General features: G+C 67.0%; 57 protein-coding genes and 1 pseudogene (1 of these 58 only partly in view). 38 read left to right on the top strand and 20 right to left on the bottom strand.

Features of this window, described 5'->3' with window-relative positions:
* The 6 genes from C5O79_RS26805 to C5O79_RS26785 form a co-directional block, all read left to right on the top strand.
* Nucleotides 1–75, top strand: the 3' end of a protein-coding gene (locus tag C5O79_RS26805) for an alpha-ketoglutarate-dependent dioxygenase AlkB (RefSeq protein WP_122476253.1). Its footprint begins 531 nt before the window's first position; only the last 75 of its 606 coding nucleotides appear in the window; its start codon lies beyond the left edge, outside the window; its stop codon occupies nucleotides 73–75.
* A 341-nt stretch (nucleotides 76–416) separates the two neighbouring features.
* The gene (locus tag C5O79_RS26800) at nucleotides 417–623 is read left to right on the top strand and encodes a hypothetical protein (RefSeq protein ID WP_039344038.1); all 207 of its coding nucleotides are present in this window, start codon (nucleotides 417–419) and stop codon (nucleotides 621–623) included.
* A 356-nt stretch (nucleotides 624–979) separates the two neighbouring features.
* On the top strand, nucleotides 980–1,297 hold the full coding sequence (locus C5O79_RS38670) for a tetratricopeptide repeat protein (protein WP_236862334.1): 318 nt from the start codon (nucleotides 980–982) through the stop codon (nucleotides 1,295–1,297).
* Nucleotides 1,298–1,324: 27 nt separating this feature from the next.
* Complete coding sequence (locus C5O79_RS38665; protein WP_236862333.1) at nucleotides 1,325–1,720, top strand: hypothetical protein; 396 nt, start codon at nucleotides 1,325–1,327, stop codon at nucleotides 1,718–1,720.
* Between the two features lie 6 nt (nucleotides 1,721–1,726).
* A complete protein-coding gene (tecA, locus tag C5O79_RS26790) occupies nucleotides 1,727–2,263 on the top strand; it encodes a type 6 secretion system effector deamidase TecA (protein ID WP_226148131.1) in 537 nt (178 codons plus the stop codon).
* A 285-nt stretch (nucleotides 2,264–2,548) separates the two neighbouring features.
* The gene (locus tag C5O79_RS26785; protein WP_047849726.1) at nucleotides 2,549–3,442 is read left to right on the top strand and encodes an IclR family transcriptional regulator; all 894 of its coding nucleotides are present in this window, start codon (nucleotides 2,549–2,551) and stop codon (nucleotides 3,440–3,442) included.
* Between the two features lie 102 nt (nucleotides 3,443–3,544).
* Here C5O79_RS26785 and C5O79_RS26780 read toward each other — a convergent pair whose 3' ends face one another.
* Entirely contained in the window at nucleotides 3,545–4,624 is a 1,080-nt protein-coding gene (locus C5O79_RS26780) for a porin (protein ID WP_047849727.1), read from the bottom strand.
* Nucleotides 4,625–5,068: 444 nt separating this feature from the next.
* On the opposite strand from C5O79_RS26780, the gene C5O79_RS26775 reads away from it, so the two are divergent.
* The 15 genes from C5O79_RS26775 (at nucleotide 5,069) to C5O79_RS26705 (ending at nucleotide 19,139) form a co-directional block, all read left to right on the top strand.
* On the top strand, nucleotides 5,069–5,386 hold the full coding sequence (locus tag C5O79_RS26775; RefSeq protein ID WP_011354710.1) for a non-heme iron oxygenase ferredoxin subunit: 318 nt from the start codon (nucleotides 5,069–5,071) through the stop codon (nucleotides 5,384–5,386).
* 1 nt (nucleotide 5,387) lies between these two features.
* A complete protein-coding gene (locus C5O79_RS26770) occupies nucleotides 5,388–5,699 on the top strand; it encodes a recombinase-like helix-turn-helix domain-containing protein (RefSeq protein ID WP_047849728.1) in 312 nt (103 codons plus the stop codon).
* Between the two features lie 52 nt (nucleotides 5,700–5,751).
* The gene (locus C5O79_RS26765; RefSeq protein ID WP_122476249.1) at nucleotides 5,752–6,828 is read left to right on the top strand and encodes an aromatic ring-hydroxylating dioxygenase subunit alpha; all 1,077 of its coding nucleotides are present in this window, start codon (nucleotides 5,752–5,754) and stop codon (nucleotides 6,826–6,828) included.
* Nucleotides 6,821–7,591, top strand: a complete 771-nt coding sequence (locus C5O79_RS26760; protein WP_046548149.1) for an SDR family oxidoreductase — start codon at nucleotides 6,821–6,823, stop codon at nucleotides 7,589–7,591. The genes C5O79_RS26765 and C5O79_RS26760 overlap by 8 nt, the downstream gene beginning before the upstream one ends.
* Before the next feature lie 37 nt (nucleotides 7,592–7,628).
* The gene (locus C5O79_RS26755) at nucleotides 7,629–8,156 is read left to right on the top strand and encodes a cupin domain-containing protein (protein WP_039344094.1); all 528 of its coding nucleotides are present in this window, start codon (nucleotides 7,629–7,631) and stop codon (nucleotides 8,154–8,156) included.
* Nucleotides 8,157–8,174: 18 nt separating this feature from the next.
* Nucleotides 8,175–9,071: an alpha/beta fold hydrolase gene (locus tag C5O79_RS26750; protein ID WP_122476247.1), complete on the top strand. Its 897-nt coding sequence runs from the start codon at nucleotides 8,175–8,177 to the stop codon at nucleotides 9,069–9,071.
* A complete protein-coding gene (locus C5O79_RS26745; RefSeq protein ID WP_047849731.1) occupies nucleotides 9,068–9,925 on the top strand; it encodes an IclR family transcriptional regulator in 858 nt (285 codons plus the stop codon). The genes C5O79_RS26750 and C5O79_RS26745 overlap by 4 nt, the downstream gene beginning before the upstream one ends.
* On the top strand, nucleotides 9,922–10,719 hold the full coding sequence (locus C5O79_RS26740) for an SDR family oxidoreductase (protein ID WP_122476245.1): 798 nt from the start codon (nucleotides 9,922–9,924) through the stop codon (nucleotides 10,717–10,719). The genes C5O79_RS26745 and C5O79_RS26740 overlap by 4 nt, the downstream gene beginning before the upstream one ends.
* On the top strand, nucleotides 10,712–12,379 hold the full coding sequence (locus C5O79_RS26735; RefSeq protein ID WP_046548145.1) for a thiamine pyrophosphate-binding protein: 1,668 nt from the start codon (nucleotides 10,712–10,714) through the stop codon (nucleotides 12,377–12,379). The genes C5O79_RS26740 and C5O79_RS26735 overlap by 8 nt, the downstream gene beginning before the upstream one ends.
* Nucleotides 12,372–13,199 carry an aspartate dehydrogenase gene (locus tag C5O79_RS26730; protein ID WP_046548144.1) on the top strand — a complete coding sequence of 276 codons (828 nt, stop codon included), beginning with the start codon at nucleotides 12,372–12,374 and terminating at the stop codon, nucleotides 13,197–13,199. Before C5O79_RS26735 ends, C5O79_RS26730 begins: the two co-directional genes overlap by 8 nt.
* A gap of 72 nt (nucleotides 13,200–13,271) precedes the next feature.
* The gene (locus tag C5O79_RS26725) at nucleotides 13,272–14,762 is read left to right on the top strand and encodes an aldehyde dehydrogenase (RefSeq protein WP_122476243.1); all 1,491 of its coding nucleotides are present in this window, start codon (nucleotides 13,272–13,274) and stop codon (nucleotides 14,760–14,762) included.
* Nucleotides 14,763–14,780: 18 nt separating this feature from the next.
* Nucleotides 14,781–15,743, top strand: coding sequence for a VOC family protein (locus C5O79_RS26720; protein WP_122476241.1), 963 nt, complete (start codon nucleotides 14,781–14,783; stop codon nucleotides 15,741–15,743).
* Nucleotides 15,740–16,984 (top strand): FAD-dependent oxidoreductase, encoded by a 1,245-nt coding sequence (locus C5O79_RS26715; protein ID WP_131931892.1) that lies wholly within the window; start codon nucleotides 15,740–15,742, stop codon nucleotides 16,982–16,984. Before C5O79_RS26720 ends, C5O79_RS26715 begins: the two co-directional genes overlap by 4 nt.
* 29 nt (nucleotides 16,985–17,013) lie before the next feature.
* Complete coding sequence (locus tag C5O79_RS26710) at nucleotides 17,014–18,414, top strand: MFS transporter (RefSeq protein ID WP_046548140.1); 1,401 nt, start codon at nucleotides 17,014–17,016, stop codon at nucleotides 18,412–18,414.
* 173 nt (nucleotides 18,415–18,587) lie between these two features.
* Nucleotides 18,588–19,139, top strand: a complete 552-nt coding sequence (locus C5O79_RS26705) for a GNAT family N-acetyltransferase (protein ID WP_122476237.1) — start codon at nucleotides 18,588–18,590, stop codon at nucleotides 19,137–19,139.
* 43 nt (nucleotides 19,140–19,182) lie between these two features.
* Here C5O79_RS26705 and C5O79_RS26700 read toward each other — a convergent pair whose 3' ends face one another.
* Nucleotides 19,183–19,575, bottom strand: coding sequence for a hypothetical protein (locus tag C5O79_RS26700; RefSeq protein WP_122476235.1), 393 nt, complete (start codon nucleotides 19,573–19,575; stop codon nucleotides 19,183–19,185).
* A gap of 42 nt (nucleotides 19,576–19,617) precedes the next feature.
* Nucleotides 19,618–20,544 (bottom strand): ADP-ribosylglycohydrolase family protein, encoded by a 927-nt coding sequence (locus tag C5O79_RS26695; RefSeq protein WP_122476233.1) that lies wholly within the window; start codon nucleotides 20,542–20,544, stop codon nucleotides 19,618–19,620.
* 177 nt (nucleotides 20,545–20,721) lie between these two features.
* Here C5O79_RS26695 and C5O79_RS26690 point away from each other — a divergent pair, with 177 nt between their 5' ends.
* The 6 genes from C5O79_RS26690 to C5O79_RS26665 all read left to right on the top strand — a co-directional run bounded on the left by C5O79_RS26690 (nucleotide 20,722) and on the right by C5O79_RS26665 (nucleotide 25,603).
* Nucleotides 20,722–20,955 (top strand): DUF3079 domain-containing protein, encoded by a 234-nt coding sequence (locus C5O79_RS26690; RefSeq protein WP_122477465.1) that lies wholly within the window; start codon nucleotides 20,722–20,724, stop codon nucleotides 20,953–20,955.
* A 193-nt stretch (nucleotides 20,956–21,148) separates the two neighbouring features.
* Nucleotides 21,149–22,816: a hydroxylamine reductase gene (gene hcp / locus C5O79_RS26685; RefSeq protein WP_122476231.1), complete on the top strand. Its 1,668-nt coding sequence runs from the start codon at nucleotides 21,149–21,151 to the stop codon at nucleotides 22,814–22,816.
* Between the two features lie 13 nt (nucleotides 22,817–22,829).
* A complete protein-coding gene (locus C5O79_RS26680) occupies nucleotides 22,830–23,852 on the top strand; it encodes an FAD-binding oxidoreductase (protein ID WP_122476229.1) in 1,023 nt (340 codons plus the stop codon).
* A gap of 279 nt (nucleotides 23,853–24,131) precedes the next feature.
* The gene (locus C5O79_RS26675; RefSeq protein WP_122476227.1) at nucleotides 24,132–24,515 is read left to right on the top strand and encodes a hypothetical protein; all 384 of its coding nucleotides are present in this window, start codon (nucleotides 24,132–24,134) and stop codon (nucleotides 24,513–24,515) included.
* 85 nt (nucleotides 24,516–24,600) lie between these two features.
* Nucleotides 24,601–25,014, top strand: a complete 414-nt coding sequence (locus C5O79_RS26670) for a PPC domain-containing DNA-binding protein (protein WP_122476225.1) — start codon at nucleotides 24,601–24,603, stop codon at nucleotides 25,012–25,014.
* A 76-nt stretch (nucleotides 25,015–25,090) separates the two neighbouring features.
* Nucleotides 25,091–25,603, top strand: coding sequence for a DUF4274 domain-containing protein (locus C5O79_RS26665; protein ID WP_122476223.1), 513 nt, complete (start codon nucleotides 25,091–25,093; stop codon nucleotides 25,601–25,603).
* Between the two features lie 119 nt (nucleotides 25,604–25,722).
* Here the strand turns inward: C5O79_RS26665 and acnB are convergent, their stop codons facing one another.
* From acnB to C5O79_RS26645, 4 genes are all read right to left on the bottom strand, one after another.
* Entirely contained in the window at nucleotides 25,723–28,308 is a 2,586-nt protein-coding gene (acnB, locus tag C5O79_RS26660; protein ID WP_047849740.1) for a bifunctional aconitate hydratase 2/2-methylisocitrate dehydratase, read from the bottom strand.
* Between the two features lie 531 nt (nucleotides 28,309–28,839).
* Nucleotides 28,840–29,313, bottom strand: a complete 474-nt coding sequence (locus C5O79_RS26655; protein ID WP_047849741.1) for a nuclear transport factor 2 family protein — start codon at nucleotides 29,311–29,313, stop codon at nucleotides 28,840–28,842.
* 289 nt (nucleotides 29,314–29,602) lie between these two features.
* A complete protein-coding gene (locus tag C5O79_RS26650; RefSeq protein WP_039344123.1) occupies nucleotides 29,603–29,851 on the bottom strand; it encodes a hypothetical protein in 249 nt (82 codons plus the stop codon).
* A 625-nt stretch (nucleotides 29,852–30,476) separates the two neighbouring features.
* Nucleotides 30,477–30,911 carry a universal stress protein gene (locus C5O79_RS26645; RefSeq protein ID WP_047849742.1) on the bottom strand — a complete coding sequence of 145 codons (435 nt, stop codon included), beginning with the start codon at nucleotides 30,909–30,911 and terminating at the stop codon, nucleotides 30,477–30,479.
* Between the two features lie 347 nt (nucleotides 30,912–31,258).
* Here C5O79_RS26645 and C5O79_RS26640 point away from each other — a divergent pair, with 347 nt between their 5' ends.
* The 6 genes from C5O79_RS26640 to C5O79_RS26615 all read left to right on the top strand — a co-directional run bounded on the left by C5O79_RS26640 (nucleotide 31,259) and on the right by C5O79_RS26615 (nucleotide 36,217).
* On the top strand, nucleotides 31,259–32,743 hold the full coding sequence (locus C5O79_RS26640) for an amidase (RefSeq protein WP_131931890.1): 1,485 nt from the start codon (nucleotides 31,259–31,261) through the stop codon (nucleotides 32,741–32,743).
* Between the two features lie 347 nt (nucleotides 32,744–33,090).
* Nucleotides 33,091–33,777, top strand: coding sequence for a hypothetical protein (locus C5O79_RS26635; protein WP_047849744.1), 687 nt, complete (start codon nucleotides 33,091–33,093; stop codon nucleotides 33,775–33,777).
* 122 nt (nucleotides 33,778–33,899) lie between these two features.
* Nucleotides 33,900–34,730 (top strand): arylamine N-acetyltransferase, encoded by an 831-nt coding sequence (locus C5O79_RS26630; protein WP_047851027.1) that lies wholly within the window; start codon nucleotides 33,900–33,902, stop codon nucleotides 34,728–34,730.
* 90 nt (nucleotides 34,731–34,820) lie between these two features.
* Nucleotides 34,821–34,997, top strand: coding sequence for a ribbon-helix-helix domain-containing protein (locus C5O79_RS26625; protein WP_039344130.1), 177 nt, complete (start codon nucleotides 34,821–34,823; stop codon nucleotides 34,995–34,997).
* Nucleotide 34,998: 1 nt separating this feature from the next.
* Nucleotides 34,999–35,349 carry a glyoxalase/bleomycin resistance/dioxygenase family protein gene (locus C5O79_RS26620; protein ID WP_047849745.1) on the top strand — a complete coding sequence of 117 codons (351 nt, stop codon included), beginning with the start codon at nucleotides 34,999–35,001 and terminating at the stop codon, nucleotides 35,347–35,349.
* A 7-nt stretch (nucleotides 35,350–35,356) separates the two neighbouring features.
* Complete coding sequence (locus C5O79_RS26615) at nucleotides 35,357–36,217, top strand: class I SAM-dependent methyltransferase (protein ID WP_047849746.1); 861 nt, start codon at nucleotides 35,357–35,359, stop codon at nucleotides 36,215–36,217.
* 31 nt (nucleotides 36,218–36,248) lie between these two features.
* Here C5O79_RS26615 and C5O79_RS26610 read toward each other — a convergent pair whose 3' ends face one another.
* The 4 genes from C5O79_RS26610 to C5O79_RS26595 all read right to left on the bottom strand — a co-directional run bounded on the left by C5O79_RS26610 (nucleotide 36,249) and on the right by C5O79_RS26595 (nucleotide 43,167).
* A complete protein-coding gene (locus C5O79_RS26610) occupies nucleotides 36,249–41,090 on the bottom strand; it encodes an NAD-glutamate dehydrogenase (RefSeq protein WP_047849747.1) in 4,842 nt (1,613 codons plus the stop codon).
* Between the two features lie 192 nt (nucleotides 41,091–41,282).
* A complete protein-coding gene (locus C5O79_RS26605) occupies nucleotides 41,283–41,471 on the bottom strand; it encodes a 4-oxalocrotonate tautomerase (RefSeq protein WP_047849748.1) in 189 nt (62 codons plus the stop codon).
* Nucleotides 41,472–41,522: 51 nt separating this feature from the next.
* Nucleotides 41,523–42,299: a class II aldolase/adducin family protein gene (locus tag C5O79_RS26600; RefSeq protein WP_122476219.1), complete on the bottom strand. Its 777-nt coding sequence runs from the start codon at nucleotides 42,297–42,299 to the stop codon at nucleotides 41,523–41,525.
* On the bottom strand, nucleotides 42,274–43,167 hold the full coding sequence (locus C5O79_RS26595) for an urea transporter (RefSeq protein WP_122476217.1): 894 nt from the start codon (nucleotides 43,165–43,167) through the stop codon (nucleotides 42,274–42,276). The genes C5O79_RS26600 and C5O79_RS26595 overlap by 26 nt, the downstream gene beginning before the upstream one ends.
* A gap of 259 nt (nucleotides 43,168–43,426) precedes the next feature.
* Here C5O79_RS26595 and C5O79_RS26590 point away from each other — a divergent pair, with 259 nt between their 5' ends.
* Nucleotides 43,427–43,993 (top strand): putative glycolipid-binding domain-containing protein, encoded by a 567-nt coding sequence (locus C5O79_RS26590; RefSeq protein ID WP_131931888.1) that lies wholly within the window; start codon nucleotides 43,427–43,429, stop codon nucleotides 43,991–43,993.
* On the opposite strand, the gene C5O79_RS26585 is transcribed toward C5O79_RS26590, so the two are convergent.
* The 5 genes from C5O79_RS26585 to C5O79_RS26565 form a co-directional block, all read right to left on the bottom strand.
* Nucleotides 43,942–44,865, bottom strand: a complete 924-nt coding sequence (locus C5O79_RS26585) for an alpha/beta fold hydrolase (protein ID WP_122476215.1) — start codon at nucleotides 44,863–44,865, stop codon at nucleotides 43,942–43,944. The genes C5O79_RS26590 and C5O79_RS26585 overlap by 52 nt on opposite strands.
* 4 nt (nucleotides 44,866–44,869) lie before the next feature.
* Nucleotides 44,870–45,775 (bottom strand): metal-dependent hydrolase, encoded by a 906-nt coding sequence (locus C5O79_RS26580; RefSeq protein WP_046548124.1) that lies wholly within the window; start codon nucleotides 45,773–45,775, stop codon nucleotides 44,870–44,872.
* Nucleotides 45,772–46,704, bottom strand: coding sequence for an SDR family oxidoreductase (locus C5O79_RS26575; RefSeq protein ID WP_046548123.1), 933 nt, complete (start codon nucleotides 46,702–46,704; stop codon nucleotides 45,772–45,774). The genes C5O79_RS26580 and C5O79_RS26575 overlap by 4 nt, the downstream gene beginning before the upstream one ends.
* Nucleotides 46,705–46,725: 21 nt before the next feature.
* Nucleotides 46,726–48,315 (bottom strand): NAD(P)/FAD-dependent oxidoreductase, encoded by a 1,590-nt coding sequence (locus C5O79_RS26570; RefSeq protein WP_047849752.1) that lies wholly within the window; start codon nucleotides 48,313–48,315, stop codon nucleotides 46,726–46,728.
* Nucleotides 48,316–48,561: 246 nt separating this feature from the next.
* Complete coding sequence (locus C5O79_RS26565) at nucleotides 48,562–49,233, bottom strand: lysoplasmalogenase (RefSeq protein WP_046548569.1); 672 nt, start codon at nucleotides 49,231–49,233, stop codon at nucleotides 48,562–48,564.
* 130 nt (nucleotides 49,234–49,363) lie between these two features.
* Here C5O79_RS26565 and C5O79_RS26560 point away from each other — a divergent pair, with 130 nt between their 5' ends.
* Complete coding sequence (locus C5O79_RS26560) at nucleotides 49,364–49,588, top strand: hypothetical protein (RefSeq protein WP_131931886.1); 225 nt, start codon at nucleotides 49,364–49,366, stop codon at nucleotides 49,586–49,588.
* 74 nt (nucleotides 49,589–49,662) lie between these two features.
* Nucleotides 49,663–50,631, top strand: coding sequence for an agmatinase (gene speB, locus C5O79_RS26555; protein ID WP_122476213.1), 969 nt, complete (start codon nucleotides 49,663–49,665; stop codon nucleotides 50,629–50,631).
* A gap of 224 nt (nucleotides 50,632–50,855) precedes the next feature.
* Here the strand turns inward: speB and C5O79_RS26550 are convergent, their stop codons facing one another.
* Nucleotides 50,856–52,163, bottom strand: coding sequence for a citrate synthase family protein (locus C5O79_RS26550; protein ID WP_122476211.1), 1,308 nt, complete (start codon nucleotides 52,161–52,163; stop codon nucleotides 50,856–50,858).
* Between the two features lie 103 nt (nucleotides 52,164–52,266).
* Here C5O79_RS26550 and C5O79_RS26545 point away from each other — a divergent pair, with 103 nt between their 5' ends.
* Entirely contained in the window at nucleotides 52,267–53,700 is a 1,434-nt protein-coding gene (locus tag C5O79_RS26545) for a CoA transferase (RefSeq protein ID WP_122476209.1), read from the top strand.
* Nucleotides 53,701–53,769: 69 nt separating this feature from the next.
* Here the strand turns inward: C5O79_RS26545 and C5O79_RS26540 are convergent, their stop codons facing one another.
* Complete coding sequence (locus C5O79_RS26540) at nucleotides 53,770–53,994, bottom strand: hypothetical protein (protein WP_046548118.1); 225 nt, start codon at nucleotides 53,992–53,994, stop codon at nucleotides 53,770–53,772.
* 276 nt (nucleotides 53,995–54,270) lie between these two features.
* On the bottom strand, nucleotides 54,271–54,474 hold the full coding sequence (locus C5O79_RS26535) for a cold-shock protein (protein WP_006485974.1): 204 nt from the start codon (nucleotides 54,472–54,474) through the stop codon (nucleotides 54,271–54,273).
* A gap of 387 nt (nucleotides 54,475–54,861) precedes the next feature.
* On the opposite strand from C5O79_RS26535, the gene C5O79_RS26530 reads away from it, so the two are divergent.
* Nucleotides 54,862–55,053, top strand: coding sequence for a hypothetical protein (locus tag C5O79_RS26530; protein WP_122476207.1), 192 nt, complete (start codon nucleotides 54,862–54,864; stop codon nucleotides 55,051–55,053).
* A 71-nt stretch (nucleotides 55,054–55,124) separates the two neighbouring features.
* On the opposite strand, the pseudogene C5O79_RS26525 reads toward C5O79_RS26530, so the two are convergent.
* Nucleotides 55,125–55,314, bottom strand: a pseudogene (locus tag C5O79_RS26525) (threonine ammonia-lyase, biosynthetic); the annotation flags it as partial.

Genomic DNA, 55,314 nt, shown 5'->3' with positions numbered 1-55,314 from the left:
AAGGCGCCGGGTGTGCAGGGAGAGCGCGTGAACCTGACGTTTCGGCGCGTGATGCCGCTCGATATGGGCCGGTAACAAACGTCGTCGCAGAGGTGCCTTGATCGCCGGACGATTCGCGCCCCGTTTTTTGCGATTCATGGGCGATCGATACGGGCAAGCCGTCGCGTGTGCGGCACGTTGCCGCATGAGTGCCGAGCCGTGCACGCTGAAACGGCGCTCAGGCCCGTGCCATATGGGTTTCAGGAAAATTTGATCGACCGACCGGTTCCGATAGATGAGTGAAACCTCTGATGGTGCGTCGCAACAATCCTTGACTAGACTGTCGAATGGCAGAAGCGCGTCGCATCCCGGCGCGATCCTTTCGACATGCCCCAAGCGTTGCCGATGCGGTGCGCAAGGGGGCAGGAGCATAACGCGTGACCGTATTCGACCCTTCCTTCGAACCCTCGCTGCACGTCTTTGAACAAGACGGCGGATGGCAATGGGCGCTGACGGTGAAGCGGGCGACCGGCGTTGGCGTGAAAGTCGTTGCGTTCAGCCGGGAAGGCTTTCGCGGCGAATCCGAGGCCTACGCCGCCGGCCAGCTCGCCCGCGCCGAGTATGACGCCGCCGTGACGGCCTGACGTCGTCACGGCGATCCCGCCCGCCCGAGGTTCGTCTTCATCGCTTGCCGCCCGCCGCCGGGTGGTGCTTCCCGATCGTTTTCAGTTTTCCGTCGCCTGTCGCGCTTCGCGCGACCGTGCGTGCGGCGCGCTTGCGCGCCCGTCCGCCCGAGCTCGCCGCGCCAAATGGTCCGTACCATTCGACTCGTGTGTGCCATACGCCACGCTCAACGTCCCTGCACGGCGTCGGTCGCGCCGGCGATGCGGCACGGAAATATCTTGCGGTGCTCGCGGAGGAACCCGATCATCCGCAGGCGCTGCACCTGTAGGGCGTACTGCAGTTACAGCGCGGTGCGGCCGATCAGGCCGAAGCGCCGGTGCGCCGGTCGATCGCGATCGCGCCGGACGTGTGCGCGCTGTCGGATCTCGGTGCGATCGTCGGCGAGCGCGGCCGCATCGACGAGGCGCTCGGCCATTTCGCGACCGTGCTGCAGGCGACGCCCAACGACGTGCAGACGCTCGTGCGCCACGGCAACACGTTGATGGGCCTGCGCCGCTACGACGACGCGCTTGCGTCGTTCGATCGTGCACAGCGGAGCGGTGTCGCCGCGCGTGCTCGACCCGCTCGGCCGCGCATTGATGGTGGATCCGCAATCGTTCGAATCGTGGTTCAACCGTGGCCTCGTGCTGCGTGAGTTGCGGCGCGCAGCCGATGCGCTGCATTGCTTCCAGCTCGCGATGATGTGCGCGGCAAGACGCCCGATATCGTCTACGCGTGCGGCTATACGCCGATCGAACTGGGGCGTCCGGCCGAAGCGCTGGCGCGTCTCGACGAAGCGTTCGCGCGGATGCCGGACGAGATGCAACTGCTGTTCGTGAGTTGTGTCGCGCTCGACCTGCTGCATCTGCGCGACGAGTTGCGGGAGCGCAGCGACCGGCTGCTGGTGCGCGACCGCGACAATGTCGGCGCGTGGGGCGGCCGCGGCAACGCGCTGCTCGGGTTGAGGCGACACGAGGAAGCCGCTCACGGCGACGCGGCGCGATCGCCTGCGCCGCTATCTCGAAGCGCGTCTGCCGTGACGCACGGGGCCGTGCGCGGAAGTGGCGCGATATCGTAATAACATATGACGTTATTGCGTTGGCGGGACGATGGCGTCCTGCTTCTTCACAAGGAGCCACCCATGCAACTCTCCCAGCTAGGCGGGCATGTCGCCCAGTCCGGTTTCGCCGAACGACAGAAGCACGCCCAGGCGCTGATGTTCGGCATGGCCGACATCAACGAGTATGTTTCCGGCGGCGTCTGCTACGACGCCGCGGCTTATGTCCGGTACCTGCTGCGCAGCGATGCGATGATCGCGCCCGGCGCGCTGCTCGACACGATCGGTCAGCACTGGCGAACCCGTTTCAACTTCGAGACCGGCGGTGAATGGGACGGGCGCGCGAGCATTCCGGCGGGAACCGCGGTCGGCTTCTCGCGCGGCGGCACGGTCTTTCATGCGGCGATCGCCGTCGGCGGCAGCCGGATCCGGGCGATCAACGGGGGCCGCCTGGGCAGCGGATGGATGTATGCGGTCGACCTCGCGCGCGTGCTCGAACCGGACGCGGCCGGCGGCTTTACGTACGACCGCGCGAACATTCGGGTTCACCTGTCGCGCCTGTAGCCTGCGGGCGTCCCGGCGCAGCCTGCCGCGCCGGCCGCGATCCGCCGGCCGCTCGCCGTGCACACGGCTTCCTTCCCGCGATGCCGGCCATTCCGGCATGGCGTGGCGCTGTCCATCGCTGCTATCCTCTCGACCGTGATTGACTCTCCACGGCGTCGCGATCCGCATGCTGCGGTGCGGCGATGCACGCGGGTGTGAACCCCGTGCGCGCTGAGGTAGCATGACTGAATATCCACGACGATCCGTGACCTGTTTCGTGACTGATTTCCTTCCGTCCATGTCCACATGGTCAAGACAACGATGAGCGACGCACCTGAACCCGCGGCGCCCGGCGACGACGAATCGTCCGGCGGCGCGTCGTCCTATCTGGTGCCGGGGCTCGAACGCGGGCTGCGGATCCTCGCCGAATTCTCCGCGCGCGAGCCGGTGCTCGGCGCGCCCGAACTGTCGAAGCGCATCGGCATTCCGCGCACGACCACGTTCCGCCTGCTGCAGACGCTCGAAGCGCTCGGTTTCCTCGAGCGCGTGAACGGCGACCGTTATTTCCGGCTCGGCGTCGGCGTGCTGCGGCTCGGCTTCGAATACCTGAATTCGCTCGAACTGACCGATCTCGGCACGCCCGTGCTCGAACGGCTGCGCGACGCGACCGGCCTGTCGACGCATCTGCTGATCCGCGACCAGCGCGACGTCGTGTTCGTCGCGAAGGCGCAGAGCAACGCGTCGATGTTCGGTTCGGTGAAGGTGCACGTCGGCACGCGCCTGCCCGCGCATGCGACCGTGCACGGCCACGTGCTGATGGGCGACCTGACGCGCGACGCATTGCGCCAGCTGTATCCGGAAAAGCGGCTCGAGCAGTTCACCGAGCGCACGCCGGGCACCGTCGACGAACTGTACGAACGCGTGCGTCATTACGCGCGGCTCGGCTACGCGGTGAGCGAGGCGGCGTTCGAGAGCGGCATTTCGGCCGTGACCGCACCCGTACGCGATCATTCGGGCTCGATCGTCGCGGCCATCACCGCGACCGTGCCGCGCTCGGAGATCGGCGAGGCCCGCGAGAAGGAACGGCTCGTCGAAGCCGTGTGCGGCGCGGCGGTCGACCTGTCACAGCGGCTGAACTATCGTCCGCTCGAAAGCGATCCGACATTCGCGCACGCGCGCCACAAGGTCGCGATGTTCTGAGTATGCCGATGCGCGGCCGGCGGCCGTGCAAATGCAACGCGCAAGACAAAAGCGGCCCGCGGGCCGCTTTTGTCGTTTCGGGCGACGCCCGCCCGACTTCGTTCAGAACGAGTGGTGGATCCCGGTGAGCACGATCACCTGGTTCGCGGTGCTCGACACACCCGCCGTGAAGAACGCGGCCTTCGCACCGCCCGAACCGTGCTCGTACAACACGTTCGCATAAAGCTGCGTGCGCTTCGACAACGCATAGATGTCGCCGAGTTCGACCTGCGTCCAGCGGCGGCCGGCCAGCGTCGTGGTCGCCGCGCCGCCCGCGATCGTGTTGAACGCGCTGCTGCGGTAGTTCACTCCCGCGTCGTAGCTCTGGAACGTGTCCGAAAAGCCGTTCGACTGCATCTTCGTGCGCGTGTACAGGCCATGCACGAGGAAGTCGCCGAACTGGTAGGACGCACCCGCGCCGATGTTCTCGACCTTGCTCGCGGTGTAGCCGTTCGCGGTGTTCTGCCCCTGGAACGACGTGATGCCGGTCGTGCTGATCAGGATCGAGCGGTCATGCTCGTTCGAGTACACGGCCGACGCCTTGAACGGCCCGTTCGCATAGTTCAGCGCGACGCCGACCGACTTGCCGGTCGAGAAGTTCGTCGTGTTGCCGAGCGCCATCGTCGCCGCGGCCGAGAAGCCCGCGAAGGTCGGTGAGCGGTACTTGACCGAATTGTTGTACGGCACGTTGCCGGTCGCGGCGAGTCCGTCGATGTTGCCGGGGTGGAACGCGTACCAGCTCATCGCGAGGTAGGCCGTGCTGAGCGGATCGAGATAGTCGAACGACAGCGGCGTCTGGCGGCCGAGCGTCAGCGTGCCGTAGCGTTCCGAGCCGAGGCCGACGAAGGCCGCGCGGTTCCAGATCGTGTTCGCGGTCGCGAACTGGCCGTTGTTCGTATAGAAGCCGTTTTCGAGCTGGAAGATCGCCGACAGGCCGTCGCCGAGGTCTTCCTTGCCCTTCAGGCCCCACCGATCGGGCTGCGTATTGCCCTGGATCATCGCCCACTTTGCATGGCCGCCCACGTTGTTCACGTACGCGATGCCCGCATCCATGCTGCCGTACAGCGTCACGCTGCTCTGCGCCCACGCGCCCGACACGGCGCCCACTCCGATCACTGCTGCTGCTACCGCATGCTTGACCATTTGATCTCCTGAATCTCCAACCTGATGAATACGTGCCGTGGCGGCCTGCGCGGGAACGGCCGGCCGTCGCGCGTTTTCGCCATCGGGTGGGCATTCGTATGTTCCATATAAGGAACAATGTGCCTCTGATGGAATGGAGTATAGAGGCGTCAAGCACCGGATCAAAAATAATTTTTTCGGGACGGATGGATGTCGGGCCGATGCTCCGCGTCGGTGCGCGAAGCTCGCGTAAACCCGATAAATGCCCGTCGTATAACAAAAAAATTCATTTGACGAGGTGGGCGCGCGCGATCGCCGTACTGTCGGTCAGTGTTTTCCCTAGGACATGCAGCTTTTTGTTCTACTCGTGGAAAGTCACTCCTATAATCACCATCCATAAACTGATGTTCCGGATATGGAACAAATCGGAACAAACCGAGAGTCGATCAGAAGGAAGGGTGTGAGATGTCTGAACAATGGGTTTGCGCCGGCCACGCCGGCGCGCTGTCGGAAGACACGCCGATCGAGTTCAAGCGGACCGACGGCGTCGAAATCGGGATCTACCGCGTCGGCGACGACGTGTATGCGCTCGAGAACGTGTGCCCGCATGCGTACGCACTGCTGACGCAGGGGTTCGTCGACGAAGGCACGGTCGAATGCCCGCTGCACGAGGCCGTGTTCGACATCAAGACGGGCGAATGCCTGAAGGGTCCGGGCGGACGCGCACTGAAGCAGTACGCGGTGCGGCTCGCCGGCGAGGAAATCCAGATCAAGGTGGAGTGACATGAAAGAAGCGACCGTGAATTTCAATCCCTTCCTGAAGCCGTGGGTGGCGCCGCAGCCGAACAACGTCGCGGGCAAGGGGCAGATCGAGATCCCCGGCCAGGTCGAGAACCAGGTCTGGCAGAACCGCAAGGCCGCACCGACCCAGTATGAAAACGACCTCGGCGATGCGCTCGAACGCGTGTTCGAAGCCGGCGCGGTCGAGCTGGACGATGTCGTCGCGGGCCTGAACCGCATCGGCTTCCGCGCGCCGGACGGCACGGTATGGACACCTGAGCGCTTCCGCGCCGAAATGGCCTCGCTCGCGGAATGACCGCGTAAGCGCCGACCGCCGACCCGACGACAACCGCATCCGGAGCACACTGATGACGTCCCCCGAACAACACGCAGCACAACACGACCCGGTCCGTGCGTACCTCGACCGCGGCATCAAGAACTACTGGTATCCCGTCGCGCCGAGCTGGCAGGTGTCGAATGCACCGGTCGGCCTTACGCGCTTGTCCGAGCAGATCGTGCTGTGGCGCGATCACGACGGCAAGGTCCACGCGCTCGAGGATCGCTGCCCGCATCGCGGCGCGCGCCTGTCGCTCGGCTGGAATCTCGGCGGCAACATCGCCTGCTGGTATCACGGCATCGAAGTCGACGGCGGCGGCACGGTCAACCGCGTGCCGGCCGTATCGAACTGTCCGCTCGAAGGCACGAAGTGCGTGAAGTCGTATCCGGTCGAGGAGAAGGCCGGCGCGATCTTCCTGTGGTTCGGCGACGAAGCGCACGGCGAGCCGGCGCCGCTGAACCTGCCCGAGGAACTGGTCGACGACGCGTACGGCCACTTCCTGTGCGTGTCGAACTGGAAGTGCAATTACCAGTACGCGATCGACAACGTGATGGACCCGATGCACGGCGCGTACCTGCATGCCACCTCGCACTCGATGGCCGAAGGCGACAAGCAGGCCGACATGCGCGTGCGCAAGACGGAAACGGGCCTGATGTTCGAGAAGATCGGCCAGCGCGACGTGAACTTCGACTGGGTCGAGCTCGGCGAAACGGGCTGCCTGTGGATGCGTCTCGCGATTCCGTACAAGCAGAAGTTCGGCCCGAGCGGCAACTTCGGGATCATCGGCTTCGCGACGCCGGTCGACGGCGACAACTGCCAGGTCTACTTCTGGCGCACCCGCAAGGTCAGCGGCTGGCAGCGCGACGTGTGGCGCTTCATGTATCGCAACCGCCTCGAGGGCCTGCACTGGGACGTGCTCGAGCAGGACCGCTACGTCCTCGAAAGCCTCGCGCCGAATGCACGCGATCACGAATACCTGTACCAGCACGACGTCGGCATGACGCGCGTGCGCCGGATGCTGCGCACACGTGCGCAGGAGCATCTCTCCGCGCTCGACGCACATCGCGCGGCGCAGGCGCAGGCCGCATCGGAGCCGGCAAATGGCTGAGCGCGCTCCGGTCGTGTCGCTCGCGGGGCGCCGCGTGCTCGTCACGGGCGGCGCGCGCGGGCTCGGCGCGGCGTTCGTGAAGGCGCTCGTCGAAGCGGGCGCGCAGGTCGCGTTCGGCGACGTGCTGGTCGACGAAGGCCGCGCGCTTGCCGCGCAACTCGCCGAAGCCGGCCATGTCGCGCATTGCTTCGCGCTCGACCTCGCCGATCCGGCGAGCGTCACCGCGTTCGTCGCGCAGGGCGCGGCGGCACTCGGCGGTATCGATGCACTGATCAACAACGCGGCGATCACGAATTCGGGCGGCAAGCTGTCGACCGAGCTCGACGTGTCGACCTGGGACGCCGTGATGAACGTGAACGTGCGCGGCGTGTGGCTCGTCAGCAATGCGGCGCTGCCGTATCTCGCGCAGTCGGGCCGCGGCGCGATCGTGAACCTCGCATCGGACACCGCGCTGTGGGGCGCGCCGAAGTTGCTCGCGTACGTCGCGAGCAAGGGCGCGGTGATCGCGATGACCCACGCGCAGGCACGCGAGTTCGGCGCGCACGGCGTGACGGTCAATGCGATCGCGCCGGGGCTGACCGAAGTCGAGGCGACGGCCTACGTGCCGGCCGAGCGCCACGCGTTCTACATGCAGGGCCGCGCGCTGACGCGTGCGCAGGTGCCCGACGACGTGACGGGCCCCGTGCTGTTCCTGCTGTCGGACGGCGCGCGTTTCGTGACGGGTCAACTGCTGCCGGTGAACGGCGGCTTCGTGATGAATTGATTGAATTGAAGTTTTCACTCTGATGAAGGAGAGGACGATGGCGGACGCCGATCTCGAACGCAAGTCGTGGGACCAGCCGGAAGGCGCAAGCTTCAACGACTGGATGGAAGGGCGCGTGGCGCGCTATGCGACGCGTCGCTACGACTGGGACGCACTGAAGTTCCAGGCCGACTACGACCCGAAGTACCGCCGTGCGCAGATGCGCTACGTCGGCACGGGCGGCACGGGCGTCGCGAAGGACGTCAACACGGTGCCGGCCGGCGGCTTCACGTTCTCGACGATGGTCATCCCGGCCGGCAACATCGGCCCGAGCCACATCCACATGGACGTCGAGGAAATCTTCTTCGTGCTGCGCGGGAAGATGAAGGTGATCTGCGAGCGTGACGGCGAGACGTGGGAAGCGATTCTCGGCGAGCGCGACCTGATCTCGGTGCCGCCGGGCGTGTATCGCACGGAAATCAACATCGGCGAGGAAGATGCGCTGATGTGCGTGATGCTCGGTTCGCCGAAGCCGGTCACGCCGACGTATCCGCCCGATTCGCCGCTCGCGAAGATCAAGCGCTGAGACGGAGCGGGTGAAGCAATGAGTGTCATCGACAAACGTGAACGCGACCGCACCGCGGCGTTCGCCGCGCTGCTCGGGCAGTTCCCCGAACGGCGTTGCGCGGCCGGCGCTGCGGGCACGATCGGATATCGCGAGGCCGGCGCGCAGCATGCGGGCCGTGCGTTGCCCGTCGTGCTGCTGCACGGCATCGGCTCGGGCGCCGCATCGTGGGTGCGCCAGCTCGACACGCTCGGCGCATCGCGGCGCGTGCTCGCGTGGGATGCGCCCGGTTACGGCGTGTCGACGCCGGTGCACGGCGCGTCGCCGGCCGCCACCGATTACGCGGCGTCGCTGAACGCGTGGCTCGAGGCACTCGGCATCGAACGCTGCGTGCTGGTCGGTCATTCGCTCGGCGCGATCATCGCGGGTGGTCTCATCCGCGTGATGCCCGCGCGGATCGCCGGCCTGCTGCTGATGTCGCCCGCGGGCGGCTACGGCAGCGCACCGGCCGAAACGCGCGACGCGCGCCGCGACGCGCGGCTCGCGATGCTCGCCGAACTCGGCCCGGCCGGGCTCGCCGAGCAGCGCAGCGGCAACATGCTGTCCGGTTTCGCGAACGAGGATGCGCGTGCGTGGGTGCGCTGGAACATGGCGCGCATCGTGCCGGCCGGCTATGCGCAGGCCACGCATCTGCTGGCGAACGCCGATCTCGCAACGGATCTCGCGGGCTTTCGCGGCCGGACGGCCGTGGCCGTCGGCGCGAATGACGCGATCACGCCGCCCGCCGCGTGCGAGCGCGTCGCCGCGGCCGCGCACGTCGGGCTGCAGGTGATTCCGCAGGCAGGCCATGCCGGCTACGTGGAAGCACCGGCCGTTTATTCCGCACTGATCGACACGTTCTGCCGTCAGTGCGACCAACAGCGGGGACTGGCATGAACGAACCGCTGCAACAACCCGAACTCGAAAACGGCAAGGCCGAAGCCAGCTACGTGGTGCCTGGCCTCGAACGCGGGCTGCGGATTCTCGCCGAATTCTCGCCGCGCGAGCCCGTGCTCGGCGCGCCCGAATTGTCGAAGCGGCTCGGCATTCCGCGCACGACGGTGTTCCGTCTGCTGCAGACGCTCGAATCGCTCGGCTTCCTCGAGCGCGCGGACAAGGATCGCAACTACAAGCTCGGCATTGCCGTGCTGCGGCTCGGTTTCGAATACCTGAGCTCGCTGGAGCTGACCGATCTCGGCCTGCCCGTGATCGAAAGCCTGCGCGATGCGACCGGCTTCACGACGCACATCGTGATCCGTGACGGCCGCGACGTGGTGTTCGTCGCGAAGGCGCAGAGCCAGGCGCCGGTGTTCAGCTCGATCCGCGTGAACGTCGGCACGCGCTTGCCCGCGCATGCGACGACGCACGGTCACGTGCTGATGGGCGACCTGTCGCTGAAGGAACTGCATGCGCTATATCCGGAAGGCGCGCTGAACCGGATGACGAACGCGACGCCGGAAACGGTCGACGCGCTGTACGAAGTGATCCGCGAGGATGCGCTGCGCGGCTACGGCGTCAGCAATTCGTCGTTCGAGCGCGGCATCTCGGTGGTCACCGCGCCGGTGCGTAACGAGACGCAGAGGATCGTTGCGTGCATCACGGTGACGGTGCCGAGGCCGGAAATTGACGCGGCGCTGATCGCGGACGGCCTGATCGACAAGGTGCAGCGCGCGGCGGCGGAACTGTCGCGGCGGCTCAATTACCGCTCGGATGACGAGCACACGTTTTTGAAGGCTTTAGGACTCCGATGATTGAAATCGATCTGACAGGGCAAGTAGCGGTGGTGACGGGCGGTTCGTCCGGCATCGGCCTCGCGACGGCCGAACGGTTCCTGCAGGCCGGCGCATCGGTCGCAATCTGTGGCCGCGACAACGAACGCCTCGCACGCGCCGAAGCGATGCTCGTTGAAAAATACCCGGGCGCACAATTGCTTGCCGCTCGCTGCAACGTGCTCGACGAGCAGGATGTGGCCGCGTTCGCGCAAGCCGTATCGACGCGTTTCGGCCGCACCGACATGCTGGTCAACAACGCCGGCCAAGGCCGTGTGTCGACCTTCGCCGACACGACCGACGACGCATGGCGCGAAGAACTCGAACTGAAGTATTTCAGCATCATCCGCCCGACGCGCGCGTTCCTGCCGCTGCTGCGCGATGCGGCCGCGCCGACGATCACCTGCGTGAACTCGCTGCTTGCACTGCAGCCGGAGCCGCACATGGTTGCGACGTCGTCGGCGCGCGCGGGCGTGCTGAGCCTCGTGAAGTCGCTCGCCACCGAACTCGCGCCGCAGCGCATCCGCGTGAACTCGATCCTGATCGGCATCGTCGAGTCGGGCCAGTGGCGCCGCCGTTACGAAACGCAGGCGCAGTCCGGCGAAAGCTGGGAGGACTGGACGGGCGCGCTCGCCCGCACGAAGAACATTCCGCTGAACCGCTTCGGCAAGCCTGACGAGGCCGCCTGGGCACTGTTTTATCTCGCAACGCATCTGTCGTCCTACACGACGGGCAGCCATATCGACGTTTCTGGAGGCTTTGCACGCCATGTCTAAAAAAACCACGGTTGGCGAGCTGATTGCCGCCTTTCTCGAGCAGTGCGGCGTGAAGACCGCATTCGGTGTCATCTCGATCCACAACATGCCGATCCTCGACGCGATCAACTCGCGCGGCAACATCCGGTATGTCGGTGCACGCGGCGAAGCCGGCGCGTTGAACATGGCCGACGGCCTGGCCCGCGTGTCGGGCGGTCTCGGCGTCGCGTTCACGAGCACGGGCACGGCGGCGGGCAACGCGGCCGGCGCGATGGTCGAGGCGCTGACGGCCGGCACCGCGCTGCTGCACGTCACGGGGCAGATCGAGACGCCGTACCTCGACCAGGATCTCGCGTACATCCACGAAGCGCCGGACCAGCTGTCGATGCTGCATTCGATTTCGAAGGCCGCGTTCCGCGTGCGCACCGTCGAAACCGTGCTGCCGACGATCCGCGAAGCCGTGCGCATCGCGCAGACCGCGCCGACGGGCCCCGTGTCGGTCGAGATTCCGATCGACATCCAGGCCGCTGAAATCGAATGGCCGGAAGACCTCGCGCCGGCACACGTCGCGGTGCGCGAGCATGACACCGCCCGCGTCGCGAAGCTCGCCGATGCCCTCGCGGCCAAGCGCCGCCCGCTGCTGTGGCTCGGCGGCGGCGCGCGCCACGCACGCGAGGAGGTCGAGCGCCTCGTGAAGCTCGGTTTCGGCGTCGTGACGAGCGTGCAGGGCCGCGGCGTGCTGCCCGAAGATCACCCGGCGTCGCTCGGCGCGTTCAACGTGCATGCATCCGTCGAGGCGTTCTACAAGACCTGCGATGCGCTCGTCGTCGTCGGCTCGCGCCTGCGCGGCAACGAAACGCTGAAGTACAAGCTCGCGCTGCCGCAGCCGCTGTTCCGCGTCGATGCCGACGCGCTCGCCGACAACCGCGGCTATCGCAACGAGCTGTTCGTGCACGGCGATTCGAAGCGCGTGCTGGCCGAGCTGGCCGACCGGCTCGAAGGCCGCCTGTCGGTCGATCCGCAGTTCGCCGCCGATCTCGCGGCAGCCCGCGAGCAGGCGGTGGCCGACGTGTCGAAGGGCCTCGGGCCGTACAAGCAGCTCGTCGACACGCTGCAGGGCGCCGTCGGCCGCGACTACAACTGGGTGCGCGACGTGACGATCTCGAACAGCACGTGGGGCAACCGCCTGCTGAAGATCTTCGAGCCGCGCTCCGGCGTGCATGCGCTCGGCGGCGGCATCGGCCAGGGCATCCAGATGGGCATCGGCGCCGCGCTGGCGGATGCGGCCGCGAAGACGGTGTGCCTCGTCGGCGACGGCGGCCTGATGGTCAACGTCGGCGAGCTCGTCACGGCCGTGCAGGAAAACGCGAACGTGATGATCGTGCTGATGAACGACCAGTGCTATGGCGTGATCCGCAACATCCAGGACGCGCACTACGGTGGCCGCCGCTGCTTCGTGCAGCTGCACCAGCCCGATTTCGCGCAGTTCTGCGCGAGCTTCGGCCTCACGCACTACCGGATCACGTCGCTCGACGACGCCGAGGCGATCGTGCGCGAAGGGATGGCGAAGGCCGGCCCGGTGATGGTCGAGGTCGACATGCTGTCGGTCGGCGCGTTCGCATCGAACTTCGCGGGCCCGCCGGTCAAGAAGGAAGAGCCGTCGGAGCGCCAATATGCTTAACGGGCAAAAGCGGGCGCACGCACCCGTCGACGTCGCGATGATCGGCTTCGGTGCGATCGGCGCGGCCGTGTACCACGCGGTCGAGCACGATGCGTCGCTGCGCGTCGCGCACGTGATCGTGCCGGAACACCAGCGCGCGGCGGTGCAGGGCGTGCTGGGCGGTGCGGTGGAGGTCGTGTCGTCGGTCGACGCACTGGCCCGCCGCCCCGAGTTCGCGCTCGAATGCGCTGGCCACAGCGCGCTCGTCGATCACGTCGTGCCGCTGCTGAAGGCCGGCACCGACTGCGCGGTCGCGTCGATCGGCGCGCTGTCCGATCTCGCGCTGCTGGACGTGCTGGCGCAGGCCGCCGACGAAGGCGACGCGACGGTGACGCTGCTGTCCGGCGCGATCGGCGGGATCGATGCGCTGGCGTCCGCGAAGCAGGGCGGCCTCGACGAAGTGCTGTACGTGGGCCGCAAGCCGCCGCTCGGCTGGCTCGGCACGCCCGCTGAGGAACTGTGCGACCTGCGCGCGATGACCGTGGAAAAGGTGATCTTCGAAGGCAGCGCGCGCGACGCCGCGCGCCTGTATCCGAAGAACGCGAACGTCGCGGCCACCGTCGCGCTCGCGGGCCTCGGCCTCGACGCGACGCACGTGCGCCTGATCGCCGATCCGGCCGTCGAGCGCAACGTGCATCGCATCACCGCGCGCGGCGCATTCGGCGAGATGTCGCTGGAAATGAGCGGCAAACCGCTGCCCGACAACCCGAAGACGTCCGCGCTGACGGCGTACAGCGCGATCCGCGCGCTGCGCAACCGCGCTGCGCGCTGCGTGATCTGACCGGGCCATTGAATGCCCGCCCGCGCCACGGCGAGGGCGGACGTGCAGAGACAGATTTGTGGGACTTGTGACATGACTCCTTTCGATACGAGCCTCGTGCCCGACGGCAACATCATGATCGGCGGCGAATGGCGGCGCGGCCGTGGCGCGCCTTACGCGAGCATCTATCCGGCCGACCAGTCGCTGAACATGGAAGTGTCGACCGCGAATGCGGAGGACGCGGCCGAAGCCGTCGTGGCCGCCGATGCCGCATGGCGTCGCGCCGACTGGGCCGGGCTGAAGCCGCACCTGCGCGCGCAGGTGCTGTACCGCATCGCCGATCTGATCATGCAGCGCCACGAAGCGCTCGCGAACCTGCAGCGCCGCGACAACGGCAAGCCGATCGGCGAGACGCGCGTGCTGGTGGCGAGCGCCGCGAACACGTTCCGCTATTTCGCCGCGTGTCTCGAGACGCTCGACGAGGAACTGACGCCGTCGCGCGGCGACTACCTGACGATGAGCGTGTACGAGCCGATCGGCGTGATCGCGGCGATCACGCCGTGGAATTCGCCGATCGCGTCCGATGCACAGAAGCTCGCACCGGCGCTGGCCGGCGGCAACGCGGTGGTGCTCAAGCCGGCCGAAGTCACGCCGCTCGTGTCGCTCGCGCTGGCGCGCATCTGCGAGGAAGCCGGCGTGCCGAAGGGCGTGCTGAGCGTGTTGCCCGGCAAGGGCTCGGTGATCGGTGACGTGCTCGTGCGCCATCCGCTGGTGAAGAAGGTGTCGTTCACCGGCGGCACCGAAGTGGGCCGCGGCATCGCGCGCATCGCGGCCGAGAAGCTGATGCCCGTGTCGCTCGAACTGGGCGGCAAGTCGCCGACGATCGTATGCGACGACGCCGATCTCGATCATGCGGTCAACGGCGTGCTGTACGGCATCTTCAGCTCGTCGGGCGAAGCGTGCATCGCGGGCTCGCGGCTGTTCGTGCAGCGCGCGGTGTACGACGAATTCATGAAGCGTTTGGTGGCCGGCGCACGCAAGCTGCGCGTGGGCGACCCGACGCGGGCAGACACGCAGATGGGGCCGCTGATCACCGCGAAACATCGCGAATCGGTGGAGCGCTACGTGGCGCTCGGTCTCGAGGAAGGCGGCCGCCTGCTGTGCGGCGGCGAGCGGCCGTCGGGCGACGGGCGCGAGAACGGCTTCTTCTATCAGCCGACGATTCTCGAAGGCCTGCCGAACAGCGCGCGCATCTGCCAGGAAGAAATCTTCGGCCCGGTGCTCGTCGCAATGCCGTTCGACGACGAAGCGTCGCTGATCGCGCAGGCGAACGACAGCGTGTTCGGCCTGGCGGCCGGGATCTGGACGCGCGACTACAAGCGCGCCTGGCGCATCGCGCGCGCACTGGAGACGGGCACCGTCTGGATCAACACGTACAAGCTGTTTTCGATCTCCACGCCGTTCTCGGGCTGGAAGGAGAGCGGGATGGGGCGCGAGAAAGGGCGTCTCGGCATCCGCGAGTACATGCAGCAGAAGAGCCTCTACTGGGGCTTGAACGACGCGCCGCTGCCGTGGGCGAACTGAGCGAAGGGGAATGACGCAATGAGCATTTTGGGAATCGAGCAGATCACGTACGGCGTCGACGATCTCGCGACCTGCCGGCGCTTTTTCGCCGACTGGGGGATGAAGGAAGTCTCGCACGACGACACGCGCGCACGCTTCGAGACGCTGAACGGCTGCACCGTGCTGGCCGTCAAGGCCGACGATCCGTCGCTGCCGCCCGCGTTCGAAGCGGGGCCGACGCTGCGTGAAGTCACGTGGGGCGTCGCGACGCGGCAGGAACTCGACGCGCTGCGCACGAAGCTCGCCGGCCAGCCCGGTTATTACGCGCAGGACGATGCGGTCGGCTGCATCGACCCGAACGGGATGGCGATCCGCATCGAAGTCACGCGCAAGCGTGAACTCGACATCACGGGCTCGCCGTCGAACGTGTGGGGCCAGACGCTGCGCGTCGACCAGCCGAGCCCGATCTATGTACGCGCGGAGCCGGTCGAGGTTGGGCACGTGGTGTTCTTCACGAACTGCCTCGACGCGCAGGAAAAGTTCTATCACGAGCTGCTGGGCTTCGAGACGTCCGACCGTTACCCGGGCCGTGGTGCGTTCATGCGTTGCGCACCGCACGGCGGCCACCACGACCTGTTCCTGCTCGCGCTGCCGAACGGCAAACGCGGCCTGAATCACGTCGCGTTCACCGTGCGCGATATCCACGAAGTGTTCGGCGGCGGCATGCACATCGACCGCTGCGGCTGGGAAACGCAACTCGGCCCGGGGCGTCATCCGGTGTCGTCCGCGTACTTCTGGTACTTCCAGAACCCGGCCGGCGCGCTGATCGAGTACTACGCGGATGAAGACGTGCTGACACCCGAATGGCAGCCGCGCGAATTCGAGCCGGGCCCGACCGTGTTCGCCGAATGGGCCGTCGACGGCGGCCTCGACGGCAACACGCGCCGGCAGAAGAACGCGAAGGCGCCGGAAGGGAAGTTCATGACGGAGCGGAAATCATGAGCGAAGAAAACACGCCGGAGCAGGCTGCGCCCGGCACGGTCGTCGTGATCGGCGGCGGCCAGACCGCTGGCTGGGTGCTGAAGACGCTGCGCGCGGAAGGCTTTGCGGGCCGCCTCGTGATGATCGCCGACGAACCGCATCTGCCGTACGAGCGCCCGCCGCTGTCGAAGGCCGTGCTGGCCGGCGACGCCGACATCGAAACCGTGCGCGTCGTGCGTCCTGACGAATTCGACGCGCTGAACGTCGAAGCCTGGCAGCCGGAACGCGCCGCGTCGATCGACCGCGCGCGTCGCGTCGTGACAACCGAAAGCGGCCGCGAGATCGCATACGACCGGCTCGTGATCGCGACCGGCGGCACGTCGCGCCGCTTGCCGGATTCGATCGTGAGGACCCCGAACCTGCATTACCTGCGCACGCTCGACGAAGCGGCCGCGCTCGGCGAGAAGCTGCGCGCGAGCCGGCGCGTGCTCGTGATCGGCGGCGGCTGGATCGGCCTCGAAGTCGCGGCGACCGCGCGCAAGCTCGGCGTCGACGCGGTGGTCGTCGAAGGCGCGCCGCGGCTGTGCGGCCGCTCGGTGCCGCAGATCGTGTCGGATTTCCTGCTCGACCTGCATCGCGCGAACGGTGTCGACGTACGCCTCGGCGCGGCGCTCGCATCGCTCGACGCGCAGCCGGACGATGCGTCGAAGGTCCGAGCGACGCTCGCCGACGGCACGACGATCGACGCCGATTTCGCGGTGGCCGGCATCGGCCTCGCGTTGAACGCGTCGCTCGCGAGCGACGCGGGGCTGGCCATCGACGACGGTATCGTCGTCGACGAATTCGGTGCGACGAGCGACCCGGCGATCTTCGCGTGCGGCGACGTCGCGAACCATCACAACGGCTGGCTGAAGCGGCGCGTGCGGCTCGAATCGTGGGCCAACGCGCAGAACCAGGCGATCGCGGCCGCGAAGGCCGTACTCGGCGTACGTGCCCCGTACGCGGAAATTCCGTGGTTCTGGTCCGATCAGTACGACGTGAACCTGCAGATCCTCGGCGATCTGCCGGCCGATGCGCAGCTCGTCGTGCGCGGCGAGCTTGCCGCGCGACGCGCGACGCTGTTTTTCGTGGGCGAAGGACATGTGAGAGGTGTCATCGCCGTCAACAACGCACGTGAGCTGAAGCTCGCGCGCAAGTGGATGAACCAGGGCCGGGCAGTGGATACGGAAGCCCTGGCAGACACGAGCAAGACACTGGCCTGACCGGCGACGAGATACAGGAGACACCCCGCATGAGCACTTTCGACAACGTCGTGGCCGGACGCGCCACGATGGAAGCTGCCGCCTCCACGCCCGGCGCGATCATCGCGCGGCTCGAGCGGCTTCCGGCCAACGCGATGCAGATCCGCGCCCGCGTGCTGATCGGCACCGCGACGTTCTTCGACGGCTTCGACGTGATCACGATCGCGGCGACGCTGCCGCTGCTGATTCACAAATGGGGGCTGTCGCCGACGCAGATCGGCATGCTGATCGCGTCCGGCGCGATCGGCCAGCTGATCGGCGCCTTCCTGTTTCCCGCGCTGGCGGAGAAGCACGGCCGCGTGAAGGCGATCGCATGGAGCTCGGCCGTGATCGGCATCACGAGCATCGCGTGCGGGTTCGCGCCGACCTTCGAGATCTTCGTGCTGCTGCGGATCCTGCAGGGCCTGGGCCTCGGCGGCGAGTTGCCGGTCGCCGCGACGTACATCAACGAGATCACGCGCGCGCATGGCCGCGGCCGCTTCGTGCTGCTGTACGAGATCGTCTTTCCGATCGGCCTGCTCGTGTCGATGGCGCTCGGTGCATGGCTCGTGCCGCGCTTCGGCTGGGAGATCATGTACTTCGTCGGTGGCCTGCCGCTGATCCTGTCGCTCGTGCTCACGCGCCTCGTGCCGGAATCGCCGCGCTGGCTCGCGTCACGCGGGCGGCTGGCAGAAGCCGGGCGGGCGGTCGGCGAGTTCGAAGCGTCGGTGCGCGGCGAGCTGCCGCCCGTCACGCAGGCGGCCGCGTTCGACGAGATGGTGCGCCAGCATCCGAAGCGCAAGATGAGCGACCTGTTCAGCGCCGCGTATCGCAAGCGCACGCTCGCGGTGGCGACGTTGTGGGCGACCTGCGGGTTCATCCAGTACGGGCTGTCGACGTGGCTGCCGACGATCTACAAGAACTTCTATCACGCGCCGCTGCAGCTTGCGCTGAACCTTGCGGTGATCGGCTCGGTGATGGGCGTGCTCGGGTCGCTGGCGTCGGCGCTGCTCGTCGACAAGCTCGGCCGCAAGCCGGTGATCGTGTGGTCGTTCGTACTGTGCGCGCTGTCGCTGGCATTCGCGGGTTTCTATCACGCGTCGTCGGTGTATGTCGTGTCGATCTTCTGCTCGCTGTCGCTCGGGTTGATGGCGTCGGGGTTCATTACCGCGTACGTCTACACGCCGGAGCAGTATCCGACGAGCATCCGCGCGTCGGGCTGCGGCCTCGGCAGCGCGTGGCTGAAGATCGCATCGTTCGTCGCGCCGATGGTGGTGCCGCACGCGATCATCGGCGGCAACCTCGCGCCGGCGTTCTACCTGATCGGCATCGTGCCGCTGATCGCGGCGGTGACCGTGCACTTCGTCGGGATCGAGACGAAGGGGAAGGTGCTCGAAGCGCTTGAAGCGTAAGCGCGGGCGGCCGGCGGTATCGGATGAAGTGGAGAGGCCCGGCGATGTCCGGGCCTCTTTGTTTGGCGGCGATCCGGGTGTCGCGGCGGGGTGGGGCGTGCGAGCGCATGCAATGGCCGACTTGCGGCTTGCGTGTTCTAATTCACGATCCCGTTTTCATGCCGACTGTCGCCATGCCCCTGTTCGATCCCGTCACGCTGGATACCTCCCGCCTTGTCCTGCGGCCGCTACGCGAAGCCGATGCGCACGCGTTCTTCGAGATCTGGTCGGATGCGGAAGCGATGCGCTATTTCTCGTTCTCGCCGATGACGCATATCGAACAGGCGATCGAGCGCGTCGCGCGCAACGTGAAGATGTCCGCGAGCGGGCAGGACCTGATCTGCGTGCTCGAACTGCGGGAAACCGGCGAAGCGCTCGGCGAATGCGTGCTGTTCCATGCGAACGAGCAATGCCGGCGCGCCGAGATCGGTTTCAGCCTGCGGCGCAAGTACTGGAGCGGCGGATACATGCGCGAGGCGGCATCGGCCGTGATCGATCACGCGTTCGGCACGCTCCGGTTGAACCGGATCGAAGCCGATATCGATCCGCGCAACGTCGCATCGGCACGGCTGCTCGAACGGCTCGGTTTCGCGCGGGAAGGATTGCTGCGCGAACGCTGGATCGTCGGGGGCGAAGTGACGGACAGCGCGTTGTACGGGTTGCTGGCGAGCGACCGGCGCGCGTGATGCATGCGCGTGATGCGGCCGGGCCGGTAATGGCCCGGTCACGTCAATCCCAGCGGCTGTCTTCCATGTCGGCGTCGACGTCGGCGGTCCCGCCGAATCCCAGTTGCTCGAGCTGCGCGTAGTAGCGCGTGTAGTCGAATTCGCCGTCCTCTTCCCACGGCTCGAGATCCCAGATCACGTCGGCCATCCACGGAATCCAGCGCGGCGGAGGCGGCCACTTCAGGAAGTAGGTCACGCGCTCGTGCTCCTGCCACACGTGCTGTTCCCACCATTCCTGAAACACCATCATGAACGTTTCGCCGCCGCCCATGCGCCACCGCATGCTGTACGGATGCGAATCGGCCGCGATGACCCACGGCGGCGGAACCGCACCGTATTGCGCGGTGTAGTCGGCCACGCTTTGTCTGTACCAGTCTGCGTCTGCGTACTGCCCCATCCGATCTCCTTCCGCTGTCTGCCGCGTATTCGCTTCGAACGCTCACGGCTTCGCGAGCCAGCCTTCGACCTGTTCTTTCCCGCGCAGTGCCGCGACCCATCGAGCGGGCAACGCGTGCTCGCCGTACAGCGCGCCGGCGAGGCTGCCGGCGATGGCCGCCGTCGTGTCCGTGTCGTTGCCGAGCGCGATCGCGCGCTTTACACAGTCTTCGTAGCTGCTCGTCGACAGCAGGCATTGGATCGACGACCAGAAGCTGTCGACCACGTAACCGGAGCCTTGCGGCGCATCGAAGCGGCCATCGAGCACGATCTTCAGTTCGATCTCGTCGGCGGTGCCCGCGTAGCGCGCCAGCAGTTCGTCTTCGGCCGCGCGCACCGCATCGGGCGCGGGTTGGCCTTCGACGATGCCCCATGCCGTCAGGCCATAGAGCGCACAGCACAGTTGCGAGCGCACGTGCCCGTGCGTGACGACGCTCTGCTTGCAAGCGAGCCGGATCGCCTCGTCGCGCGAGGCGGCGACCATGATCACCGGAAAGCAGCGCATCAGCGAGCCGTTGCCATTGTCGCGCTCGCCGTCGGGGCCGGCAACGGCTGGCGCCGCACCGGCCGCCAGCGCGTGGAACGCACGCCGCGTCTGCAGGCCGACGTCGAACACGTGGCCGTCCGGCGTGAAGGCGCCGCGATGAAACCAGTCCTGCAGGTTGCGCGCGAACGTGTCGAGATTCAGGTCGCGGTCGTTCGATAGCGCGTCGAGCAGCGCGAGCGCCTGCGCGCCGTCGTCGCTCCAGGTGCCGGGCGGCACGCCGTCGTGGGCGCGTACAAAGCCGGGCGGCGGCGTCATGTCGATCGCGGCGGGCGGCGGAATCGACGCCGCGTCGTGGAATTCATACGGCACGCCCAGCGCGTCGCCGATCAGCAGGCCAAGCAGGCCGCCGCGCAGGCGGGATCGTCGGTTCGGAATGGTGGTCATCGGACAGGGATCGGGTGGGCGGCGCGCGCCGCGAAATACCGTGCAGACTAGACCAATCGTGTGCACATGCCTAGCCGATGCAGTGCCGCCGGTGCGAACGAATGCCGCATGGCCCGTGTGCGCCGGTGAACTAGAGTCGAACGGGTGCGGATGAAACGACACCGGGAAGACAAGATCATGGCCAAGAAATTTCCGCTGCATCCCGTGCATCCGGAGCGGATCTGCTGGGGATGCGACAACTACTGCCAGACACACGCGATGCGTTGCGGCAACGGCTCCAGCCGTACGCAGCACCCGAGCGAGCTGCTCGGTGATGACTGGTATCGATACGGCGACTGGGGCATCGAAGGCACGGATGCCGACATCGAACACGAACCAGAACCCGCGACCGAAGCCGGCGGGCAGTCATAGCGACAAGTTGCCTCACCCGAGTGCGTTCGGTTTCTTGATCTGCATCACGGTCGCGAAATGCGTGCCGAAACATCATGAAAAAGATGCATAAGACACGCATCTTGAAGCGGGCGGGATGCCCGGCAGCCAGGAACTCGCGTTCCGCCGCCGATCGCGCCGCCCCGCGCCCCCATGATCGAGAAAGGAGAGCACCGTGTTTTGCTATCAATGCGAACAGACCGACCGGACCGGTACGCGGCCCGGCTGTGCATCGGCGAAAGGCAATTGCGGCAAGGATGCAACGACGGCCGACCTGCAGGACCTGCTGGTCCATGCGGTGAAGGGCATTGCGCAATACGGCGCGATCGCGCGAGCGATGGGCGCACCCGATCGCGACGCCGACCGGTTTGTGCTGTACGCGATGTTCACGACGCTGACTAACGTGAATTTCCATGCAGCCCGTTTCGTCGCGCTGCTGCGCGAAGCGGCGCAGGTGCGTGACCGCGTGAAGGCCGCGTGCGACGCGAGCGCGCGGGCGGCGGGCACGGTCGTTCCGGCGCAGCACGGGCCGGCGATGTGGCAGCCGGCGGACGATCTGGCCGGGCTGCTGGAGCAGGCCGCGAGCGTCGGCGTGGACCACGGGCTCGACACGGTGGGAGCGGACATCGTCGGCCTGCGCGCGCTGGTGCTGTACGGGCTGAAGGGCGTGTGCGCGTACGCGCATCATGCGCGGGTGCTCGGCTACGAGCGCGACGACATCTACGAGGGGATCGAGGCGGCACTCGCGTTTCTCGCGCGCGACCCCGTTGATGTCGATGCGCTGCTCGCACAGGCACTCGACCTCGGCCGGCTGAACCTGACGGTCATGGAACTGCTCGACAGCGCGAACACCGGCCGTTTCGGCGCGCAGCAACCGACGGCCGTGCGCGTGTCGCCGGTGGCGGGCAAGGCGATCCTCGTGTCGGGCCACGATCTCGGCGATCTGCATGCGCTGCTCGAACAGACGGCCGGCACCGGCATTCAGGTGTACACGCACGGCGAGATGCTGCCGGCCCATGCGTACCCGGTGCTGAAGGCGTTTCCGCACCTGGCCGGCAACTACGGCGGCGCATGGCAGGATCAGCAAAGCGACTTCGCGCATTTCCCCGGGCCGATCCTGATGACGTCCAACTGCATCATCGAGCCGATGCCGCAATACCGGCAGCGGATCTTCACGACGGGGCCGGTCGGCTGGCCGGGCGTGCGCCATCTCGAGCATCACGATTTCTCGACGCTGATCCGCGCCGCGCAGGCGCTGCCCGGCTTCCCGGCCACGGCGCCGGAGGAGACGATCACGGTCGGCTTCGGCCGCCATGCGGTGCTCGGTGTCGCGGACAAGGTCATCGACGCGGTCAAGGCCGGACAGATCCGCCATTTCTTCCTGATCGGCGGCTGCGACGGCGCGGCGCCGGGCCGCAACTACTACACCGAGTTCGCGGAGCAGGCGCCCGACGATACGGTCGTGATGACGCTCGGCTGCAACAAGTACCGGTTCAACCGGCACGCGTTCGGCGATATCGGCGGCATTCCGCGCCTGCTCGACGTCGGGCAGTGCAACGACAGCTACTCGGCGATCCGGATCGCGACGGCGCTCGCCGACGCGTTCGAATGCGGCGTGAACGACCTGCCGCTTTCGCTCGTGATCTCGTGGTTCGAGCAAAAGGCGGCGGCCGTGCTGCTGACGCTGCTCGCGCTCGGCCTGCGCAACATCCGCCTCGGGCCGACGCTGCCGGCCTTCGTGACGCCGGGCGTGCTGGCGGTGCTGGTCGAGCAGTTCGGCATCCAGCCGATCGGCGACGCCGGTACCGACCTTGCCGCGTCGCTGGCGCGCCAGGCCGCCTGAGCGGGATCGTTCGATGACTTATCGCATCGAGATCACGACACGCGACGGCGAGCGCTTCGGCTTCGGCTGCGACGCCGGGCAGGATCTGCTCTCGGCAGCGGCCGACGCCGATATCACGCTGCCGTCGCAATGCCGGCGCGGCAGCTGCGGCGCATGCCAGGCGACCGTCGTCGACGGCGCGTACGAGACGTCGACCGACAGTGCCGGCGTGCTGCCGGCCGGCCAGCGCGGCGCGGTCCTGTTGTGCCGGACCCGGCCGCGCGGCGATCTGCGGGTCGCCGCGCCGTACGACCGCACCAAGGTGCTGCTGCATCCGGTGCCCGTGCGCACCGCGCGGATCGCGGCACTCGAGACGATCGCGGCCGACACGATGCGCGTCGAGCTGCAGGTCGAGCCCGACGACGCGTTCGGCTCGGCAGCGGAGTTCGAGCCGGGCCAGTTCGCGGAACTCGAGGTGCCGGGCAGCGGTGTGCGCCGCCCGTATTCGCTCGCGAACACGAGCAACTGGGACGGCCGTCTCGAGTTCCTGATCCGGCTGCGGCCGGGCGGCTGGTTTTCGACCTACCTGCGCGAGCGTGCGCGGCCTGGCGATCCGCTGACCGTGCGCGTGCCGATGGGCGGTTTCGGGCTGTTCGCGGACAGCCTGCGGCCGCGCTGGTTCGTCGCGGGCGGTACCGGGCTCGCACCGGTCCTGTCGATGCTGCGGCGCATGGCTGAATTCCAGGAGATGGTCGACGCGCGGCTGTTCTTCGGCGTCAATCAGGAAAGCGAACTGTTCATGCTGGACGAACTGGCGCGACTGCAAGCCGACCTGCCGCAGTTGCGCGTCGAGCTGTGCGTCTGGCGGCCGGACGGGGCGTGGGCCGGGTTGAGTGGCACGCCGGTCGATGCGTTGCGCGCGGCGCTCGCGCAGGTCGGCGCGCCACCGGACATCTACGTGTGCGGGCCGCCCCCGCTCGTACAGGGGGTGCGGGACGTGGCGACGGCGGGTGGCGTGCCCGATGCGCAATTCGCGAGCGAGCGCTTCACCGCGTGATGCTTGCATCCGGCCCGGTGGTGCGCCGCGGGTATCGGCGCACCCGCGGAAGGCTGTGCCATCCGGTGTGCAACGTGCCCGCGCGGCCCGCCGGTCCATAGCCACGAAGCCGTCGCGCGGCGTTGCCGCGCATTCGTCCGGAGGGCGCGCGAGGGCGGGCAGGCACGCGTGCGCCGCTGGCGGTATGCTTGCGCCCGGGACCGTCGCCAGTGACGGACGACGGAGCGCAATCCGCGCAGCCGACGACACGGCGGCGGCATCGGGGCATGGAGTCACGACATGGAGCAGGTGGTGGTGACGCACGTCGCGGCGTATTCGGCCGACAGCGAATGCGCGGCGGTGACGTTACGGTGCGGCGAACACGAGATCGCGGTGTTCTCGTTCGGCGGCGAGGCGCGCGTCGCCGACATCGTGCAAACGCCGGTGTTGGCAGTCGACTGCGATGTCCGGGCGGCCTGTCTCGACGATTGGCCCGACGACGCACGACGTGCGGCCAGCCGGCAATGGATCGGGAAAACCGGGAACCCGTACGGCTACCGGGGATGCGGGCGGGTCATCGATCGGGAGCAGGGGTTGATCAACGTGGTCGGCTTCACGCTCGACGTGGGTGAGTTGCCATGCGACGGCGCGGTCGAATTCGAGTGCCTGCGGCTCGATCTCTGACCGGCCGCGCGACCGGCGGGCTTGCCGGATTGCCGGCACGAACTTACCCTTTGTCGACATCCCGGCCGCGAACAGGATCACGACCATGCAAGCCCATCCTCTGCGCCTTTCCCCCGGCGACGACCTGCGCGCGTCGATCGAGCACGCATTGCGTCAATACGACGCGCACGCGGCATTCGTGATCCAGGGCATCGGCAGCCTGAGCGTCGCGCAGTTGCGCTTTGCCGGAGCCGACACGCCGACCGAACTGCGCGGCGACCTCGAAATCCTGACGCTGGCCGGCTCGGTATCGCCGGAAGGCGCGCACCTGCACATGTCCGTTTCCGATGCGGTCGGCCGCGTGTCGGGCGGCCATGTGGCCAGCGGCTGCGTGGTGCGCACGACCGCCGAGATCCTGCTTGCCGTGCTGCCCGGCCATCGCTTTGCGCGCGAACCCGACCCGCACACCGGTTTCAACGAACTGGTGATCCGCCGCGAGCCGGGCGGCGAGGGCGCGTGACGGTTGCGAGGCGGCGTTAGAATTGCCGGTCATTCGACGCTGTTCCGCCATTCACCGTTCCGCGAGGCCGCCATCCATGGATGATTCCGAAATCGAACAAAAGGCGTGGGATATCGTCCGCACGTGGCTCGAGAGCGCGACGCCCGAGCAATGGCACCGCTTCGCCGCGCGCTCCAATTACGACGGCAACGGCCGCGCGCTGCGCTGGCTGCTCGACAACCGCAACCTCGATCGCGCCACCGCGCTGCTGATCTACTGGGGTCTTGGTGCCGCGTGGTTCGTGCAGTACGCGAACGAAAGCGACCTGGGCCATGCGTCGTATCAACTGGACAGGTTCCGGCTGGTGCGCGAAATCGAGCAGCGTTATGCCGAGGGCTATTACGCCGATCACGGGATCTGGTTCGATCCGCACGACTTCGAAGGCGCGAGCCCGAACGACTATCCCGATCTACCGGTCGCGCGGCCGGTGCCGGCGCTGATGCTGCAGCCGACCGACGGCCGCGAGTATGTCGATCTCGACGAAGTGGAAGGGTACGACGAAGGCTTGCCGTTCGCCGTGGTCGAGCGGCTCTACGCGCTTTACGACTGATCGGGCCGGCGCTGCCATCCGGCGCCGGATAAAAAAATGGCGCCGCGGGCATTCAGCCTGCGACGCCATTGCGTGGTGTGCTGCGACGTCAACCGCCCGCCGCAGCCCGCTCCGCGTGCTTACACCTGCACGGTGTCGGCCACTTCCTTGAAGTCTTCGATCTGGTCGAAGTTCATGTACTTGTAGATCTTGTCGCCGTTCGCGCTGAGCACGCCCATGTCGGCCATGTACTCCTCCTTGGTCGGGATCTTGCCCAGACGCGAGCAGATCGCCGCCAGTTCCGCCGAGCCGAGATACACGTTCGTGTTCTTGCCGAGACGGTTCGGGAAGTTGCGGGTCGACGTCGACATGACCGTCGCGCCTTCGCGCACCTGAGCCTGGTTACCCATGCACAGCGAGCAGCCCGGCATTTCGGTGCGCGCACCGGCCGTGCCGAAGACGCCGTAGTGGCCTTCTTCGGTCAGCTGCTTCTGATCCATCTTGGTCGGCGGCGCGACCCACAGCTTGACCGGAATGTCGCGCTTGCCTTCGAGCAGCTTCGACGCCGCACGGAAGTGACCGATGTTGGTCATGCACGAGCCGATGAACACTTCGTCGATCTTCGCGCCTGCGACGTCCGACAGCGTCTTCACGTCGTCCGGGTCGTTCGGGCACGCGACGATCGGCTCGTGGATGTCGGCGAGGTCGATCTCGATGACGGCCGCGTACTCGGCGTCGGCATCCGGCGCGAGCAGTTGCGGGTCGGCCAGCCACTGTTCCATCGCCTGGATGCGGCGCTGCAGGCTGCGCGGATCCTGGTAGCCCTGCGCGATCATCCACTTCAGCAGCGTGATGTTGCTGTTCAGGTACTCGATGATCGGTTCCTTGTTCAGGTGGACCGAGCAACCGGCTGCCGAACGCTCGGCCGACGCATCCGACAGCTCGAACGCTTGCTCGACCTTCAGGTCGGGCAGGCCTTCGATTTCGAGGATGCGGCCCGAGAAGATGTTCTTCTTGCCTTGCTTGGCGACCGTCAGCATGCCTTGCTTGATCGCGTACAGCGGAATCGCGTTGACGAGGTCACGCAGCGTGACGCCCGGCTGCATCTTGCCCTTGAAGCGGACCAGCACCGATTCCGGCATGTCCAGCGGCATCGTGCCGGTGGCGGCCGCGAACGCGACCAGGCCCGAACCTGCCGGGAAGCTGATGCCGATCGGGAAGCGCGTGTGCGAATCGCCGCCGGTGCCGACGGTGTCGGGCAGCAGCATGCGGTTCAGCCACGAGTGGATCACGCCGTCGCCCGGGCGCAGCGCGATGCCGCCGCGCGTGCTGATGAAGTTCGGCAGCGTCTGGTGCGTCTTCACGTCGACCGGCTTCGGATAAGCGGCGGTGTGGCAGAACGATTGCATCACGAGATCGGCCGAGAAGCCGAGGCACGCGAGATCCTTCAGTTCGTCGCGGGTCATCGGGCCCGTGGTGTCCTGCGAGCCGACCGAGGTCATCTTCGGTTCGCAGTACGTGCCCGGGCGCACGCCCTGGCCTTCCGGCAGACCGCATGCGCGGCCGACCATCTTCTGTGCGAGCGAGAAGCCCTTGCCGCTGTCGGCCGGCTGGTGCGGCAGGCGGAACAGCGTCGACGGCGCGAGGCCGAGCGCTTCACGTGCCTTCGCGGTCAGGCCGCGGCCGATGATCAGCGGAATGCGGCCGCCGGCGCGCACTTCGTCGAACAGCACGTCGGACTTGACCTGGAATTCGGCGATGACCTTGCCGTCCTTCAGCGCCTTGCCTTCGTACGGGCGCAGTTCGACCACGTCGCCCATTTCCATCTGCGACACGTCGAGCTCGATCGGCAGTGCGCCGGCGTCTTCCATCGTGTTGTAGAAGATCGGGGCGATCTTGCCGCCGAGGCACACGCCGCCGAAGCGCTTGTTCGGGACGAACGGGATGTCTTCGCCCGTGAACCACAGTACCGAGTTGGTGGCCGACTTGCGCGAGGAGCCGGTGCCGACCACGTCGCCCACGTAGGCGACCAGATGACCCTTTTCCTTCAGCGATTCGATGAACTTGACCGGGCCGCGCTTGCCGTCTTGTTCCGGCGTGATGCCCGGGCGTGCGTTCTTCAGCATCGCCAGCGCGTGCATCGGGATGTCCGGGCGGGTGGTGGCGTCCGGAGCCGGCGACAGGTCGTCGGTGTTGGTTTCTCCCGTCACCTTGAACACGGTGATGGTCAGGCTTTGCGGCACTTCCGGGCGGCTCGTGAACCATTCGGCATCGGCCCAGCTTTGCAGCACGGCCTTCGCGTGCGCGTTGCCCTTGTCGGCGAGTTCCTTGACGTCATGGAACTGGTCGAACATCAGCAGGGTTTTCTTCAGTGCGTTGGCGGCCACGGCAGCCACGGCTTCATCGGACAGCAGCTCGATCAGCGGCTGGATGTTGTAGCCGCCCAGCATCGTGCCGAGCAGTTCGGTCGCGCGTTCGCGCGAGATCAGCGAGCAGGCGGTCTCGCCCTTGGCCACGGCGGCCAGGAAGCCGGCCTTCACGCGGGCGGCTTCGTCGACGCCGGCAGGCACGCGATGGGTGATCAGGTCGAGCAGTGTCTGCTCTTCGCCGGCGGGCGGGTTCGTCAGCAGTTCCACCAGTTCGGCGGTCTGCTGAGCCGTCAGCGGCAGGGGAGGAATACCGAGCGCGGCGCGGGCGGCCACGTGAGCACGAAAGTTTTCAAGCATGGGGAGACCTGCTGATATTGCGTTTGAGGGGAAGGCCTTGCCGGCACTCCGGGGCTGTTCCAGACACTGCTTTGAGCGGGATTCTAATCTCAATGCTCTTTAACGTCAAATGTCTTATGTCTTATATAAGAGTTGATGGTCGAGACACGGGGGAGCGCGGTGGCACGGAGGCGGCGGTGTTTGGAGGCGTGTTCCGGAGGCTCGCCTGGGTGCGGACGCGAGCAAGGTGTTCCGGGTGGTTCTGGCGAGGGCTGCGGGAGGCGTGGAGGGCGGCGCGGTGCGCTACCGGTAACGAAGCCCGGGAGCCCGGTTGCCGGCGGCGCATCTATCTGCACAAGCACGCAAGAAACGTCACATACGGGCCGCGTTCGCGCGCCAACGCTCTATTTCATGCGACTTTCAAGCGCATTTCAAAAAAACGTAGCGGTCATCGGTGCGTGCCGCTCGCCTGTCATGGAATAGCCTGGAAGGGCCGAGAGCCATTGAATCGTGTCGATCGAGCACATGCCGATGAAGCCATGACGGTGTGCGCTATTTCCGCTTGGCGCGATACGCGTCGAGGTTCTTCCGCGCCTGCGCGCGGATCGCGCGTTGCACGAAAGGCGTCCAGCCGAGCAGGGCGCCTTTCAGTCCCAGCGCCTGACGCGCCCAGAGCCACAGGTCGAAGCTGTCGCGATGCTCGGCGATGCGTCCGTCGCGAAACCGGAACCGCGCATCGATCCGGTTGACCACCATCCGGCCGGTCGCGGTGAAGCGGTACTGGGCGATCCACTCGGCGCGCCCGGCCTGTTGATCCGCGGCGACGTCGCCGAACGTCAATGAAAAATCCTGTGCACGCGCCACCAGCATGCGCCACATGTCGCGTGCGAGGTCGCCGCGCAGCTCGCCGAATGCGGGATCGCTGAAGACGACGTCATCGGCATAGCAGTCGAGCATCGCGTCGATGTCGCGCTGCTGGAACGCCGTGTAGAAGCGCTGGATCAATTCGGTGTGCGGGTGGCTCATCTTGGGGTGTGTTGTCGTTGGAGATGAAGCGGGGTCTCGACGCGGCGGCCGGAAATTATGCCAGTTGAACGTCAGGTGCGTGCCATGCGGCAAAGACGCGCCGATCGGCTCGATATCGACCCGTGTTCCCCGCCGCGATGCAGGTTACATGCAGATGTACGGCGTGACCACCGTCAAGGCCGTGACATGTGTCGCGACATCGATCGAAAAGCGGGAATGAATGCGGGCGCGTGAGGCTCCGCCTCAGCCGTCGTGACCCGAACGCGGCCTGCGCGTCACCGGACGCCCATCAGCGGTTCGCCAGCGCGACGTCCTGATTGCCGCGCCCCGTCACCAGGCAGCCCGACATGAAGGCTTCGCTCTGGCTGCTGGCGGCTGCTTCGCCGAAGCCGCGGCCGAGCGCGTCGACCTTCACCTGCGCGGCACCCTGTTCGCACGCGAGCGGGCTGGTGTCGCGGCCCTGCGCATGCAGGATCGCGCGATCGCCAATGAGATACGCCAGCAGCGCGAAAACAGCGATATGTACGGCTCGTCTCATGGTTCGTCTCCTCGTGGCTCAAGCGTAACGCGGACCCGTTCGACGAAGCACTTGGGGGTTCCCCCGGTAAACGTCTGCTGAAATGGGGGCGTGCCGAGTGACCCTGTCCCGTTTTTCGTGATTTGCGGGAGTAGGGAAGGCATCGCTTCAGTGCGCGTGGCAGGCGAAACCGGACGGGCAGTGAGGCATTCGCGCGACGGTCGTCTGTGCGACAGGCGCGCGATTCACGAGAGTTTGACGAATGTCAGGGTACGGACGGGAGAGGGCGGTCGCGCAGCCGTTCAAAGCGATAGCATGAATGCATGATTTGACGGAACGCGATCGCGAAGAAATGCATCGATTCCGGCAAGCAGGTGCGTGTTGAACATCGCTATCGAAATAGTGAGGAATCCAAATGCTTAACGTCTCTTCCGTCCTGATCAGCCTCGCCCCGATGTGGGCCATCCTGCTCGTTGCTTCAACGGCCGCCGCCTATTTCGTGTTCTGGCGCAAGGTCATCAAGTAAGCGCTGCAAGCAGGTCGATCCGCGTGTGGGCGGCAACGCGCACACGTGTCATGCCGCTCATTGCAAATCCGCGGCCCGTCACCGAACGAGCCGTCGACGCGCCGCCGCGCGTCATCCCCGTCATTGCACGGCCGTGACCGGCACATTTGAAATCCGCACCAGCCGGCTCATCACGCTGCGACGGAACACCGACAGCAGCGCATGCAACGGGTCGTGCCGAGGCGCGACGACCACGATCTCGTCGCAGCCCGTTTCGGCCGCCACGGCCGCGATCGTATCGGGCACCGGGCCGACCTTCATCACGACGCTGTACTTGACGCCGGCTTCCTTCAGGATCCGCTCGGCCGTGGCCAGATCGTCGTACGCGAATTTCTCCTCGATCGAACGCAGCCGCGACAGCGGGTGGTAGGCCTCGAGCCGCGTCGATTCGAGCGGTGCCTGAACATTGATCAGCACGATCTCCGACGCGCACCGTTCGCGATACAGGAATGTCGCGTGGCGAACCGCCTGAAGCGAGCGGGGAGAGTGGCCGACCGGAACCAGCAGCTTGAGCATGAATGTTGTCCAGGGAACGAGATGATTCCAGCGTAGCGCGCCGCCGGGCCGGACGATCTAAAGAGAACGGTCGAGCGCATAAAAATGTCGTTAACGCCCGCCGCCTCGTGCCGCGCCTAATAGAAATATAAGAAATTTAAGTTTATGCGCATAAACGATTTCATCGGCCGGGTCGGCGCTCCGATTCAGTCGGAACCGCAATGAATCGCGGCGGAAAATATCGGAGGTCGCCGATCCGGCGTCGCGTAGAGTAGTGCATCGGCCGCGGCGCGGCCGCTCCCGCGCGCGCTCGGGAGCGACCGCCGCCATGCGGCCCGCCATTCCATTCCGATTCCAGGAGACTCCGCATGCCGCACGGCGCCCCGCAGCTTCTCGCTCCCGCTTCCATCCCCGTCGACCCGATCGTGCGCCTGTCGGCGGGCGAGCTCGCGTCGGCGATCCGCGGCAAGGCCGTGTCGTGCGTCGAGACGATGCGCGCGTATCTCGATCACATCGAGCGCGTGAACGGTGCGGTCAATGCGATCGTCGCGCTGCGCGATCGCGACGTACTGTTCGCCGAGGCCGCGGAAAAAGATGCCGCGCTGGCGCGTGGCGAGTACCACGGCTGGCTGCACGGGATGCCGCAGGCGCCGAAGGACCTGGCGATGACGAAGGGGCTGCGGACGACCTACGGCTCGCCGATCTTCCGCGAGAACGTGCCGAAGGCCGATTCCGTCGGCGTCGCGCGGATGCGCGCGGCCGGCGCGATCTTCATCGGCAAGACCAATACGCCCGAATTCGGCCTCGGCTCGCACACGTTCAACGAAGTCTACGGCGCGACGCGCAACCCGTACGACCTGACGAAGACCGCGGGCGGCAGCAGCGGCGGCACGGCGGCGGCGCTCGCGTCACGGATGCTGCCGGTGGCGGACGGCAGCGATTTCGGCGGTTCGCTGCGCAATCCGGCTGCGTTCTGCAACATCTACGGCTTCCGTCCGTCGCAGGGCCGCGTGCCTCGCTGGCCGGGCGTCGACGTGTTCGTGCAGCAGCTCGGCATCGAAGGGCCGATGGGCCGCACCGTCGGCGACGTCGCGCAACTGCTCGCGATCCAGGCCGGCTACGACCGCAACGATCCGCTGTCGCTCGCGGACGATCCGGCCGTGTTCGCGCGGCCGCTCGACGCCGACCTGCGCGGCAAGCGCATCGCTTGGGTTGGCGACTGGAACGGCTATCTCGCGACCGAGGCCGGCGTGCTCGCGCTGTGCGAACAAGGGCTGGCGACGCTGCGGGAGATCGGCTGCGACGTCGATGCCGCGCTGCCGGCGTTCGCGCCCGACCGGATCTGGCGCCTGTGGCTCGCGCACCGGCACCTGCTGTCCGGCGGCGGGCTGCTTGCGCACTATCGCGACCCGGCGCGGCGCGCGCTGCTGAAGCCCGAGGCGATCTATGAGGTCGAAGGACTGCTCGCGATGCAGGGCGCGGCCGTGTTCGACGCGAGCGTCGAGCGCACCGCGTGGCATCAGGCCGTGCTGAGCTTCTTCGACCGCTACGACTTCATCGCGGCGCCGACGGCCCAGGTGTTCCCGTTCGACGTCGACCAGCGCTGGCCGAAGGAGATCGCGGGCCGTGCGATGGACACCTATCACCGCTGGATGGAAACGGTCGTGCCGTGGACGCTGGCCGGCTGCCCGGTGATCAGCGTGCCCGTCGGCTTCAACGACGCGGGGCTGCCGATGGGGATGCAGCTGATCGGGCGTCCGCGTGCCGATCTCGCCGTGCTGCAACTCGCGCGTGGTTACGAGCAGGCGGTTGACAGGGTCGGCGGGCGGGTGCCGACGTGGATGGCTGTGTGACGGTGTCGCCGGCAGGCAGCCGGTAGCGGCTGGATGACGAAACGGGCAGCGACACGCTGCCCGTTTCTTTTACATCGCTCGACGCGGAGCGCGTCGGCGGATGCGTTCCGTCGCGTCGCGCGCAAGCCGGAACCGCCATCCATTGATGCAACCGGAGAAAGAATCGCGATACGTGCGCGGCATCGCGCGGCAAATGCACGCGAATCTGCGCGACAGGGCCCGTCGGCTGCCGAATTGCAAGCCGCTGCGCGGCGTGATTTCGTTTCGATGTGTTTCAGTCGTTGCGGCCCCGCGCGGCGCGCTTCGACAATATCCGCCTCAACAAAATTCAGGCACGAGGGAAACACATGAAGCAGATTCGCGCGACGGGCCGGCACCTGGCCTCGGCAGGCATCGCGTTCGGCATCCTTGCAAGCGGCGCCGCGCACGCGCAGCTCGACCTGCAGTCGATCGGCGCATCGCTGCTCGGCGGCGGGCAGCAGCAGGCGGCGCCCGCGCAGGGCGGCGTCGCGCAATTGCTGCAGGCCTATGTCGGGGCGAACCAGCAGGTGCTGACCGGCCAGTCGTCGCTTGCGTCGGCGATGGGCCTGACCGGCGCGGCCGGGCAGGCGCAGCAGGCCGCGAGCCAGCTGACCGGCGGCGATTCGCTGACGCCGGCCGCGCTGTCGCAGATGGGCGGCGCGCAGCAATCGGTATCGCAGGCGCTCGGCCAGGCATTCGCGAGCGGCGGCGCGACGCACGGCCCGATCGACAAGCAGGCGTTCAGCAACGGCCTCGCGTCGCTCGGGCAGGGTCTCACGCAGTATTCGCAACTGCAGTCGGGGCTCGGCAATCTCGGTTCGACGAGCGCGGCGTCGCTGTTGCAGTCGGGCCTGAATCCGCAGAACATGCAGGCTGCGTCGTATATCGCGCAAAGCGCGCCGGGCCAGTTGCAGTCGCTCGCGACGACGCTCAGCCAGGCCGTGCAGTTCGCGACGAGCCAGGGCATTTCGGTGCCGTCGGTCGCATCGTCCGCGCTGAAGCTGCTGCCGTAACGTTGCGCGGGGCCGTGCGCGATGCGGTGCCGGCATCGCGCGCGACGACGAAGATGGCCCCGCCCAACATGGGGATTGCGCACGATGCTATCGTGGCGTGTCCCTTTTTTCGGTGCAGGTTCATGACAGACTCGTTCGACCTCTCGCGCTATTTCTCCCGCATCGGCTACGACGGCCCGGTCGAGCCGACGCTCGACGTGCTGCGCCGGCTGCATCTGCTGCACCCGCAGGCGATTCCGTTCGAAAACCTCAATCCGCTGACCGGTGCGCGCGTCGCGCTCGACCTGCCTTCGATCGCCGACAAGGTGCTCGCGCATCGCCGCGGCGGCTACTGCTTCGAACTCAACAAGCTGTTCTATGCCGCGCTCACGGCGATCGGTTTTCGCGTGACGCCGATGATCGCGCGCGTGCGCTGGATGCAGTCGCCGGAAGTCGCCACCGCGCATACGCACATGCTGCTGCGCATCGATCTCGACGGCGCGGCGTGGCTCGCGGACATCGGCTTCGGCAGCGCGACGCTCACCGCGCCGCTGCGTTTCGTGCGGGACGAGCGGCAACTGACGCCGCACGGCGTGTTTCGCGTCGTCACCGCGCCGGTCGACGGTGAATTCGACATGCAGATCGAGACGCCTGACGGCTGGCAGACCACCTATCGCTTCCAGCCGAAGCGGGTCGAGTGGATCGATTACGACGCCGCGAACTGGTTCACGTCGACGTACCCCGAATCGATCTTTCTGCATAACCTGATCGCCTGCCGCGTGCTGCCGGACGGCCGTGCCGCGCTGCGCAACACGACGCTGACGATCCGCGACGCGACGGGTGTCGGGCGCACCGTCACGTTCGACGATGCGGCCGCATGGGGCGCGTGCCTGCGCGACACGATCGGCATCGACACGACGGGATTCGATCTCGATGCGCTGTTTGCGCGACTGGCGGCGCCCGCCGCCGCGTAACCCGGATCACGATCGATAGCCAACGGCGGCCCGCCTCCACGGGCCGCGCCTTCGGTTGACTTTTGCTAGATTGCTAGCATACTAGCAATCATGACCGACGAAGAAGTGAAGCAGTTCAACGTGTACCTGCCGCTCAGCCTGATCCGGCAGGTCAAGCATCGCGCCATCGAAACGGAGCAATCGCTGTCTGCGCTGGTGGCCGACGCATTGCGCGCGTACCTGGCCGCGCCGCCGCCGGGCGCGGGGCCGTCCACCAAGGAGGAGTGACATGTCATCCGAGCGAATCGAAGCCGTGTACCTGACGACGCACAACTGGGGCAAGTCGGCGAAGTTCTTCCAGGCACTGGGCTTCACGCTGGAGTTCGAAACCGATCACCAGTCGGGCCAGCTGCGCAGCGGCGACGGCCCCTTTCTGTTCATCGCCGAAGTGCCGCCGGGCGAGACGCCGGACATGCAGGTCGTGCTCAAGGTGGCGGATGAGCAGGCAGTGCGGCCGCAGCCGATCGTCGACGTCGTCACGCCGTTCGAGGACACCCACTGGGGCACGCGCGACATGACCGTGCGCGATCCGGACGGTCGCGTGTGGCGCCTGCAGGCGCCGGGCAAGCAGGGCGTGTGAGGCGGCCATGACCGAACCCCGCGAAAGCGCCCCCGACAGCACCGCGGCGCGCGTCGCGCTGTGGCGCGCGCTGCACGTCGAACTCGACGCGCCGCCGCATGTGCTCGCCGACGAAGTCGGGCTGCAACTGCTCGCGCCGGAACCCGGCTGGCAGCAGCGCGGCGACATGGATCCGCAGTTCACGCGGCCGTTCCGCGCGTCGATCGTCGCCCGGGCGCGCTTCATCGAGGATTGGGTGGTCGAACAGGCCGCGCTCGGCGTGAGCCAGTACGTGATCCTCGGCGCGGGCCTCGACAGTTTCGTGCAGCGCCGGCCGGAGATGGCGTCGCGCGTGACCGTCTTCGAAGTCGACCCGCCCGCGCCGCAGGCATGGAAGCAGCGCCGCCTGGTCGAGCTCGGTTTCGGCGTGCCTGACTGGCTGCGTTTCGTGCCGGTCGATTTCGAGGCGAAGCAGTCGTGGCGTGCTGCGCTGGTCGACGCGGGCTTTGATGCCGGCAAGCCGGCGGTCGTGGTGTCGACCGGCGTCAGCATGTACCTGACGCACGAAGCGAATGCGGCCGCGTTGCGCGAAGTCGCGTCGCTCGCGCCGGGCTCGACGCTCGCGATGACGTTCCTGTTGCCGCTGGAGAATGCGGATCCGGACGTGCGCCCCGGGCTGGAAATGGCCGCGAAGGGCGCGCGCGCCAGCGGCACGCCGTTCATCAGCTTCTTCATGCCGGCGCAGATCCAGGCGCTCGCGCGGGAGGCCGGCTTCGCGCAAGCCGCGCACGTATCGGCCGCCGATCTGACGCGCCGTTACTTCGCCGATCGCACCGACGGCCTGCGGCCGCCGGACAACGCGGAAGAACTGCTGATCGCGACGGTCTGAGCTGTCGCGATCACAGCGACCACGGCAACCATCACGCCCGTTCGAGCACGGCCATCTCCCGCACGACCACGAGCAGCACCGCGAGGCTCGCGCCGCCTGATGCGCGCAGGTCCGCGAGCAGGTGCTCGTAGCGCGCGAGCGCGGCTTCGCGGCGCGCGCGCCACGCGCCGACGATCGTCTCCGGTGTCGTCGAATCCGGCGATTCCGCGAGTGCGCTCGTCGCGAGCGTGCGCTTGAGGCGCGCGACTTCCGCGAGCGCGGCCGCGCGTGCCAGCATGTCCCAGTGCGTCGGTGTCGGCAGCGTCGCCGCGCGCTCGCCGATCCAGCTGTAATTGAGCAGCGTGCCGAGCGAGAAATAGACGCCCGCGACGAGTTCGAGGCTGCGGTTGCTGGTCGCGGCCACTTCGGCGATGTCGAGCAGCGCGGCCGAGATGTCGCCGCTCGCGACGCGCACCGCGAGCGCACTGTCGACACCGGCTTCGACCAGCACGCGCTGCCGTTCGGACAGCGCCTCGAGATCGCCGGCCGGCAGCAGCGACGGCAGTTGCGGCGCAAGCCGCTCCGCCGCGTCGCGGCAGCGCGCGATCAGCTCGGTGACGCCTCCATCGGCCACCGCGCCGGATTGCAGGTGCCGCAGGAACCACAGCGCCGCGCGCTCCAGCAACCGCGCGACGTCGACGAACATGCGCGCCTGCACGTCGTCGGCGACGCGGTTGTCGAGCGCGTCGATATCGCGCCAAACCGCATCGAGGTCGAACACGTCGCGCGCCATGATGCACGCCCGCACGATGTCGCCGGGCTTCGCGTCGGTTTCCTCCATCAGCCGGTGAACGAACGTGCAGCCGACGCGGTTGACGAGCGCATTGGTCAGGTGCGTCGCGAGGATCTCGCGGCGCAGCGGATGGCGGCGCATCGGCTCGCTGAAGCGCTGCTGCAGCGGCTTCGGGAAGTAGTCGACGAGCATCGCGGCCACCAGCGGATCCTCTGGCACGTCGGATTCGAGCAGCGCGTCGTACAGCCACATCTTGCTGTACGCGAGCAGCACCGCGCGTTCCGGCGACGTGAGGCCGAGCTTTGCGGCCTGCCGTTCGGCGACTTCGTCGTCGGTCGGCAGGAATTCGATCACGCGACTCAGGCGGCCCGCGCGTTCGAGCCAGCGCATCAGGCGCGCTTCGGCATCGAGCAGCTCCACCGCGTAGCGCCCGGCGATCGACAGCGCCTGCGTCTGGTAGTAGTTGTCGCGCAGCACGAGCAGCCCGACTTCGTCGGTCATCTCCGCGAGCAGCGCATTGCGCTGCTTCTCGGTCATCTCGCCGTCGGACACGACGAGCCCGAGCAGGATCTTGATATTGACTTCGTGATCCGAACAATCGACACCGGCCGAGTTGTCGATCGCATCGGTGTTGATGCGCCCGCCGCGTTGCGCGAACTCGATCCGGCCGAACTGCGTGCAGCCGAGGTTGCCGCCTTCGCCGACCACCTTGCAGCGCAGGTCCGCGCCGTTCACGCGCACCGCGTCGTTCGCGCGGTCGCCCACCTGAAGATGGGTTTCGCGCGCGGCCTTCACGTAGGTGCCGATGCCGCCGTTGTACAGCAGGTCGACCGGCGCCTGGAGGATCGCGCGGATCAGCTCGGCCGGCGGCAGCGCATTCGCGTCGATGCCGAGCGCGGCCTGCACGGCCGGCGACAGCGGGATCGTCTTCGCGGTGCGCGGATAGACGCCGCCGCCCGTCGAAATCGCGGCCGGATCGTAGTCGGCCCAGCTCGAGCGTTCGAGCGCGAACACGCGCGCGCGCTCGGCGAAGCTCGTCGCGGGATCGGGGTTCGGGTCGAGGAACACGTGCCGGTGATCGAATGCGGCGACGAGCCGGATATGGGGCGACAGCAGCATCCCGTTACCGAACACGTCGCCCGACATGTCGCCGACGCCGACTACCGTGAAATCGGTCGTCTGCGTGTCGATGCCCATCTCGCGGAAGTGCCGCTTCACCGATTCCCACGCGCCGCGCGCGGTGATCGCCATCTTCTTGTGGTCGTAGCCGACCGAGCCGCCGGACGCGAATGCGTCGTCGAGCCAGAAGCCGTATTCGTGCGAGATCGCGTTCGCGTAGTCGGAGAAGGTGGCCGTGCCCTTGTCGGCCGCGACGACCAGGTAAGGGTCGTCCAGATCGTGACGCACGACGTCGGGCGGCGGCACAATCGAGTTGCTCACGAGGTTGTCGGTCAGGTCGAGCAGGCCGCGCAGGAAGGTTTGGTAGCACGCGATGCCTTCGCGCATCCACGCTTCGCGATCACTCGGCGGTGGCGGGTGCTTCACGACGAAGCCGCCTTTCGAGCCGACCGGCACGATCACGACGTTCTTCACCATCTGCGCCTTCATTAGCCCGAGCACCTCGGTGCGGAAATCCTCGCGGCGATCCGACCAGCGCAGGCCGCCGCGCGCGACGCGCCCGCCGCGCAGGTGCACGCCTTCGACACGCGGCGAATACACCCAGATTTCGAACATCGGTTTCGGTTCGGGCAGGCCGGGCACTTTCGCCGGATTGAACTTGAACGACAGGTACGGTTTCGATTCGCCGTTCGCGTCGTGCAGGAAATAGTTGGTGCGCTCGGTCGCGTTGATCACGCCGAGGAACTGGCGCAGGATGCGATCCTCGTCGAGGTTCGGTACCTGATCGAGCGCGCCCTCGATCGCCAACAGCCGCCGCTCGGCCTGCACGTCGCGCGTGTCGCCGATGGCCGGGTCGAAACGCAGCAGGAACAGCTCGACGAGCTGCCGCGCGATCGCCGGGTTGCCGGTCAGCGCGCGCTCGATATACGCGTCGCTGAAGGTCGAGCCGACTTGCCGCAGGTACTTCGCATACGCGCGCAGGATCGTCACTTCGCGTGCGCTCAGATGAGCGCGCAGCACGAGGCGGTTGAAGTCGTCGTTCTCGATCCGGCCGCTCCAGATCTGGTCGAACGCATCCTCGAACAGACCTTTCACGCGCTCGATGTCGAATTCGGTGTCGTCGGCGAGTTCGAGGCCGAAGTCGTGTACCCACGCATGCGCGGCGTCCTGCGTCTGGATCCGGTACGGCCGTTCCTCGTCGACGCGCACGCCGAGATGCTCGAGCATCGGCAGGCTGCGCGACAGCGCGATCGGGTCGCCTGCGCGATAGACCTTGAAGCGGAACGCACGCGCTTCGGCCTCGATCGGCCGGTACAGGTTCATCGCGAGCTGCCCCGAATCCTTCACGCGCTCGATCAGCTCGATGTCGCGCACGGCGGTGCGCGCCGGATAGTCGTCGCGATAGCCGGCCGGGAACGAATCGGCATAGCGCTGCAGCAGGCGATTGCCTTGCTCTTCGCCGAATGCGTCGAGCAGCGCGTCGGCGAGATCGTCCTGCCAGCGGCGCGTGACCTGTACGAGCCGCGTTTCGAGCTCGCGCGTGTCGACGTCGGGCATCGTGCCCGGTTCCGCATGCACGACGAAATGAATGCGCGCGATCGCCGATTCCGACAGCAGCGGCGTGAATTCGACGTTCACGCCGTTGTACGCATCGATGAGCAGCTTCGCGATGCGCCGGCGCAGGTCGGTGTTGTACTTGTCGCGCGGCACGAACACCAGGCACGACACGAAGCGGTCGAAGCGGTCGCGGCGCACGAACAGGCGCGTGCGCTGGTGTTCCTGCAGCCGCAGGATGCCGAGTGCGATGTCGTAGAGCTGGTCTTCGTCGGCCTGGAACAGCTCGTCGCGCGGATAGGTTTCGAGCACCGTCACGAGCGACTTGCCGAGATGCCCCTTCGGCAGGAAGCCCGCGCGCCGCACGATGTTCGCGCACTTGCGGCGCACGATCGGGATATCCGCATACGAGCCGAAATAGGCCGTCGACGTATAGAGCCCGATGAAGCGGCGCTCGCCCGCGACCTTGCCGTCCGGCCCGACGAGTTTCACGCCCACGTAGTCGAGATAGCCGGGCCGGTGCACGGTCGCGCGCGAATTCGCCTTGGTGAGGAAGATCGGCCAGGCGCCGGTGATGATGTCGGCCGCGGCGGGCGGCAGCGGCGTGACGTCGGGCGTGCCCGACGTGCGCAGCGATTCGCGCAGGATGCCGAAGCCGGTGCCCTCGATGCCGCGCAGGCCGAAGCCCGTGCCGTCCGATACCAGCGCGTAGTCGCGCTGGCCGAGGAACGTGAAGTGATCGGCGGCCATCCATTCGAGGAATGCGCGTGCCTCGATATCTTCCGCGGTCGATTCGCGCGCCTTCATTTCCTTGATCGTCGCGCGCGCGATCTCGACGATCTTCGGCCAGTCTTCCACCGACGCGCGCACGTCGCCGAGCACGTGGGCGATGTCGTTGCGCAACGTGTTGAGCAGCGCGGCATCGCCGCAGCGGTCGACTTCGAAATGGATGAACGACGCGAGCTGCGACTGGCCGTCGCCGGGCGTCGCGCCGCCTGCGTCGACGCGTTCGATGTCGCCGTCGCGGCCGCGCCAGATGCGGAATACCGGGTGCAGTGCCGAATGCAGCGCGAGCCCGAGGCGGTTGACGGCCATCGTCACCGAGTCGACGAGGAACGGCATGTCGTCGTTGACGATCTCGATGACCGTGTGATCGGAATGCCAGCCGTGCTGTTCGAGGATCGGGTTGTACACGCGCAGCCGTTCGCTGCCGGGCACGAATTTCTGGGCGGTCTGCCAGTGCGCCATCGCGGCGCCGTAGAGATCGGCGATGCTGCGGCTCTGCAGATCGTCGGCATCGACGAAATCGTAGTAATGACGCAGGAAGGGTTCGACGATCCGGAAGGTGGCTTCGGGCAGGCGCCCGCGCGCGAATTCGACGACGTCAGAGAGCAGGTGTGCGACGACTTCCTCGTTCTTCGCTTCCATGGCGGTCTCCTCGTCGGGTGGCCATCGGCTGCTGCGTCTGTCCGGCATTATGCGCCGATTGCGTGACAAAGCGATGTGCGGGCGCACAACGGGCGGCGGCCGGAGAAGGCCGCGTGCAGCGCCCGTCGCAGGCGCTGCTGCGTGTGTATCAGCGCAGCGCAGGCAGCGCAGGGGCGACGCCGCCTTTGATGCTCAGCGCTCGTCGCTCCACAGCTTGCCGGCCGTCGACCAGTTCTCTTTCTTCACGTCGGTGAGGATGATATCGACCGAGCCCGGCTCGCAGCCGAGCGTCTCGCACGTGACGCGCGTGATGGCTTCGACGAATGCGCGCTTCTGGTCGACGGTGCGGCCTTCGAAGAGCTGGATATTGAAAGTCGGCATGACGGAGTGCTCCGATGGTTGGGGTGAATGATGCGTTGAAAGCCGGCGGCGTCAGTCGCGATACGTCGGATCGATCCGGTCGAGCCGGCGCAGCAGCGCCGGCCATTCCAGTTCGCCCTCGATCGCGCCGCCGTCGCGCAGCTGCTCGGCGGTTCGGTCGGCGACGGCCGGATCGGGCAGCACGAGCGGCCCGCCGCCGGCCTGCGCGCGCACCTGGATGTCGCACGCCTTGATCAGCGTATCCATCAGCACATACGCTTCGGCCACGGTGCGGCCGACCGTCAGCGTGCCGTGGTTGCGCAGCAGCATCGCGGATTTCGCGCCGAGGCTCGCGGTCAGCCGCGCGCCTTCGGCCGGAGAGAACGCGAGCGCCTCGTAGTCGTGGTACCCGAGGTCCCCGTGAAACCGCAGTGCGTGCTGCGACGCGGGCAGCAGCCCGTCGCGCTGGATCGACACGGCGATGCCGGCCGTATTGTGCAGATGCATCACGCACACGGCGTCGGCGCGCGCGGCATGCACGGCCGCGTGCAGCGCGAAGCCCGTCACGTTGACCGCATGCTCGCTGTCACCGACGCGGTTGCCGGCCAGATCGATCTTCACGAGATTCGACGCGCGGACTTCGTCGAACGTGAGGCCGAACGGGTTGATCAGGAAGTGACCGGGCTCGCCGGGCACGGTCGCGGAAAGGTGCGTGTAGATCAGGTCGTCCCAGCCGTTCAGCGCGACGAGCCGGTACGCGGCGGCGAGGTCGACGCGCATCCGGCGTTCGGCGTCCGAGATCGGGCCGCCGGGTTTCACGGCATCAGGACGGTGTGCGAATGACGACATCGGGTTCTCCGAGGGTGAAGCGGCGCGCGACGATGACCGTGACCCACGACGCGAGCGCGAACGGCGCCGTGAACGCGGGAATGCCGGCGCGCGTCGCGAGCCACTGGATCAGCGCGGCGAGTGTGGCGGCCGCGAACGCCGCGCGTGGGCCGTGCGGCATCAGCGCGAGTGCGGCGAGCGCGCCGTTGAAGCCGAGCAGGCCGTCGGCGAACGATGCGCCGCTCGCGCCGAGCGCGACCAGCAGCACGGTCGATGCCAGCGCGCCGCCAACCGCGAACGCGGCCGCGCGGCGCGATGCAACGGCGAGGCCGGCGACGATCAGCACGCCGGCCCATGCACCTTGCGCGAAGGTGGTCTGCGCGACGCCTGACAGAAGCGCGTCGGCGGCGGAAACAAGCGTCAGCGCCGGGCTGGCCATCGCGCCGCTCGCATGCTGCAGCGCGACAAGCGGCAGCCACAGCGCGGTGACGATGAGGCACGGGCTCGAATACGGGCACTGGCGCCAGCGTGCAAGCGGCTTGCGCATCGCGCGGTGCACGAGCGCCGCGCCGATCGAGACCAGCGGCACCAGTGCGACGGCGGCGAGCTGATGGGGCGCGAACTGCACGGCGATCAACGCGGCGAGCGCGCCGTTGAAACCGTGCAGCCCCTGCTCGACGTCGCGGCGCTCGGCGCCCGTCAGCACCGCCGTCATGCTGGCGGCGGCCGAGCCGACCAGCGCCGCGCTCGCGAGCCGCAGGTCGGTCAGCGCCAGCGCGGCGAGCAGCAGCGCGCCGGTGAGCGCATTCGCCTGCAGCACGATCTGCCCGATGCCGCGCAGCAGGATACGCAGGTCGATCGACGGCGAAACGGGGCGGGTGGTAGGCATGATGGCGGCGGAACAGGACGAGCCGCGAGCATAGGACACAATTCCATGCACCGGAATAGGGAATTCTGGATAGTCAGGATTTGTGGTCGATGCCCCGAAACGGTGAATCCAGCCGTCGATTCCTGCTCGCACGTCGCGCCGTTGGCCCGTTTGACGGGTTGCCCCGTTCGGGAATCGAATCCTGATGATGGCCGGCATCTTCGCCGGGCGATCTGTGCGACGATGCCTCGCATCGTCCGGAATACCGGGAGGGGCAGAGATGCGCGAAGTGCGTTGGGCGTCGCTCGAAGGCGACGGAGTCGAACATCTGACGTTCGACCGGAGCGGCGGCGGGATCGTCGTCGAAAGCGCGGTGGTCGGCCAGCGGTACGGCCGTGCGTACGGGCTCGCGTATCGCGTCGAGTGCGATGCGCACTGGCGCGTGACCCATGCGGTGCTCAAGGTGATGGGCGGCGGCACGCTCGAATTGCGCGGCGACGGTGCCGGCCATTGGCACGACGGCTCGGGCCGCGCACTGCCGGAGCTCGACGGCTGCATCGACATCGACATCGCGGCGACGCCGTTCACGAATTCGCTGCCGATCGGCCGCCTCGGGCTCGCGCGCGGCGAGCGGCAACCGATCGACGTCGCGTACATCTCGATGCCGGACCTGAAGGTCACGCCGGTCAAGCAGGCCTACGCGTGCCTCGAGCCGGGCCGGCGCTACCGCTACGAAGGGATCTTCCGCGACTTCACGGCCGAGATGGAGATCGACGACGACGGGCTCGTCGTCGATTACGAGACGCTGTTCAGACGCCTCCCGGCGGTGGCGCCCGCGGTGCGCTGAACCCCGGCCGCGACCGGGGCGAGCGCCGGCCGCTCCTGCGCGGACGCGAAGCGGTCGATCCGCGACGCGATCATGTCGGGGTGGCGCAGCACGATCCAGTGCGTGCCGTCGATCTCCTCGCGCACGTGGTCGCCGAGCCAGCGGTCGAGGTCGACCGACATCTCGGGCGTCACGTAGCGGTCGCGCACCGGCACCAGGATCTGCACGGGCGCCTGCGCGTACCGCTCGCGCGGCTTGCGGGCCCGTGCGATGAAGTTCGCGCGGTACAGCTGCAGGCCGTTCAGCGCGTTCTTCAGTTGCACGGGATCGCGCTCCGCACGCACGCGCTCGGTGAGCTGCAGCCAGCGCGGCCACAATGCCGCGCCGCCGAGCCGCCATACCAGCGACGGCACGAGCGGCAGGTGGAAGAACGCGATGTACCACGACTTCAGGCTTTGCTTGAGCCGCATCTTCGCGCGGAACACGTGATCGAGGCACGGGCCCGAGATCGACGTGTACGACGCGATCCTGCCGCGGAACGCGGGGTCGGTCACGGCCTCCCAGCACTGGATCGAGCCCCAGTCGTGGCCGACGAGGTGAAACGGCCGGCCGCCGCAGGTTGCGTCGGCCACCGCCTTCAGGTCGGCGGCGAGCCGTTCGAGCGTGTAGTCGGCACGGCGGCGCGGCGCATCGGACGCGCCGGCGCCGCGCACGTCGTACGCGATCACGCGATAGCGCTTCGCGAGCCGCGCCCGGACCGGCGCCCACACGGCCGCCGAATCGGGGTAGCCGTGCACGAGGATCAGCGGCGGCGCGCGGCGCGACCCGCTGACGTAGACGGCGAGTTTCACGTCGCCGGACTGGACGGTCAGCATCTCGTGAGCGCGCGCCATGGCGTCATGCCTGCGCCACCGAATGCAGCGGCACGCGGCGCGGGGCGGCTTGCGCGGCGTAGCGCGCGTTGGTCGCATCGATGTTCTCGAGCAGCGTGTCGAGCTCCTGCAGGTACTGATGGTTGTCGTGATCCCACGGGTGGAAACCCGGGCGGAAGTAGTCGAGCCATTCGCGTGCGATGCTCGGGAACACGCCATGCCTCGGGCTGTACAGATATTTCACGAGTCGCCACATGCCGCCGAACTTGCCGTGTTCACGACGGTGCGCGCGCATCAGCCGTACGTGGAAGTCGAACACGATGGCCCAGAAGAACACGGTCGTCGTCAGCATCGTGCCGGTGCGCAGCAGGTAGCTGCCGAGGCCCGGCTTCATCACGGTGCGCCACACGTCGTAGGACACCGCCTTGTGCTCGGTTTCCTCCATCGCGTGCCACATCCACATCTGCTGGTAGCCTTCGACCGAGCCGTCGATGCGGTGCTCGTGGCCGGACAGCAACTGGTTCGCGAGGATCGCCGTGTAGTGCTCGAGCGCGATCGTGATCGCGAGCTGCATCGAATGCGGCAGCACCTTCTTGAACCAGCCGAGGATCGTCCACAGGCGCTTGTCGAGCTTGTGCGCGGGCAGGCCCGACGCCTGCAGCAGGTCGTTGTATTCGATGTGTTCGCGCGTGTGCATCGCTTCCTGGCCGATGAAGCCGAGCACCTGCTTCTTCAGCTCCGGATCCTCGATCTGGTCGCGATAGTTGCGCACCGAATCCATGAAGAAGCGTTCGCCGGCCGGGAACAGCAGCGACAGCGCGTTCATGAAGTGCGTGACCGGTACGCCCTGCACGTGCCAGTCGCGCGCGCGTTCGGGGGGCAGCGCGAAACGGATGTCGCGCCGCACGGGCATCATGTTCGGGGTCGTCATGATTGTTCTCCTCCCTGGTTGCCTGCATTGTTGTAGGTGGCGTGCAGCGGCGCGGCCGCCGGCGTGCCGCGCGCGGCGCGGCGGGCCTTCGCGGCCTCGCGGCGCGTCGCGAGCACGACGAGCGCCTGGTACGCGGCGGGCAGGATGCGCGCCATCCAGTCCGCGCCCTTCGCGTCGCGGCCGATCAGGACGCGGCGCTTGTTCTTGCGCACGCCGGCAAGGATCGTGCGCGCGGCCTCGTCGGCGGTCGTGATGAAGAACTTCTCGAAGCTGTCCTTGCCTTGCTGTTCGCTCTCGACGATGAAGCCGACCATGTTCTTCGCGACGCGGCTCGATTGCGCGATGTTCGTGCGGATGCCGCCCGGATGCACGCAGGTGGCCGACACGCCGCACTTCATCATGTCGAGTTCCTGGCGCAGCGATTCGGTGAAGCCGCGCACGGCGAACTTGGTCGCGTTGTAGCCGCTCATGCCCGGCTGCGCGAAGATCCCGAAGATGCTCGACGTGTTGATCACGTGGCCGTCGCCCGATGCCTTCAGGTGCGGCAGGAACGCCTTCGTGCCGTGCACGACGCCCCAGAAGTTGATGTTCACGATCCACTCGAGATCGCTGTATTCCATGCCTTCGATCGTGCTCGACAGCGCGACGCCCGCGTTGTTGAAGATCAGGTTGACCTTGCCGTGTTCCTTCGCGGTGTCGTCGGCCCACGCGAACATTGCGTCGCGGTCGCCTACATCCAGCATGCGCGTCGACACGCGCACGTTCGGCGCGATCGCGCGGACGATCCGTTCGGTTTCGGCGAGGCCCACGCCGTTCTTGTCGGCAAGCGATACGTGGCAGCCGGCCTGCGCGAGCTGGATCGCGAGCGAGCGACCCATGCCCGAGCCGGCACCGGTGATCGCAGCGACCTTGTTGGCGAAATCTCTCATGTCGATGGCTCCTTGTCTGGCTCAGGCCGCTTCTGCGGACGGGGAAGTCGAAGCGGAAGCGGCGGGCGCGGCGGCGGGCCGTGCGGTCGTGTCGTGTTGCGGCGCGCGATACGCGTGGTAGTCGGCGATCGAGAAGTGCGCGGTCGCCTGGCGGAAACGCCACGTGAAGCCCGGCCACAGCGTCGTGTTCTTGCCGGTGCGCGGATCGAGGTACCAGCTCTTGCAGCCGCCCGTCGACCAGATCGCCTTCTTCAGCTTGCCTTGCAGGTCGTTGTTGAACTGCGCCTCGACGAGCGGGCGCACCTCGATCGCGTCGGCCCGTTCGCGACGCATCGCCTGCAGTGCGCCGAGGATGTATTCGATCTGCGACTCGATCATGAACACCATCGAGTTGTGGCCGAGGCCCGTGTTCGGGCCGACGATCATGAAGAAGTTCGGGTAGCCGGGCAGCGTCGAGCCGAGATACGCGTGCGCGCCGTCGCGCCATGCGTCGACGATGTCGAGCCCGCCACGGCCGATGATCGCGCCGCGCGGATACGGATCGGCCACCTGGAAGCCGGTGCCGTAGATCAGGCAGTCGACTTCATGACGCTTGCCGTCGGCCGTCACGACCGCGTCGGCTTCGATGTGGTCGATGCCGGTCGTGATCACGTCGACGTTCTTGCGCGACAGCGCCGGGTAGTAGTCGTTCGAGATCAGCACGCGCTTGCAGCCGAGCGTGTAATTCGGCGTGACGGTCTTGCGCAGCTCCGGATCGGGAATCTGCTTGCGGATGTGGCGCAGCGCGAGCTTCTGCACGTTCTTCATCAGCGACGGGTGGATCGCGAAGCCGAGCACGCGCGATTCGAGCATCCAGTAGATGCCGCTACGCACGATCTTCTGCGTGAACGGCAGCGTGCGGAACAGCCATTTCTCGAGCCCGGTCAAGTTGCGGTCGGGTTTCGGCATGATCCACGGCGGCGTGCGCTGGAACAGCGCGAGTTCCTTCACGCGCGGTGCGATCTGCGGTACGAACTGGATCGCGCTCGCGCCGGTGCCGATCACCGCGACGCGCTTGCCTTCGAGCGCATAGTCGTGATCCCACTGTTGCGAGTGGAACGCGCGGCCCTTGAAGTTCTCGACGCCGGGAATCGACGGGAGCGCGGCGCGCGACAGCCCGCCCATCCCCGACACCAGCACGCGCGCGGACAGCCGCTTGCCGTTCGCGAACGTGAGGCGCCAGCGTTGCGCGGCCTCGTCATACTCGGCGCGCTGCAGTTCGTGGTTCAGGCGCAGGTGCGAGCCGATCCCGAAGCGCTGCACGCAGTCTTCCAGATAGGCGCGGATTTCCGGCTGCGGCGCGAACATGCGCGTCCAGCGCGGGTTCGGCGCGAACGAGAACGAATAGACGTGCGATTGCACGTCACATGCACACCCGGGGTAATGATTGTCACGCCACGTGCCGCCGACCGACGCGGCCTTCTCGAGGACGACGAAGTCGGTCGCGCCTGTCTGACGCAGGCGGATCGCCATCCCGAGGCCGGCGAAGCCGGTGCCGATGATGGCGATGTCGATGGTTTCGTCCTGGCCGTCGTGGCCGGGCGGACCGAAAGGCAACGTGCGAGCATTCATCCGGGTGTCTCCGATTTGGCTCATTTTCGAATGTTACATTGTTTGATGTAACGATAGTGGGTGAACCCGGAAACCGCAAGAGGCTAGAAGAGGCGCTCTAAGGGCCGGAAGCCAGACGGGAAAAGGCTGAGCGGGGTTTGGAACGGGCCGGCTTCCGCGCTGCGGGATAAGCGGAAAGGGCCGTCGACTGGGCGAGAGAGGGCGCGGACCAGGCCACCGGCGCGCGGCGGCCTGTTTGAAACGGTATCAGGGACGGATCGAGCGGGCGGCCGTCTCATGGAAAACCCCGGCCACGATCGTGACCTGCGCGAGCGCGTAGAGGCCCCAGATCAGGTAATCGAGGCCTGGAAAACCGCCGAGGAAGCGGCCGACGCCGATCAGCGTATCGGAGCCGACGAAGATCAGGCTGCCGATGGCCACCAGCGGGCCGTGCGTCCGGGCGGCGAGCGCGAAGCTCGCCATCGCGCACAGCACGAGCATGTAGACGGCGACCGGCGCCATCAGCTCGCCGAGGTGCGGGAAGAACGCCACGTAGAACGCCGGCGCGGCGATCCACAGCCCGACGAGCGCGACGATGCGCCAGCCGTGCGGCCGCGCGCGCCAGCGCATGAAGATCGCGCAGTAGCACAGGTGCGTGAGCAGGAATGCGCCGAGGCCGAGGACGAACGACAGCGGCCAGGCGGGCAGCGCAAGCAGCACGTCGCCGAGCACGGCCGTCACGAGCGCTGCGCACAGCCACGCGCGTTCGCGCGGTGCGGCGCAGGTGCTGCCTGCCCCGAGCAGCAGGATGCCCATCGCGGCTTTCGCGGCGGCCTGGCCGGGATAGGGCGACGCGGCGAGCGACAGTCCATAAAGCAGCGCGGCGACGACGGCGAGCGGCCAGAGCCGGCGGTAGGTGGCGGGAAGCGTGGCGATCAAGGCGGGGGTCTCCCGTTTGTTGTTGTCTGCGGTGGACGGCGCGCGGTCGAGGGCGCGGCTGCCGGCCATTATCCGGAAGAACGGGCGTGCGAAAACCGGCGAATCCTTCTAGGAAACGGCCGGGAGCGCCATGCACAAGGATCGCTCGCCGACGCATCAATCCGGCGATGCCGGGCTCCGATGCCTGGGCGCGGCCGCCGGATTTCTCCGCGCGTTGCCCCGGTCGAACCGGGGCAACGACTGCAATTCGGCTTGCTATGATCGCCGCGGTATTGCCGTTGTCGATGTGGTTGTTGCTGTCGTTGTTTCCGCCCGGCCGCGCGACTGGATGCGCAAGCCGGTGCGGGCCCGATGAATCCCGGCCGTGCCCGGCCCGTGCGCTGATGCGAAGCGGGGCGGGCGGGCCTCCCCACGAAAACAGGTCCGACCATGACCGAACTTCTCCATGGCGACGGCGCGATCCGTCGCACGACGCCGTACGGCTCGTCGATCGAAAACACCTATGCGGGCGTGCTGTCGTTCATGCGCCGCAACTATTCGCGCGCGCTCGACGGCGTCGACGTCGCGATCTCCGGCGTGCCGCTCGACCTCGCGACGACCTACCGCTCCGGCGCGCGGCTCGGGCCGGCGGCGATTCGCGCGGCGAGCGTGCAGCTCGCGGAGCTTCATCCGTATCCGTGGGGCTTCAACCCGTTCGACGATCTCGCGGCGGTCGACTACGGCGATTGCTGGTTCGACGCGCACAACCCGCTGTCGATCAAGCCCGCGATCATCGAGCATGCGCGCACGATCCTCGGTTCCGGCGCGAAGATGCTGACGCTCGGCGGCGACCACTACATCACGTATCCGCTGCTGGTCGCGCATGCGGAGCGCTACGGCAAGCCGTTGTCGCTGATCCATTTCGACGCGCACTGCGATACGTGGGCCGACGACGATCCGGACAGCCTCAATCACGGAACGATGTTCTACAAGGCCGTGAAGGAAGGGTTGATCGATCCGGCGACGTCGGTGCAGGTCGGGATTCGCACGTGGAACGACGACTTCCTGGGGATCGAGCGGCTCGATGCGGCGTGGGTGCATGACCATGGCGCGCGCGCGGCGGTCGAACGGATCGTCGACATCGTCGGCGCGCGGCCGGCGTACCTGACGTTCGATATCGATTGTCTCGATCCGGCGTTCGCGCCTGGTACCGGCACGCCGGTCGCGGGCGGGCTTTCGTCGGCTCAGGCGCTGGCGATCGTGCGTGCGCTCGGCGCGGTGAACCTGGTCGGCGCCGACGTGGTCGAGGTGGCGCCCGCGTACGACCACGCGGACATCACGGCGATCGCGGCCGCGCATGTCGCGTGTGACTTGCTGTGTTTGTGGCGGCAGAAGAAGGTGGCGGGGGCGCTGAAGTAAGTCGGCATGCCGGGCATGCGCGTGCCGCTGGCGCGGTGCGCGCATTGCCGGATCGAGGTGCCGTGTGCTGTGTGCCTGTCACGTAGCCGGCGAAAGAAGTGCTCACGGATTTCGGTGGAAGGGCCTTGCCGACCCGTCGGCGAAATCCGCGAAACGTCAGCGGGTAGTTGCTTCCGTTCACCAACGAGGCGTTAGCGTGTCACCGATGATGTGCCACGACTTCATCAATCAAAAACCTGTCGACTCCTGAAAAAAGCCGAAAGCATGTCGTCATTCGGTGCTGCCGGTTGCGTTGTTTGCTTCTTTCCCGACCGTCCGCGAGATCGAGAGTGATCCGCCCCGGCGCCGGCTCCATCTGGCCAGGTCCCCGTATAAACCGCACGCGGCCTGATGAGATCGGATTGCTCACGCTGCTCCAGCCCGTGCGCGATCCAGCCGATCGATCGGCCGAGCGCGAACAGGCCGAATGCGGCGCCGACGGGCAGCCGCAAATGTCTGCGTAGCGCCACCAGCGCGAGATCCAGCGAAGGCTTCTGGCCAACCAGCGCGCTCCCGGCATCGATCATCTTTTTCCACTGAGGATGACGCGGCAGGATCCGCGACAACAGATACGTCGCGCGCACGTCGCCGTCGGGATAGAGCGCATGTCCGAAGCCGGGCAAGCCGTCTCCCCGGGCGAGACGCGCGGCCATTTTTTGCTCGACGTCCTTGTTGCCCAGCTCGTCCCACAGTGCTTCGCCGCGCGCGGTGGTGGCGCCATGCCGCTCGCCCGACAGGCCGGCCATGCCGCCGACCACGACGGCCCGCAAGCTTGCGTTTGTCGACGCGATGCATCGCCCCGTGAAGCTCGACGCGTTCAGTTCGTGGTCCGCGCACAGCACGAGCGCCATCCTGATCAGTTCGGCGCCCGCCGGCCCGACGCCCCATGCCCGCGCGCATTGCTCGTGGATGGGTGCCGTATCGATCCGGGTGCGCAGCAGGCATGCCGCCAGAATCCGCACGAGATCGCCGCAGCCCTGCGCCTGACGATCGGCCGGCTGATGCCAGATCGCCGTCGGCGCATCCTCGCTCGCGACGGTGAAGAGCGGCAGCAGCGCCTGTTCGGCGCGTTGATCGGCGTAGTGCCTGAAGAGCGTTCGCAGTACCGACGGCGTAGGGGGGACGCGTCGGTCGAACGCGGTCTGCTCGTCGCATCGCCACAGCAGCGCCGCGACTTCCTCGAGACTCGCGCGGGCAGCGAGATCGAGTGCATCCACGCCGCGATAGAAGAGCCGGCCGCCATCGATCAACGTGATGCTCGATTCGAGCACGGGCGAGCCCCAGTTCAGCGCGGCCTTCGCCACTTCCTTCGGCTTGCGGCCGCGTGCGCGTTGATCCGCGAGCCGGTCGACATCGGCCGCGAGGTAGCGGCTTTCACGGTGACTGCCGCCCGGTTCCGCGCGAAGCAGGCCGCGGCTGACGTACGCGTAGAGGGTTTGCCGCGAGACACCGAGCCTTGCCGCGGCTTCGGTCGAATTCAGGTAGTTCGACATCGTGCGCAGGGGGAATCGTTCGACAGGTTGATCAGGATAATCAACGTTGACAGCAAATGCGAGCGAGACGATCTTTGCCTCACCTAACTCATGCGAGGCGAACATGCGAGTGGATCAAACGTCGACGGAACGGGCCGCGTCCGATGAGGCTCGGGTGTCGCGTCAACTACGGGTGTTCTGGCTCGCGGCGGGCGGGTCCCAGGCGTTCCTCGAGTTGTGCAGTTTCAGCGGGGCGGGCGAACTGGCGTCGGCATTTCGCGTAAGCGACTTGGCCACGGCGGCGATCGGCGCGGCAGGAACGTCCGTCGCCGAATTGCTGCATGCGTCGACCGGAACGTTGCCGTCGGTGCGGGTCGACCGGCGCATGGCGTCGCTATGGTTCGGCACGTCGCTGCGTCCGCAAGGCTGGACGATGCCGCCTCAATGGGATCCGGTGGCCGGCAACTATCGGGCGCGCGATCGCTGGATCCGGTTGCACACGAACGCGCCGCATCATCGGCTGGCTGCGTTGTCGGTGCTCGACTGTGCCGCCGATGCGCAGTCGGTCGTGCAAGCGGTGAGTCGTTGGGATGCCGGTGCGCTCGAAGACGCGATCGTCGAGCGCGGCGGTTGTGCCGCGGCGATGTACTCGGCGCAGGAGTGGGCCCGGCATCCGCAGGGCAAGGCGGTCGCAACCGAACCGCTGCTGCATGTTCGTGCCGCGACCGATGCCGTCACGCATGCGTGGCGGCCTTCGAAAGACCGGCCGTTGCGCGGCATTCGCGTGCTCGACCTGACGCGCATTCTCGCCGGGCCCGTGGCGACACGCTTTCTTGCGGGCCTGGGCGCCGATGTGCTGCGCATCGATCCGTACGGCTGGGAAGAACCGGGCACGGTGCCCGAAGTCGTCCTGGGCAAGCGGTGTGCGCGGCTGGACCTGAAGGATGCCGCGGATCTCGATACGCTCAAGCAGTTGCTGCGCAGCGCGGATATCGTCGTGCACGGTTACCGGTCGGACGCGCTCGCGCGCCTCGGACTCGATGCGGCGCATCGGCGCGAACTGAATCCTGCGCTCGTCGACGTGTCGCTTGACGCTTATGGCTGGAGTGGTGAATGGCGATGCCGGCGCGGCTTCGACAGTCTCATTCAAATGAGCACGGGAATCGCCGAGGCGGGCATGCGCGTGATGGGTGGCGATGAGCCGGTGAATTTACCCGTTCAGGCGATCGACCATGCGACGGGCTACCTGATGGCGACGGCCGCCATCCGCGGGCTGACGACGCGAATGAAGGAGGGCGTCGGTACCGAGGTCCGCGCTTCGCTGGCGCGGACTGCGGCTGAGTTGCAGTTGCGGTCGGAGCCGATGAGCGAGGTGGTCGAAGTGGTTGCTGACGATCGGCGTGATCGTGCGGCACACGTCGAACCGACGTCGTGGGGGCCGGCATTCCGGCTCCTTCCGCCCGTGCAGATCGACGATGCGCCGCTACGATGGCTTTATCCGGCACGCGCACTGGGTTCGTCTGAACCCGGGTGGTCGTCGTCGAACGACGATCTTTGAAGCGGTGCGATGAATCGGCCGATGCTGGCGCGTTGCGCGCGTCGCTGGGTCGACGCCCCGGGATTGCCTTTAACCGCGCGTGTCGACCCAGTTGCGTGCCCAGCGCGCCGAATGCTGCAACGCCTGCTCCTCGCTCGCGAAGTAATCGAGCGAATAGAACTGGTAGCGGCCTTCGCTGCGTGCGCTACCGGCGCGTTCGAGCAGCAGGTTGGATGAAAAGCTTCCATCGGGCAAACGATGCGCCGAGGGTTGGACGGCATAGCCGTTGTATTGATGAATTTGTTTGTTGTGCATTTTAATTTTAATAATGTTCGAGTGCGCGCGGGCCGTGCGGACGTGCACGGGTACGCCGATTCAAAGCCATTGCGAGCTGAATCCGACGCAGTCGTAAAGCGAAAAAGGGCTTGGCAGCCTGAGGGGGAATGAAGTGCAACGAGGCGTGTGGCGCGCGGCAAGCTGCGGCATGAACCGATGCAGCCAAGAGCAATCGCGCCAACTTTGGGAGACCAGGCTCCGCGAGGATGTCGCTGCAACCCGGCGCCCGTTACGGGCGGCCGGATCCTTCAAACTTTACAGCGGCTTGATGTTGGCCGCTTGCAGACCCTTCGGGCCTTGCTTCGTTTCGAAGCTCACCTTCTGATTTTCAGCCAGCGTCTTGAAGCCGTCGGCGCGAATTTCGGAGAAGTGAGCGAAGAGGTCGTCGCCGCCGTTGTCGGGCGTGATGAAGCCGAAGCCTTTGCTGTCGTTGAACCACTTGACGATACCGGTATCCATGAAGATTCCTTGAGAAAAAAATATAAAGATTTGCTCTGAAAAGAGCGCGTGAAGCGTCAAGGAGGGAGAGGACAACGAATACCGCTGAGGAGCGATCAATTGATGAACAGCAATCGGACTTCTTGAACTTCGAACGAGACATTAACCGCTGGGCAGCGGTGGCGTCAATCGTTAACTTGTAACTGTTTCACCACGCGGCCCGTTCTTGAGGATGAAGCGATGTGGCCCTGTCTCGCACCGCGTGCTGCGTGGCATGGCGTGCAGGTGGGCGAGCTGGACGGGTTCGAGGGCGCTGAACGACCTGAAGCGGCCACATAGTCATGCCCAAAGCCGCCATTCGAATCACGAACCACCTTGCGACGGGGAATCGCTTTACGGTCGTTCACGATGAACATCAAAGCGGGACCCGCGCTCTGGCGTGAATGCCGACAGTTCGTTGCGCGTTTTCCGAGAATTTTCCGAGAATTCGACGAGAACAAACAGGCTGGCGAGCCGTGCGCTCGTCATGTGCCGGAGCAGACGGCCGAAGCAATCGGCGGCGCGTTTTCCGATGCGCCGCCGATCGTGCGAGGCGGATGACAGCCGCTTCCGATGCGGCAAGGACGATCAACTGTCCTGGTGGCCCGCATCGTCGACAGGCACGCGCCGTACTACAAGAACAAGCGATAGGCGAGATTGTTGCCTTCCTCGATGTACGGATAGCCCAGCGTCGACAGGAAGCGTTCGAATTCGGCGCGATCGGCCGGCGGCACCTGCAGCCCGACGAGGATCGAGCTGTAGTCCGCGCCCTGGTTACGGTAGTGGAACAGGCTGATGTTCCAGTCCGGCGCCATCGACGAC

Source organism: Burkholderia sp. SRS-25 (assembly GCF_004343765.1).
Lineage (GTDB): Bacteria > Pseudomonadota > Gammaproteobacteria > Burkholderiales > Burkholderiaceae > Burkholderia > Burkholderia contaminans.
Note: the sequence above shows the minus strand (reverse complement) of the source record. Positions and strands in the feature narration are given on the sequence as shown.

Coding starts and splice junctions, on each gene's coding strand:
- C5O79_RS26560 (WP_131931886.1), top strand. CDS start 49,364: ATGCACAAGGATCGCTCGCCGACGCATCAATCCGGCGATGCCGGGCTC.
- C5O79_RS26730 (WP_046548144.1), top strand. CDS start 12,372: ATGCTTAACGGGCAAAAGCGGGCGCACGCACCCGTCGACGTCGCGATG.
- C5O79_RS26540 (WP_046548118.1), bottom strand. CDS start 53,994: ATGCACAACAAACAAATTCATCAATACAACGGCTATGCCGTCCAACCC.
- acnB (WP_047849740.1), bottom strand. CDS start 28,308: ATGCTTGAAAACTTTCGTGCTCACGTGGCCGCCCGCGCCGCGCTCGGT.
- C5O79_RS26695 (WP_122476233.1), bottom strand. CDS start 20,544: ATGACCACCATTCCGAACCGACGATCCCGCCTGCGCGGCGGCCTGCTT.
- C5O79_RS26645 (WP_047849742.1), bottom strand. CDS start 30,911: ATGCTCAAGCTGCTGGTTCCGGTCGGCCACTCTCCCCGCTCGCTTCAG.
- C5O79_RS26575 (WP_046548123.1), bottom strand. CDS start 46,704: ATGAGAGATTTCGCCAACAAGGTCGCTGCGATCACCGGTGCCGGCTCG.
- C5O79_RS26780 (WP_047849727.1), bottom strand. CDS start 4,624: ATGGTCAAGCATGCGGTAGCAGCAGCAGTGATCGGAGTGGGCGCCGTG.
- C5O79_RS26605 (WP_047849748.1), bottom strand. CDS start 41,471: ATGCCGACTTTCAATATCCAGCTCTTCGAAGGCCGCACCGTCGACCAG.
- C5O79_RS26600 (WP_122476219.1), bottom strand. CDS start 42,299: ATGTCGTCATTCGCACACCGTCCTGATGCCGTGAAACCCGGCGGCCCG.
- C5O79_RS26535 (WP_006485974.1), bottom strand. CDS start 54,474: ATGGATACCGGTATCGTCAAGTGGTTCAACGACAGCAAAGGCTTCGGC.
- C5O79_RS26770 (WP_047849728.1), top strand. CDS start 5,388: ATGAAAGAAGCGACCGTGAATTTCAATCCCTTCCTGAAGCCGTGGGTG.
- C5O79_RS26610 (WP_047849747.1), bottom strand. CDS start 41,090: ATGGAAGCGAAGAACGAGGAAGTCGTCGCACACCTGCTCTCTGACGTC.
- C5O79_RS26545 (WP_122476209.1), top strand. CDS start 52,267: ATGCGAGTGGATCAAACGTCGACGGAACGGGCCGCGTCCGATGAGGCT.
- C5O79_RS26715 (WP_131931892.1), top strand. CDS start 15,740: ATGAGCGAAGAAAACACGCCGGAGCAGGCTGCGCCCGGCACGGTCGTC.
- C5O79_RS26760 (WP_046548149.1), top strand. CDS start 6,821: ATGGCTGAGCGCGCTCCGGTCGTGTCGCTCGCGGGGCGCCGCGTGCTC.
- C5O79_RS26785 (WP_047849726.1), top strand. CDS start 2,549: ATGGTCAAGACAACGATGAGCGACGCACCTGAACCCGCGGCGCCCGGC.
- C5O79_RS26570 (WP_047849752.1), bottom strand. CDS start 48,315: ATGAATGCTCGCACGTTGCCTTTCGGTCCGCCCGGCCACGACGGCCAG.
- C5O79_RS26690 (WP_122477465.1), top strand. CDS start 20,722: ATGGCCAAGAAATTTCCGCTGCATCCCGTGCATCCGGAGCGGATCTGC.
- C5O79_RS26670 (WP_122476225.1), top strand. CDS start 24,601: ATGCAAGCCCATCCTCTGCGCCTTTCCCCCGGCGACGACCTGCGCGCG.
- C5O79_RS26640 (WP_131931890.1), top strand. CDS start 31,259: ATGCCGCACGGCGCCCCGCAGCTTCTCGCTCCCGCTTCCATCCCCGTC.
- C5O79_RS26620 (WP_047849745.1), top strand. CDS start 34,999: ATGTCATCCGAGCGAATCGAAGCCGTGTACCTGACGACGCACAACTGG.
- speB (WP_122476213.1), top strand. CDS start 49,663: ATGACCGAACTTCTCCATGGCGACGGCGCGATCCGTCGCACGACGCCG.
- C5O79_RS26720 (WP_122476241.1), top strand. CDS start 14,781: ATGAGCATTTTGGGAATCGAGCAGATCACGTACGGCGTCGACGATCTC.
- C5O79_RS26725 (WP_122476243.1), top strand. CDS start 13,272: ATGACTCCTTTCGATACGAGCCTCGTGCCCGACGGCAACATCATGATC.
- C5O79_RS26765 (WP_122476249.1), top strand. CDS start 5,752: ATGACGTCCCCCGAACAACACGCAGCACAACACGACCCGGTCCGTGCG.
- C5O79_RS26750 (WP_122476247.1), top strand. CDS start 8,175: ATGAGTGTCATCGACAAACGTGAACGCGACCGCACCGCGGCGTTCGCC.
- C5O79_RS26735 (WP_046548145.1), top strand. CDS start 10,712: ATGTCTAAAAAAACCACGGTTGGCGAGCTGATTGCCGCCTTTCTCGAG.
- C5O79_RS26585 (WP_122476215.1), bottom strand. CDS start 44,865: ATGGCGCGCGCTCACGAGATGCTGACCGTCCAGTCCGGCGACGTGAAA.
- C5O79_RS26530 (WP_122476207.1), top strand. CDS start 54,862: ATGAACATCAAAGCGGGACCCGCGCTCTGGCGTGAATGCCGACAGTTC.
- C5O79_RS26740 (WP_122476245.1), top strand. CDS start 9,922: ATGATTGAAATCGATCTGACAGGGCAAGTAGCGGTGGTGACGGGCGGT.
- tecA (WP_226148131.1), top strand. CDS start 1,727: ATGACGTTATTGCGTTGGCGGGACGATGGCGTCCTGCTTCTTCACAAG.
- C5O79_RS26665 (WP_122476223.1), top strand. CDS start 25,091: ATGGATGATTCCGAAATCGAACAAAAGGCGTGGGATATCGTCCGCACG.
- C5O79_RS26550 (WP_122476211.1), bottom strand. CDS start 52,163: ATGTCGAACTACCTGAATTCGACCGAAGCCGCGGCAAGGCTCGGTGTC.
- C5O79_RS26590 (WP_131931888.1), top strand. CDS start 43,427: ATGCGCGAAGTGCGTTGGGCGTCGCTCGAAGGCGACGGAGTCGAACAT.
- C5O79_RS26650 (WP_039344123.1), bottom strand. CDS start 29,851: ATGAGACGAGCCGTACATATCGCTGTTTTCGCGCTGCTGGCGTATCTC.
- C5O79_RS26675 (WP_122476227.1), top strand. CDS start 24,132: ATGGAGCAGGTGGTGGTGACGCACGTCGCGGCGTATTCGGCCGACAGC.
- C5O79_RS26680 (WP_122476229.1), top strand. CDS start 22,830: ATGACTTATCGCATCGAGATCACGACACGCGACGGCGAGCGCTTCGGC.
- C5O79_RS26635 (WP_047849744.1), top strand. CDS start 33,091: ATGAAGCAGATTCGCGCGACGGGCCGGCACCTGGCCTCGGCAGGCATC.
- C5O79_RS26710 (WP_046548140.1), top strand. CDS start 17,014: ATGAGCACTTTCGACAACGTCGTGGCCGGACGCGCCACGATGGAAGCT.
- C5O79_RS26625 (WP_039344130.1), top strand. CDS start 34,821: ATGACCGACGAAGAAGTGAAGCAGTTCAACGTGTACCTGCCGCTCAGC.
- C5O79_RS26615 (WP_047849746.1), top strand. CDS start 35,357: ATGACCGAACCCCGCGAAAGCGCCCCCGACAGCACCGCGGCGCGCGTC.
- C5O79_RS26595 (WP_122476217.1), bottom strand. CDS start 43,167: ATGCCTACCACCCGCCCCGTTTCGCCGTCGATCGACCTGCGTATCCTG.
- C5O79_RS26630 (WP_047851027.1), top strand. CDS start 33,900: ATGACAGACTCGTTCGACCTCTCGCGCTATTTCTCCCGCATCGGCTAC.
- C5O79_RS26655 (WP_047849741.1), bottom strand. CDS start 29,313: ATGAGCCACCCGCACACCGAATTGATCCAGCGCTTCTACACGGCGTTC.
- C5O79_RS26745 (WP_047849731.1), top strand. CDS start 9,068: ATGAACGAACCGCTGCAACAACCCGAACTCGAAAACGGCAAGGCCGAA.
- C5O79_RS26705 (WP_122476237.1), top strand. CDS start 18,588: ATGCCCCTGTTCGATCCCGTCACGCTGGATACCTCCCGCCTTGTCCTG.
- C5O79_RS26775 (WP_011354710.1), top strand. CDS start 5,069: ATGTCTGAACAATGGGTTTGCGCCGGCCACGCCGGCGCGCTGTCGGAA.
- C5O79_RS26700 (WP_122476235.1), bottom strand. CDS start 19,575: ATGGGGCAGTACGCAGACGCAGACTGGTACAGACAAAGCGTGGCCGAC.
- C5O79_RS26580 (WP_046548124.1), bottom strand. CDS start 45,775: ATGACGACCCCGAACATGATGCCCGTGCGGCGCGACATCCGTTTCGCG.
- C5O79_RS26755 (WP_039344094.1), top strand. CDS start 7,629: ATGGCGGACGCCGATCTCGAACGCAAGTCGTGGGACCAGCCGGAAGGC.